At 66.8% G+C, this 57,671-nt stretch carries 46 protein-coding genes and 1 pseudogene (2 of these 47 running past the window's edge); 22 read left to right on the top strand and 25 right to left on the bottom strand.

The annotated features are described in order from the left end of the window. The 4 genes from AC1DCZ_RS02155 to AC1DCZ_RS02140 all read left to right on the top strand — a co-directional run. Positions 1 to 1,386: the 3' portion of a M23 family metallopeptidase gene (locus AC1DCZ_RS02155; RefSeq protein ID WP_476973209.1), read on the top strand. Its footprint begins 36 nt before the window's first position; the window shows 1,386 of its 1,422 coding nt (coding positions 37-1,422); its start codon lies beyond the left edge, outside the window; the stop codon is at positions 1,384 to 1,386. A gap of 116 nt (positions 1,387 to 1,502) precedes the next feature. Further along, positions 1,503 to 1,988, top strand: a complete 486-nt coding sequence (locus AC1DCZ_RS02150) for a glutathione peroxidase (RefSeq protein ID WP_476973208.1) — start codon at positions 1,503 to 1,505, stop codon at positions 1,986 to 1,988. Between the two features lie 222 nt (positions 1,989 to 2,210). Then, positions 2,211 to 3,422: a formaldehyde dehydrogenase, glutathione-independent gene (fdhA, locus tag AC1DCZ_RS02145; RefSeq protein WP_476894372.1), complete on the top strand. Its 1,212-nt coding sequence runs from the start codon at positions 2,211 to 2,213 to the stop codon at positions 3,420 to 3,422. 291 nt (positions 3,423 to 3,713) lie between these two features. Next, positions 3,714 to 4,655: a phosphodiesterase gene (locus AC1DCZ_RS02140; RefSeq protein WP_476973207.1), complete on the top strand. Its 942-nt coding sequence runs from the start codon at positions 3,714 to 3,716 to the stop codon at positions 4,653 to 4,655. Between the two features lie 52 nt (positions 4,656 to 4,707). On the opposite strand, the gene AC1DCZ_RS02135 is transcribed toward AC1DCZ_RS02140, so the two are convergent. After that, positions 4,708 to 6,282 (bottom strand): stealth family protein, encoded by a 1,575-nt coding sequence (locus AC1DCZ_RS02135; protein WP_476973311.1) that lies wholly within the window; start codon positions 6,280 to 6,282, stop codon positions 4,708 to 4,710. A gap of 131 nt (positions 6,283 to 6,413) precedes the next feature. Beyond that, positions 6,414 to 7,328, bottom strand: a complete 915-nt coding sequence (locus AC1DCZ_RS02130) for a hypothetical protein (RefSeq protein ID WP_476973206.1) — start codon at positions 7,326 to 7,328, stop codon at positions 6,414 to 6,416. A 176-nt stretch (positions 7,329 to 7,504) separates the two neighbouring features. Here AC1DCZ_RS02130 and AC1DCZ_RS02125 point away from each other — a divergent pair, with 176 nt between their 5' ends. Together AC1DCZ_RS02125 and AC1DCZ_RS02120 are read left to right on the top strand one after the other, a co-directional pair. Further along, a complete protein-coding gene (locus AC1DCZ_RS02125; RefSeq protein ID WP_476894503.1) occupies positions 7,505 to 7,804 on the top strand; it encodes a type II toxin-antitoxin system VapB family antitoxin in 300 nt (99 codons plus the stop codon). Next, positions 7,797 to 8,474, top strand: a complete 678-nt coding sequence (locus tag AC1DCZ_RS02120; protein ID WP_476973205.1) for a LytR C-terminal domain-containing protein — start codon at positions 7,797 to 7,799, stop codon at positions 8,472 to 8,474. Before AC1DCZ_RS02125 ends, AC1DCZ_RS02120 begins: the two co-directional genes overlap by 8 nt. Positions 8,475 to 8,495: 21 nt before the next feature. Here the strand turns inward: AC1DCZ_RS02120 and AC1DCZ_RS02115 are convergent, their stop codons facing one another. Beyond that, the gene (locus AC1DCZ_RS02115) at positions 8,496 to 9,134 is read right to left on the bottom strand and encodes a TetR/AcrR family transcriptional regulator (RefSeq protein WP_476973204.1); all 639 of its coding nucleotides are present in this window, start codon (positions 9,132 to 9,134) and stop codon (positions 8,496 to 8,498) included. Positions 9,135 to 9,269: 135 nt separating this feature from the next. Here AC1DCZ_RS02115 and AC1DCZ_RS02110 point away from each other — a divergent pair, with 135 nt between their 5' ends. The 3 genes and pseudogenes from AC1DCZ_RS02110 to AC1DCZ_RS02100 all read left to right on the top strand — a co-directional run bounded on the left by AC1DCZ_RS02110 (position 9,270) and on the right by AC1DCZ_RS02100 (position 14,235). After that, the gene (locus AC1DCZ_RS02110) at positions 9,270 to 9,707 is read left to right on the top strand and encodes a hypothetical protein (RefSeq protein ID WP_476973203.1); all 438 of its coding nucleotides are present in this window, start codon (positions 9,270 to 9,272) and stop codon (positions 9,705 to 9,707) included. 1,062 nt (positions 9,708 to 10,769) lie between these two features. Further along, positions 10,770 to 12,830, top strand: a complete 2,061-nt coding sequence (locus AC1DCZ_RS02105) for a phosphocholine-specific phospholipase C (RefSeq protein WP_476973202.1) — start codon at positions 10,770 to 10,772, stop codon at positions 12,828 to 12,830. 133 nt (positions 12,831 to 12,963) lie between these two features. Further along, positions 12,964 to 14,235 (top strand): annotated as a pseudogene (locus tag AC1DCZ_RS02100) (alkaline phosphatase family protein). An 857-nt stretch (positions 14,236 to 15,092) separates the two neighbouring features. On the opposite strand, the gene AC1DCZ_RS02095 reads toward AC1DCZ_RS02100, so the two are convergent. Further along, positions 15,093 to 17,486 carry an EAL domain-containing protein gene (locus tag AC1DCZ_RS02095; RefSeq protein ID WP_476973201.1) on the bottom strand — a complete coding sequence of 798 codons (2,394 nt, stop codon included), beginning with the start codon at positions 17,484 to 17,486 and terminating at the stop codon, positions 15,093 to 15,095. Between the two features lie 320 nt (positions 17,487 to 17,806). Here AC1DCZ_RS02095 and AC1DCZ_RS02090 point away from each other — a divergent pair, with 320 nt between their 5' ends. Then, on the top strand, positions 17,807 to 18,040 hold the full coding sequence (locus tag AC1DCZ_RS02090; protein WP_476973200.1) for a hypothetical protein: 234 nt from the start codon (positions 17,807 to 17,809) through the stop codon (positions 18,038 to 18,040). Here AC1DCZ_RS02090 and AC1DCZ_RS02085 read toward each other — a convergent pair. From AC1DCZ_RS02085 to AC1DCZ_RS02050, 8 genes are all read right to left on the bottom strand, one after another. Then, the gene (locus tag AC1DCZ_RS02085) at positions 18,031 to 19,353 is read right to left on the bottom strand and encodes a nicotinate phosphoribosyltransferase (RefSeq protein WP_476973199.1); all 1,323 of its coding nucleotides are present in this window, start codon (positions 19,351 to 19,353) and stop codon (positions 18,031 to 18,033) included. The two genes, AC1DCZ_RS02090 and AC1DCZ_RS02085, sit on opposite strands and share 10 nt — an antisense overlap. 130 nt (positions 19,354 to 19,483) lie before the next feature. Further along, entirely contained in the window at positions 19,484 to 20,197 is a 714-nt protein-coding gene (locus tag AC1DCZ_RS02080; protein ID WP_476973198.1) for a DsbA family oxidoreductase, read from the bottom strand. Positions 20,198 to 20,252: 55 nt separating this feature from the next. Continuing rightward, positions 20,253 to 20,798, bottom strand: a complete 546-nt coding sequence (locus tag AC1DCZ_RS02075; protein ID WP_476973197.1) for a GNAT family N-acetyltransferase — start codon at positions 20,796 to 20,798, stop codon at positions 20,253 to 20,255. A 133-nt stretch (positions 20,799 to 20,931) separates the two neighbouring features. Then, positions 20,932 to 21,786, bottom strand: a complete 855-nt coding sequence (locus AC1DCZ_RS02070; protein ID WP_476973310.1) for a TolB family protein — start codon at positions 21,784 to 21,786, stop codon at positions 20,932 to 20,934. Between the two features lie 171 nt (positions 21,787 to 21,957). Then, positions 21,958 to 22,953, bottom strand: coding sequence for a sugar phosphate isomerase/epimerase family protein (locus AC1DCZ_RS02065; RefSeq protein WP_476973196.1), 996 nt, complete (start codon positions 22,951 to 22,953; stop codon positions 21,958 to 21,960). A 1-nt stretch (position 22,954) separates the two neighbouring features. Continuing rightward, on the bottom strand, positions 22,955 to 24,145 hold the full coding sequence (locus AC1DCZ_RS02060) for a Gfo/Idh/MocA family protein (RefSeq protein ID WP_476973195.1): 1,191 nt from the start codon (positions 24,143 to 24,145) through the stop codon (positions 22,955 to 22,957). Between the two features lie 10 nt (positions 24,146 to 24,155). Beyond that, positions 24,156 to 25,277: a Gfo/Idh/MocA family protein gene (locus AC1DCZ_RS02055; RefSeq protein ID WP_476973194.1), complete on the bottom strand. Its 1,122-nt coding sequence runs from the start codon at positions 25,275 to 25,277 to the stop codon at positions 24,156 to 24,158. After that, complete coding sequence (locus tag AC1DCZ_RS02050) at positions 25,277 to 26,008, bottom strand: sugar phosphate isomerase/epimerase family protein (protein ID WP_476973193.1); 732 nt, start codon at positions 26,006 to 26,008, stop codon at positions 25,277 to 25,279. Before AC1DCZ_RS02050 ends, AC1DCZ_RS02055 begins: the two co-directional genes overlap by 1 nt. A gap of 197 nt (positions 26,009 to 26,205) precedes the next feature. On the opposite strand from AC1DCZ_RS02050, the gene AC1DCZ_RS02045 reads away from it, so the two are divergent. The 5 genes from AC1DCZ_RS02045 to AC1DCZ_RS02025 all read left to right on the top strand — a co-directional run bounded on the left by AC1DCZ_RS02045 (position 26,206) and on the right by AC1DCZ_RS02025 (position 32,212). Then, positions 26,206 to 27,432, top strand: coding sequence for an ROK family transcriptional regulator (locus tag AC1DCZ_RS02045; RefSeq protein WP_476973192.1), 1,227 nt, complete (start codon positions 26,206 to 26,208; stop codon positions 27,430 to 27,432). Between the two features lie 159 nt (positions 27,433 to 27,591). Beyond that, positions 27,592 to 28,920, top strand: coding sequence for an ABC transporter substrate-binding protein (locus tag AC1DCZ_RS02040; protein WP_476973191.1), 1,329 nt, complete (start codon positions 27,592 to 27,594; stop codon positions 28,918 to 28,920). 73 nt (positions 28,921 to 28,993) lie between these two features. Beyond that, entirely contained in the window at positions 28,994 to 29,968 is a 975-nt protein-coding gene (locus AC1DCZ_RS02035) for a carbohydrate ABC transporter permease (protein WP_476973190.1), read from the top strand. Further along, the gene (locus tag AC1DCZ_RS02030) at positions 29,961 to 30,800 is read left to right on the top strand and encodes a carbohydrate ABC transporter permease (protein WP_476973189.1); all 840 of its coding nucleotides are present in this window, start codon (positions 29,961 to 29,963) and stop codon (positions 30,798 to 30,800) included. The genes AC1DCZ_RS02035 and AC1DCZ_RS02030 overlap by 8 nt, the downstream gene beginning before the upstream one ends. Before the next feature lie 218 nt (positions 30,801 to 31,018). Beyond that, positions 31,019 to 32,212, top strand: a complete 1,194-nt coding sequence (locus AC1DCZ_RS02025; protein WP_476973188.1) for an MFS transporter — start codon at positions 31,019 to 31,021, stop codon at positions 32,210 to 32,212. Between the two features lie 198 nt (positions 32,213 to 32,410). Here AC1DCZ_RS02025 and aceB read toward each other — a convergent pair whose 3' ends face one another. Then, on the bottom strand, positions 32,411 to 34,075 hold the full coding sequence (gene aceB / locus AC1DCZ_RS02020; RefSeq protein WP_476973187.1) for a malate synthase A: 1,665 nt from the start codon (positions 34,073 to 34,075) through the stop codon (positions 32,411 to 32,413). A gap of 213 nt (positions 34,076 to 34,288) precedes the next feature. Then, on the bottom strand, positions 34,289 to 35,635 hold the full coding sequence (aceA, locus tag AC1DCZ_RS02015; RefSeq protein ID WP_476973186.1) for an isocitrate lyase: 1,347 nt from the start codon (positions 35,633 to 35,635) through the stop codon (positions 34,289 to 34,291). Between the two features lie 170 nt (positions 35,636 to 35,805). Between aceA and AC1DCZ_RS02010 the strand changes: the two genes are divergently transcribed. The 3 genes from AC1DCZ_RS02010 to AC1DCZ_RS02000 all read left to right on the top strand — a co-directional run bounded on the left by AC1DCZ_RS02010 (position 35,806) and on the right by AC1DCZ_RS02000 (position 40,839). Continuing rightward, on the top strand, positions 35,806 to 37,290 hold the full coding sequence (locus tag AC1DCZ_RS02010; RefSeq protein WP_476973185.1) for a helix-turn-helix domain-containing protein: 1,485 nt from the start codon (positions 35,806 to 35,808) through the stop codon (positions 37,288 to 37,290). Positions 37,291 to 37,590: 300 nt separating this feature from the next. Continuing rightward, a complete protein-coding gene (locus tag AC1DCZ_RS02005) occupies positions 37,591 to 39,339 on the top strand; it encodes a pyruvate dehydrogenase (protein WP_476973184.1) in 1,749 nt (582 codons plus the stop codon). 231 nt (positions 39,340 to 39,570) lie between these two features. Further along, positions 39,571 to 40,839 carry a serpin family protein gene (locus AC1DCZ_RS02000; protein WP_476973183.1) on the top strand — a complete coding sequence of 423 codons (1,269 nt, stop codon included), beginning with the start codon at positions 39,571 to 39,573 and terminating at the stop codon, positions 40,837 to 40,839. Positions 40,840 to 40,955: 116 nt separating this feature from the next. Here AC1DCZ_RS02000 and AC1DCZ_RS01995 read toward each other — a convergent pair whose 3' ends face one another. Continuing rightward, positions 40,956 to 41,828: a hydroxymethylpyrimidine/phosphomethylpyrimidine kinase gene (locus tag AC1DCZ_RS01995; protein WP_476973182.1), complete on the bottom strand. Its 873-nt coding sequence runs from the start codon at positions 41,826 to 41,828 to the stop codon at positions 40,956 to 40,958. Between the two features lie 157 nt (positions 41,829 to 41,985). Between AC1DCZ_RS01995 and AC1DCZ_RS01990 the strand changes: the two genes are divergently transcribed. Then, positions 41,986 to 43,368, top strand: a complete 1,383-nt coding sequence (locus AC1DCZ_RS01990) for an MFS transporter (RefSeq protein ID WP_476973181.1) — start codon at positions 41,986 to 41,988, stop codon at positions 43,366 to 43,368. 297 nt (positions 43,369 to 43,665) lie between these two features. Here AC1DCZ_RS01990 and tgt read toward each other — a convergent pair whose 3' ends face one another. The 5 genes from tgt to AC1DCZ_RS01965 all read right to left on the bottom strand — a co-directional run bounded on the left by tgt (position 43,666) and on the right by AC1DCZ_RS01965 (position 48,298). Next, on the bottom strand, positions 43,666 to 44,964 hold the full coding sequence (gene tgt, locus AC1DCZ_RS01985) for a tRNA guanosine(34) transglycosylase Tgt (protein WP_476973180.1): 1,299 nt from the start codon (positions 44,962 to 44,964) through the stop codon (positions 43,666 to 43,668). Between the two features lie 33 nt (positions 44,965 to 44,997). Next, positions 44,998 to 45,723 carry an SRPBCC family protein gene (locus tag AC1DCZ_RS01980; protein WP_476973179.1) on the bottom strand — a complete coding sequence of 242 codons (726 nt, stop codon included), beginning with the start codon at positions 45,721 to 45,723 and terminating at the stop codon, positions 44,998 to 45,000. Positions 45,724 to 45,802: 79 nt separating this feature from the next. Beyond that, positions 45,803 to 46,837 (bottom strand): DUF6707 family protein, encoded by a 1,035-nt coding sequence (locus tag AC1DCZ_RS01975; protein ID WP_476973178.1) that lies wholly within the window; start codon positions 46,835 to 46,837, stop codon positions 45,803 to 45,805. Positions 46,838 to 46,957: 120 nt separating this feature from the next. Next, positions 46,958 to 47,497 carry an NUDIX hydrolase family protein gene (locus tag AC1DCZ_RS01970; protein ID WP_224048472.1) on the bottom strand — a complete coding sequence of 180 codons (540 nt, stop codon included), beginning with the start codon at positions 47,495 to 47,497 and terminating at the stop codon, positions 46,958 to 46,960. A gap of 42 nt (positions 47,498 to 47,539) precedes the next feature. Continuing rightward, the gene (locus AC1DCZ_RS01965) at positions 47,540 to 48,298 is read right to left on the bottom strand and encodes a VOC family protein (protein WP_476973177.1); all 759 of its coding nucleotides are present in this window, start codon (positions 48,296 to 48,298) and stop codon (positions 47,540 to 47,542) included. A gap of 87 nt (positions 48,299 to 48,385) precedes the next feature. Between AC1DCZ_RS01965 and AC1DCZ_RS01960 the strand changes: the two genes are divergently transcribed. Together AC1DCZ_RS01960 and AC1DCZ_RS01955 are read left to right on the top strand one after the other, a co-directional pair. Continuing rightward, positions 48,386 to 48,982 (top strand): YdeI/OmpD-associated family protein, encoded by a 597-nt coding sequence (locus tag AC1DCZ_RS01960; RefSeq protein ID WP_476973176.1) that lies wholly within the window; start codon positions 48,386 to 48,388, stop codon positions 48,980 to 48,982. Between the two features lie 66 nt (positions 48,983 to 49,048). Next, complete coding sequence (locus AC1DCZ_RS01955; protein WP_476973175.1) at positions 49,049 to 49,858, top strand: phosphatase PAP2 family protein; 810 nt, start codon at positions 49,049 to 49,051, stop codon at positions 49,856 to 49,858. Here AC1DCZ_RS01955 and AC1DCZ_RS01950 read toward each other — a convergent pair. The 5 genes from AC1DCZ_RS01950 to AC1DCZ_RS01930 form a co-directional block, all read right to left on the bottom strand. Beyond that, a complete protein-coding gene (locus tag AC1DCZ_RS01950) occupies positions 49,811 to 51,679 on the bottom strand; it encodes a glycogen debranching N-terminal domain-containing protein (protein ID WP_476973174.1) in 1,869 nt (622 codons plus the stop codon). The two genes, AC1DCZ_RS01955 and AC1DCZ_RS01950, sit on opposite strands and share 48 nt — an antisense overlap. A gap of 84 nt (positions 51,680 to 51,763) precedes the next feature. Then, positions 51,764 to 52,900: an ABC transporter ATP-binding protein gene (locus AC1DCZ_RS01945; RefSeq protein ID WP_476973309.1), complete on the bottom strand. Its 1,137-nt coding sequence runs from the start codon at positions 52,898 to 52,900 to the stop codon at positions 51,764 to 51,766. A gap of 50 nt (positions 52,901 to 52,950) precedes the next feature. After that, positions 52,951 to 54,543 (bottom strand): ABC transporter permease, encoded by a 1,593-nt coding sequence (locus tag AC1DCZ_RS01940; RefSeq protein ID WP_476973173.1) that lies wholly within the window; start codon positions 54,541 to 54,543, stop codon positions 52,951 to 52,953. A gap of 5 nt (positions 54,544 to 54,548) precedes the next feature. Beyond that, positions 54,549 to 55,595, bottom strand: coding sequence for an iron ABC transporter substrate-binding protein (locus AC1DCZ_RS01935; protein ID WP_476973172.1), 1,047 nt, complete (start codon positions 55,593 to 55,595; stop codon positions 54,549 to 54,551). 164 nt (positions 55,596 to 55,759) lie between these two features. Continuing rightward, a complete protein-coding gene (locus AC1DCZ_RS01930) occupies positions 55,760 to 56,989 on the bottom strand; it encodes a glycoside hydrolase family 76 protein (RefSeq protein ID WP_476973171.1) in 1,230 nt (409 codons plus the stop codon). 198 nt (positions 56,990 to 57,187) lie between these two features. On the opposite strand from AC1DCZ_RS01930, the gene AC1DCZ_RS01925 reads away from it, so the two are divergent. Next, positions 57,188 to 57,671: the 5' portion of an SDR family NAD(P)-dependent oxidoreductase gene (locus tag AC1DCZ_RS01925; RefSeq protein ID WP_476973170.1), read on the top strand. It continues 350 nt past the right edge of the window; only the first 484 of its 834 coding nucleotides appear in the window; it begins with the start codon at positions 57,188 to 57,190; its stop codon lies off the right edge, out of view.

Genomic DNA, 57,671 nt, shown 5'->3' with positions numbered 1-57,671 from the left:
GCCGTCCTGACCTTCGGGTTCCAGGGGCTGGCAGGCGGCGTGTCCTACGTCGTGCCCGGCGCGATGCCCGCGACAGGCGTCGTGGGGCCGGCGACGCTGGACCCGGGCGCAGACGTCCTTGCGGAGTCGCCGGCCACGCCGGGCATGCCGAGTGCATCGGCCGCTCCGGGCGGGTTTACTGCGGACGCCCTGGCTCTTGTGGCATTTAGCCGGTCCACAGTCGAGACGGCGACGAAAGAGGGGGTCGGCGGCGAACTCAATGTGGCGTCCGCCGGTCTGAAGCGGCCGCCGGTTGGTTCACTCATGGCCCCTCTGGAAACGCTGGTGCCGACATCCCCTTTCGGGCTGCGCACCAGCCCGCTGACAGGATCTGCAGGTGAATTCCACTGGGGCCAGGATTATGCCGCCGCCTGCGGCACGCGTGTCTATTCGGCCGACGCCGGCGTGGTACGGGCCGTGGGCTGGCATCCCTGGGGCGGGGGCAACCGCGTGGAAATCGACCACGGCAACGGCCTCATCACGACCTACAACCACCTGGAGGCAATCGCCGTCAAGAAGGGGGACTCTGTGCGCGTGGGTGAAGTCATTGCCAGGGTGGGGACCACCGGAAACTCAACGGGCTGCCACCTGCACTTCGAGACCATCCTCAACGGCGCGCACACCGATCCGCTCCATTGGTCCATGATTCCCATCAGCCAAGTGGACCCGCTCGGCCCCATCGAGATGACCAGCTACGCGCCGGACGCCGGCAACGCCTCCAATGCCGGCTTGGGCTGGGCTATCCCGGTCCGGACGGCTCTGACGCCCGTGGTGGCCGGCGGTGCCCAGGAGCCGCTGGCGGTCCCACTGGCGGCGCCAGCATCACCTGCGGCAACTGAAGCGGCCGCCGGCGCGCCGCCGTCCACTCCGTCAGACACACCTTCAGCGCCGGCGACGCCCAGTGCGACGCAGCCGCCGGGGACGGCAACGCCGCCGACGCAACCGCCGGGGACGGCAACGCCGCCGCCCACGCCGAGCCTGCCGCCCACGCCGCCGCCCACGCCCAGCGTGACGCCCACGCCGAGCGTGACGCCGCCGGTCACGCCCAGTGAGACGCCGGCGCCGGCAACTCCGGCGGCGGATACCCCAACTGCAACCCCGCCCGCCGCCACCACGTCTGACATTCCTGCACCGCCCCCCGCGCCAACCGCAGCCCAGACACAATCAGTCACCGCCGCGCCCGTCCTGACACAGACTGCCGCGCCGGCGGCCCCAGCGCCGACGCCTCCCGTGCCAGCAACTCCTGCGCCGGAACCGCCCGCAGCAACCGCGACCGAACCCGGCACGGAACAGACGGCGACCCCCCAGCCCGCCACAACACAGCCCACCACGGCACCGAGCCGGTAGCTGCAGCAGGACACCCGGGGCACAAACCCACACCCGCGCGCGTTGGTATCGAATGACAGGGGTGACCATTTCGGGAACACCCGCTTCGAAGCACCACCACCGCGAGGAAGACCCCCATGACCTCTCTGCACTCCATTCCCCTGACCCTCATCGACGGCACGGAGACTGATTTCGGCCGCTTCAAAGGAGAAGTGATGCTCGTGGTGAACGTGGCTTCCCAATGCGGGTTCACGCCGCAGTACGCAGGCCTGGAGGCCCTCCACACCAAGTTCCGCGACCAGGGCTTCCAGGTGCTCGGAGTCCCCTGCAACCAGTTCGCCGGGCAGGAGCCGGCCGCCGAGGCCGAAATCGCCGAATTCTGCGAACGCAATTTCGGGGTCACGTTTCCCCTGACCACCAAGGCCGACGTCCGCGGCAAGAACCAGCATCCGCTTTACGCCGAGCTGACGAAGTTCAAGAACGGCCTCCTCCCGGGCCTGGTGAAGTGGAACTTCGAGAAGTTCCTGGTGAACCGTGACGGCGACGTCGTGGCCCGCTTTGCCCCGACGGTCGAGCCGGATGCGCCCCAGGTCATGGAGGCCGTCCAGGCGGCCCTCGACTGAGTTTCGATGACCTGCCGCGGCCAGGGACAACGGACCCTACCCCTAAGCATGCTTCCCGCCTAGACTGGCCGGACCCTCCAACTTTCCGGGCATACCCGCGGCGCAGTCCCGACTGCCTGCCGGCCCAGCACCTGGGGTATTCCTGCGGGAGGGCGCATCAGAAAACTTCGTGAATCACAACGGGGCCCTCATCGCGGGGGTCCGTGAACCAGGAGGAAAGAGATGACAGGGAACAAAGCCGTTGCCTACAAAGGCCCGGGCAAGGTCGAACTCATCGACATTGATTACCCCAGCTTCGAACTCAAGGACGGCCCGGGCGTCAATCCCGCCAACGTGGGCCGATCGGTGCGCCATGGCGTGATCCTCAAAACCGTTGCCACCAACATCTGCGGCTCCGACCAGCACATGGTCCGGGGCCGCACCACCGCTCCCGCAGACCTCGTGCTTGGGCACGAGATCACCGGTGAAGTGGTGGAAGTAGGCCCCGACGTCGAATTCATCAAGGTCGGGGACATCTGTTCCGTCCCGTTCAACATCGCCTGCGGCCGCTGCCGGAACTGCAAGGAACGCAAGACCGGCATCTGCCTCAACGTCAACCCGGACCGACCCGGGAGCGCGTACGGCTACGTAGACATGGGCGGGTGGGTCGGGGGACAGGCCAACTATGTGCTGGTGCCCTACGCCGACTGGAACCTCCTGAAATTCCCGGACCGGGACCAGGCGCTGGAGAAGATGATGGACCTGACGATGCTCTCGGACATCTTCCCCACGGGGTTCCACGGCGCCGTCACCGCCGGGGTAGGCGTCGGCTCCACCGTCTACATCGCCGGCGCCGGACCCGTGGGTCTCGCGGCGGCCACCAGCGCGCAACTGCTGGGCGCCGCCGTCGTCATCGTCGGTGACATGAACGAGGACCGTCTGAAGCAGGCGCGCAGCTTCGGCTGTGAAACGGTCGACCTCAGCAAGGGCGGCCCGGCCGAGCAGATCGAGCAGCTGCTCGGGGTCCCCGAAGTCGATTGCGGGGTGGACGCCGTCGGATTCGAGGCGAAGGGCCACGGTGCCGGAGCCCATGAAGCCCCGGCGACGGTGCTGAACTCCCTCATGGAATTGACCGCGGCAGGCGGCGCACTCGGCATTCCGGGGCTGTACGTCACGGGTGACCCGGGCGGGGTGGATGAGGCGGCCCAGAAGGGCTCGCTCTCGCTCAGCCTCGGAACGGGCTGGGCCAAGTCGCTCAGTTTCACAACAGGCCAGTGTCCCGTGATGAAGTACAACCGCCAGCTGATGATGGCCATCCTGCACGACAGGGTCCACATTGCGAAGAACGTCAATGCCAAGGCCATTGCCTTGGAAGACGCGCCGAAGGGCTACGCGGAGTTCGACGCCGGCGCTGCCACGAAGTTCGTTCTCAACCCGAACGGTTACCTGAGCTAGCGGGTGGGCCCGTCGTCCAGGGCCCCGTCCAGGCGGCACTGCCCGGCCTCCGCCCTCGCGCGGGGCAGGGCGGTGCCAGCCGCTGGCCGCTAGGCGGGATGCCGCACTGTGGTGCTGCGCCTGAGCCCTCCCATATGCCAGTGGGGGAATATGAGGGCCGGCAGACTCTTAACCGGTATTTTTCAAACATGCCCGCCCAAGTTTGTACATTGTTCGCCCAATGTCTGGTTGGATAGTCCTTACTGAGAGGGACACTGGAGGCACCGCTTCCACCCAACCAAGAAGGTAGCAATGGAGCTCATCGAGGCCGAGCACCCCCGGCCACGTCATTTCCTACTTCACCTGAGCGATCCCCACCTGCTGGGCGGTCCGCAACCCCTTCACGGCGTAGTAGACAGCGATGCCCGACTCAAACAACTCTTCGACGAAGTCCATGCTTCGGGCGCGCGCCCCGAAGCGGTGATCTTCACAGGGGACCTGGCCGACCTGGGCGAAGCCGAGGCCTACGCCAAGCTCCGCGCCATCGTCGAACCCGCCTGCAAAGCCATGGGCGCCAAGGTTATCTGGGCGATGGGAAACCACGATGACCGGGCCAATTTCCGGGCCGGGCTTCTGGATCAGCCGGGCAATGACTCCCCGGTGGACCACAGCTACTTCATCAACGGACTGCGGGTCATCACCTTGGACACCTCCGTGCCCGGGTTCCACCATGGTGAGCTGAGCCCCGCCCAGCTGGACTGGTTGGCCTCGGAACTGGCCACCCCGGCCCCCGACGGGACCATCCTGGCCCTGCACCACCCCCCGGTTCCCTCCGTGCTGGATCTTGCGGTCCTCGTTGAACTGCGCGGCCAGGCTGCGCTGGCCGGTGTGCTGCGGAATTCCGACGTGCGCACGATCCTCGGCGGCCATCTGCACTACTCCACGACCGCGACGTTCGCAGGCATTCCGGTCTCAGTGGCGTCAGCCACCTGCTACACCCAGGACCTGAACGTTTCTGTGGGCGGCACGCGCGGACGCGACGGCGGGCAGGCCTTCAACCTCGTGCACGTCTACGAACACACGATCGTGCATTCGGTAGTCCTGCTGGGGGACACCCCTGCGGTGGGAGAGCTCGTCTCTGCCGAGGAGGCACAGCGGCGGATTGCGGCCGCTGGAATCCGGATCCCGCGAAAAGCGCGGCTGGAGGACCCGGCCAAGACGCCGGGCCACCGCCGCGTGACGACCCGCAACTAGGACCCCCGCAGACCGGCGGACCCGCGGCACTGGCAGCAGTGCTTGTCCGGATCTACTTCTCCCAGGGTGCCTTGATCGGGTAGTACTTTTCCAGGAAGTCCGTCACAACCTCTGCCCGCTCCTGCGCCGGGACCTCAGGGAAGCTGCCGTCGTTCAGGCAGAAGAAATCCATGTTCCGCTTGGCGAGCAGCTTGGGCAGGTAGTTGAGGCCAGCACGCGCCGTAGTGTCGACGTACTTCACGCGCGCCGCCGTCTGGGTGACGGCGCGTCCGGTGAGCAGTGCGTAGTAGTGGTAGAACGAGTTGGTTACGGAGATGTTGTCTGCCGCACGGAAGGTGCTCGCGGCGGTCTTGGCGAATTCGGTCGGAAACTCCTGCTCCATCCGGGCCACGACGGAGCGCCGCAACGGCGCCGCGGTGTGTTCGAGGTGGCGGGTGGTGATCCGGCCAAAGCGGTTCCAGAGCAGTTTGCGGTTCACCCGTGCAGCGTTCTCGAAACCGCTGCGCTCGGCGTCGTTGTCGCCGAGCCCTATCCTCGTCTCCGCCTCGATGAACTTGGTGATTCCGCCCGGCGTGAAGAACATGTCCGGTCCCACGGCCCGGCCGAAGAACATGTCGTCATTGGAGTACAGGAAGTGCTCGGAGAGTCCCTCGATGTGGTGGAGCTGGCACTCCACCGCCTGCGAATTATGGGTCGGCAGTACCGACGGGTCCGCGAAGAACTCCTCGCTGCGCACGATCGTCACACTCGGATGTTCCGCCAGCCATGACGGCGTGGGGGAGTCCGTGGCAATGAAGATCCGGCGAATCCACGGCGCAAACATGTAGACCGAACGCAGCGCGTACTTCAGCTCGTCAATCTGGCGGAAGCGGGCCTCGTGGTCATCGCCTTCGCCGACCACGACGCCGGCCATGCGGGCTCGGCGCGCTGCGATGTATTCGGGGGAGGAGCCGTCCACCCAGGAAAACACCAGATCAATGTCAAAGCTGATGTCGCTGGCGTGGTCCGCGAACATGTTCTCGATGGTGGGCCAGGTGTGGCCGTAGCGCTCCACGGTGCCGCGGACCGCGTCCTGCCTGAGCATGGTGCGACGGGTAAGGGAGTTCTCGATCGGGAGGATCAATTGATCCCCTTCGAAGCTCCAAAGTTCAAGCTGGACGCCGGCCGAGGCGCCGAATTCAAAGCCGCCCTCCGGCTCGACCCGGGGCCGGTACAGCCGGAATATCCGCGACTGGCGGTTGGGGGAGAGCTCCCCGTCGGCCACCAGCACCGATGACTTCTTCTTCGCATCGACGCTCATGGAGTAGAAAGGCTCGTCGCGGCAGGCCTCCACGAGCGCAGCCCGGAGCTCCTTGCGGTTCTTCCAGTCCACGGCGATGACCGGCCGGTGGTTGTTGCCGCGGACCAGGAGGTAGTCCAGGCCGGCAGCGGCGAGCACGGACCGGATGAACATCAGATCTTCAACCATGGCCTGGTACGGCGTACGGTTCTCATTGATCAGGGCATACCGTCCGCGCCGACGCACCACATCCGTGCGGGCCCTGAACCTGGCACCGGCGGCCGCCGAGGTGACCTCGTCGTGGGCGTCCTCGGACGCCTGGCCGCCATAGTAGATCTCGTCCTGGATCAATGCGTCTGTGATGTCGTCGCTCCGGCTTCTCTGAGTGTTTGCTGCTTACTTGCATGATAACGCGCGGCGAAAAATCGCGGCGGAAGCTGGCCTGGGCCACTGCGGGAACACCGCGCCCGGGCCGGTCGTCAGACCGTGACGAGGCCCAGCCAGTGGCGGAGGAAGGCCGCGCCGGCGTCGTCGTGAATCACGTCCGCAGCAAGGCCCAGATCGGCCGCCGTGAGGATCCCGTACGGTTTCGCGGGGACGCCGTCGGCGGGCCGGACGTCGACGTGCTTGACCGTGTGGTCGTTGTGGTGCAGCCAGTCCGCCATGGCGTAGTCTGTCCGGGAATCGCCCACGGTGCGCCATGCCTGCGGCGTGATGCCTTGGGCGGCCAGGAGCTCCACGGCCCGGCTCGCTCCCAGATCCTTGCCAAGCCGGACCGATTCGATGTCCGTGGAGATGATGGTGGGGTCCACACGGAAGTTGATCTGGTCGTCCGAATCGGGGGCGTGGTGGTCCAGCCGTACGACGCCGAGACCGTGCCGCACCATCAGCTCCATGGCATCGGCGTCGAAGAGTTCCTGCTCGGCGCGGTAGTCGGCGTTGGCGACGGTGATGTGCTGTTCGACGGAGACCATGGCACGTTTGGTTTCGTCGAAAAACATGTGGGCGGAGTAGTCCTCGGCGACGAGACGGCGGACGTCGTCGCCGAACGTGCGCGGGATGGCGAGTTCGTTGTCCACATGGACGGGCCCGGGGCCGGCAGCCGTGTAGCTGAACCAGACGGCGCCCTTTTCGCAGACGGCGTGGATGATGATGCCGGCCGGCATCCCCGCCGCGATCATTGGTTCCATGACCTGCTCCCGGATGAAGGCATCCGAGCGGCCGGTGTTGAAGACGATGGGAACCCCCGCGGCGGCCAAGGCCAGCAGGTCCGCGATGATGCCAGGCTGGACGTCGCGGGTGACCGGGCTCGCCACCGGACCGTCGACGTCGAGCAGCAGGGCCAGCGGGGGAGCCGACGGCGACGGGACGGCTGGAGTCTCGGGTGAAGTCATGTACCCATTCTGTCAGCCGCGCGTTCGGGTGTGAGAAGTGTGTAGCCGGGCGAGGGCCCCGCGTCGACGGTGACGGGCACACGTCAGGTGTGACAAATGGTTACCATTTGGCTACAACCTCCCGCCGGACGGGGACTTTGATTCCTTTGGTCCGCCAAGTTCCCTAGGCTGGCATGGTGATATTCAAAGCTGTGGGCGAGGGACGCCCGTACCCCGACCATGGTTACAACACGCCCAAGGATTGGGCGGCCCTGCCGCCGCGCCCGGTCCGGCTGGATGAATTGGTGACCACCAAGCGCACCCTGGACCTGGAAGCCTTGCTGGCGGAGGATTCGACGTTCTTCGGTGACCTGTTCCCGCACGTCGTGGAATTCCGCGGCGTGCTGTACCTGGAGGACGGGTTGCACCGTGCTGTCCGGACCGCGCTGCACCAGCGCACGGCCATCCACGCACGGGTTTTGGTGATAAATGGCTAGGAAGCCTACGGACGTCTCCGTCCTGCACGGTCACCGGGTTGTCACCGGCTCCGAATTGCGGGCCACATTCGTGGAGCAGGACGACACGCTGGACAATCCCGTCCGGTTGCGACGACGGATCCTCCATGGCGTCGTTCTGGTCCTGCTCGTCGGCTTGCTTGTCTCGGCGATCGTGGTAGCCATGGAGATCATGAACGGCCAGATCAAGCTTTCGACGACGGAGCGAAGCCATGCGGCAGCATCCGTGTGTCCGGCCGCCACATATGACTACACGCCGCCGGACAGGATCAACCTCAACATCTACAACTCCACCAGCCGGGCGGGCCTGGCGCGGAGCGTGGCCGACGAGTTCGCCGTCCGCAAGTTCATGGTGGGCGCCGTGGCCAACACGACGTCCAGCTACCGCGGGGTCGCGATGGTCGTCTCAGGGGCCGCGGGCCAGTCGGCGGCGTTCAGCGTCCAGCGCAACGTGCCCGGCTCGGACTACTTCCAGGACGGCCGCACCGACCCCAGCGTCGACGTTATCCTCACCGCCGATTACAAGGAGCTGGCCAAACCGGAGCTGGTGGACCAGACGCCGGGCAAGCTTAGCTGCCCCCGCGAGGACCGGCGCGTTGTCGAGGATCCCACCTTGCCCGTGGTCCCGACGCCGCTGCCGTCCACCGGCTAGCCGTACTCAGTCAGTGGGTCGCTAGGCGCCGGCGCGAAGGGGACGGCCGCGGCCGTCGAACCTGGCGCCGGCCCCAAGCTGGATGAACCGCACGGTCCGCGCAATCCGCGCCTCGGCCTCGGAATCCCGGCCCGCGCCGTCGCCCCGGGCGGCACTCGAGGACAGTGTGCCGTGGATGAGCTGTGCGAGGTGTGCGATGTCCGCCGGGGGCAGGTACCCCTGGGCCATGCCGTCGCGGAGGATGCCCTGCAGGAGCACGCTCAGTTCGCCGACGTGGTCTGCCAGTTTCGCGAAGGATGCCGGCGAGAGGACAGCGCCCATGGCCGGCCCCGGAGGCAGGTGCCGGCGGCTCAGGTCCTCCACCTGGGCACGAACATAGACGGCCAGCCGCTCCACCGGATTCTCCAGCGAGTCCAGTGATTCCCGCAGGTCCAGGAGGAACCGCTCCGTCTCGTCCAGGGCGTAGGCGATAAGGAGCTCTTCGATGTCTGCATAGTAGTTGTAGACGGCGGTGCGGCCGATTCTGGCATGGCGGGCCACGTCGGTCATGGTCAGGCCCGGCAGTCCGTGGGTGAACAGGAGCTCGCCGAAGGCGGTTAGGATGCGGCGCTGGGTCTCGGCACGTTGGGCGGCGTTGCTCGCGGCCGAAATCCTGGGCATACGGACACTTTAGCGTGATCTGTCACTAAATTGGGCGGCCTGAAGACTGGAACACGGCCGTCGCGGCGGCTCGCAGGGCGCGCGCCGGGCGCAACTGACATTTCCGGAAGTATTTACGTCAGCGTCCAGGCCAACGTGACTTACCGCTTCATCGATCCCGTGGCCTTATCCACGCGGCTCGACTTCGCCCTCGAACCGGCCGTTTCATCACCGGCAAGCGGGAAGGAACAGGTTGCGACGATTATCGGTCAGCTGTGCCAAAGCCACGCCATCGACCAGATCGCCACCACCACCCTCGCCGAGGCCCTGGAACGAGGAGTCAGCCAGCTGCGCACCGTCCTGACCGGGGCCCTCCGGGCCGACACCCGGCTCCAGTCCACCGGCATTACGGAAACTGGCTCTTGCGGTCAGAACTGGAGTTCGAAATCAGAGGTGATCGGAATACGGGGGGAGCGATTGACCGTCCGCTCGGGGCGCACCCCAATCGGATGTCAGGGATTAACCACATTTTGCGTGGGGTCCCCTTACCGGTCTATTGACATTTGCTGCATGGGGTCTCCGGCTTCAACCTGACACTCTTCGTTAGGAAGGGAACATGGCCGGACGGTGTATCGGATACAGCAGGGTCCTTAGCCTGGACGACAACACCGGTACCAGTTCGGAGGTGTTCGGCCGGGCCGGCTCTTCACGGAGACGGCCTCGGGCAACGGGCGGATCTGCTGGCAGGTAATACGACCACCCCGCAGTCATCCGCCACGGCAGGCGAGGCCTCCAAAGCGCCGGCCAGTACCAGAGCCGCAGCCGCGCACCGGGCAGTCCGAAGAGCCCTCATCTCAGTTCCCCGGGGTCGTGTGCGCCCCCGGGGGTGCCGCGATGGCGTCCTGGGCGCCGGCCGACAAGGGAAAGTGGGTCGGCGCCGCGACGGCTGGCGTTGTGCCGGTCGCCGGGGGCACTGATCGGAGCCGCCGAGCCCTTGACCCGGCGATCAACCCGGCGATGAGGACAACGCATGCGCTGCCGAGCAGGATGCCCACCATGGCCAGCATTTGATCCTCGTACGTGACGCACGGCGCGCTGGCCTGCCGGTCCGCTACAGACTGCAGCGCCTTTCGTTGACGTCCAGTCTAGGGCCGGGGGTGACTGACTTTCCCGTCGGACCGCGGCCCGGGCGCCCGCCTAAGCACTCCAGACCACAATGTTTCAGCATGCGTTAGCCGGGGTGTCGTCGTCCGTTCATCCCGCGTGGTGGGCAACGGGCCAGCGAGTGCACCGGCCGTGCCCATGGGGCGAGAACATCTCGCTTTCCCCTTCGCGCCCCGCATCCCTGGTCACTGCACTGACGCTGGCCTCCGTGCAGTGCCCGGCCGCGGACGAAGGAAGCGCCGCGGTACGGGGCTCTCTGCTGACGGGACACTGCCGGTGTCGCGTTCAACGAGGGCGCGCTTGCCCGCCACCGCGATTTCAGCTGACTGGCCTTCCACTGACGGGATGGCCTAGGTGGCGACGGGTGCTGCCGCGCGCCGTCGTTTAGGTAAGTATGCTGCGCGTTGTTCACCCCGATTACACCGGGCTTTTACCCGACACTGGGAGACTCCGTCGGGGGCCACCAGTAAGACAATGCATTAGGAGCAGCTCATGGCAGGTTTTGACCGCCGTCGTTTTCTTCAGCTTTCCGCCGCTGGCGCCGCCAGCACCGCTATCTCGCAGATGCTGGGGCAGAGCATCGCCCGGGCCGCGGAGATCCCCGCGAACCGGGCCACGGGATCGATCAAAGATGTCGAGCACGTCGTGATCCTCATGCAGGAGAACCGCTCGTTCAACCACTACTTCGGCACGCTCAAGGGCGTGCGCGGGTTCGGCGATCCACACCCCGCGATCCTGCCGAGCGGGAAGGACGTGTGGCACCAGAACAACGGCAGCCGTGACGTCCTCCCCTACCACCCGGACGCACCGAATCTCGGCATGCAATTCATGGAGGACCTTGATCACTCGTGGCCGCTCACGCACCAGGCGTTCAACGTCGGCAAGTATGACCAGTGGCTTCCGGCCAAGTCCGATGCAACGATGGCCCATCACGAGCGTAAGGACGTCCCGTTCCACTTCGCCCTCGCCGACGCTTTCACGGTCTGCGACCAGTACCACTGCTCCGCACTGAGCCCCACGGACCCGAACCGCTACTTCATGTTCACCGGCGGCGACGACCCGGACCGCAAGGGCGGCGGCCCCGACCTGTGGAACGGCGAGAACGGCTACTGGTGGAGCACCTACCCTGAGGAGCTCGAGAAGGCCGGAGTCTCGTGGAAGGTCTACCAGGACATCGGTGCCGGCCTCGACGCCGCCGGCTCGTGGGGCTGGACGGACGATGCGTACATCGGCAACTACGGGGACAACTCGCTCCTGTACTTCAAGCAGTACCAGAACGCGCAGCCCGGAAGCCCGCTGTACGAGAAGGCCCGCACCGGGACGAACGCGAAGGCAGGCGATGACCTGTTCCGGATCCTCCGCGAGGACGTGAAGTCGGGCACGCTCCCGCAGGTCTCCTACATCGTGGCCCCGGAGGCCTACACGGAGCACTCGAACTTTCCGCCGAACTTCGGCGCCTGGTACACGGCGAACGTCCTGGACATCCTCACCTCCAACGCGGATGTCTGGAGCAAGACGGCAGTTCTTTACATGTATGACGAGAACGACGGTTTCTTCGACCACATCGTCCCGCCGCACCCCAACACCCCGCAGATCCCGGGCGCCTCCACGGTCTCGACCGCCGGCGAGTGGTACGACGGCACCCCGACGTTTTACGGCGGCAAGGACGTCCCGGGCCACTTCGGCCTTGGCGTGCGCGTGCCGATGATTGTTCTCTCCCCGTGGAGCATGGGCGGCTGGGTCTGCTCCGAGACCTTCGACCACACCTCGATCATCCGCTTCCTCGAGACCCGCTTCGGCGTGAAGTCGCCAAACATCACGCCGTGGCGCCGCGCGGTCAGCGGTGACCTCACCAGCGCCTTCGACTTTTCCGGCCGCGGCGGCAGGGCGCCGGCCCTGCCGGACACCTCGGCCTACAAGCCGGCTGACCATAACCGCCATCCGGACTACGTTCCGACGCCTCCGGCAGTGAACAGCATGCCCGCGCAGGAGAAGGGCACGCGCCCGTCCCGCGCGCTCGGCTACGCCCTCGACGTCGAAACAAGAATCGAGGCAGGGAAGCTGACCGCCCGTTGGGGGAACCGGGGTACGCTCGGCGCGCACGTGCAGGTCCGTTCCAACCTTCTCCCGCAGGCCCCGTACTCCTACACCATCGGTGCAGCGGCGTCACTCGACGCGTCCTGGGCACTCGGCGCCGAGTACGACGTACAGATGCACGGACCCGCAGGCTGGTACCGGCGCCTCGCAGGCACGACGGCGGCAGCGGACCTCCGCGTCACCGTCACCGCTGACGGCAAGTCCCCGCACGCGCAGTTCCGGATCGAGAACACCGGCTCCGCGGGCGCGACCCTCACGCTCAAGGACGCCTACGGCGCCGGCTCCCAGACGCTCTCACTCAACCCGGGCCAGGGCAAAATCGTCGTCATCCCGACCCAGGGCGGCTGGTACGACCTGACCATCGCCTCCGCCACCGACCCGAAACTCATCCGCGTCCTGGCCGGCCGGCTCGAAAACGGCCGGCAACTCACGAGCGACCCCCAACTGGGCAGATAACCGAACCGGCGCCGGCGCGAAGGCCGCTAGCGCTGCCGTCGACTCCGTCACTAACTCAGCCTTACCTTGCTGCAATACCCGCGAAACAGGCGCCCTCCGGGGCGCAACACGAAAGGATTCTTCAGTGCTCAGCATGCTCAAGAGCCGGAGGGCAGGCGCAACAGCTTTGGCTGCCACCGTCGCGTTCACCGGATTCGCAGCCGTCGGTGCGGCTGCACCCGCGGACGCGCAAACAACGTCCGGCACCGTCGTCCAGGCCAACAAGCAGGGGGACGGGCAGATCAACGGGAAGGACGGCGGGCAGGGGGCGAACGGTCCTGACCACGTTTTCGTCATCATGATGGAGAACCACGGCTACGACCAGGTCATCGGCAACATCGCCGACGCCCCACACATCAATACCCTCGCCCAGCGCTACAACACCGCGACGAACTACCACGGCGTCACGCACCCGAGCCTGCCCAACTACCTGGCCACCATTTCGGGAAGCAACCAGGGCATCTGGGATGACTGCAAAGCCGGCGCGAATGTAAAGTGCGCCCCCGAAGAGTTCGTTCCCGGCTCCAGTGACACGGCGGTCACCGGGAGCCTCACCCCGGCACAGGTCGCCAGCGCCTCGTCCACCCCGCACATGTTCTCGGGAAAGAACATTGTTGACCAGCTCGAGAACAAGGGCCTGAGCTGGAAGGCGTACATGGAGAGCCTTCCCAGCGTCGGCTCCCAGGTCGAGTACGCCCCCACGACCGGCTCGGGCACTGTCAATCTGTACGCGCAGAAGCACAACCCGTTCATGTACTTCTCGGACATCAACTACCCGGGCAGCCCGCGCCTGCAGAACATCGTGCCCCAGGAGAACAACCTCAAGACCGACCTGGCCAGCGGAAAGGTGCCGAACTTCGTCTGGATCAGCCCGAACTAGTGCCACGACATGCACGGAGTCTCCCCCTCGGGGGCGGCCACCGTCGGGATGCCACAGTGCGGCTACCCGGCCTCCGGCCTGGACCACGGCGCGATCCAGCTTGGCGACAGCTACGTCAAGCAGACCGTTCAGCAGATCATGGATTCCCCGACGTGGAAGACGACCAAGTCCAGCATCGTCCTGGCCTGGGATGAGAACGACTACTCAGGATCCACCGGCGGCCCGGGCAGCCCGGTCGGGCAGAACGGCGCCGTCCTCGGCGGCGGTCACGCCCCCATGATCGTGATTAACTCAGCCGACGGCCCGCACAAGACGACCAACCAGGTCTCCGATCACTACACCCTGCTCTCCACCATCGAGCACATGTGGCACCTCGGATGCCTCGCCAACACCTGCACACCCACCACATCGGGCACCTTCGAGGAACTCTTCCACTCCTCACCGCGGGATGGCTCCGGCGAGTCCAACGCCCGCACCGGAGACTAACAAAGTACAAAGCGTTCAAATATTGACGGCCTGCCTGCACACCATGTGCCGGCAGGCCGTCCCGCTGTCCGGCCATGCCGCGCTGACCGGCGTCCGACCCCGCCTGGATGTCATAACCGGTGGCCCCCATCTGGACGCTGCCGCGGCATTCCTTGGAGCCAAAGCCCAGAAGGAGCTTGACGCTTCGCAGCGGGCCTGGGGTTGTCCTCGAGTACCCAGAGGTATGCCGGGGTGTCGCCGATGGCGGTTTCCCTGAGCCGGGTGCCGAGACCCGAACCGTGGGTACGGTTCAAGGTATAGATCCTGTAGAGCTCCGGGACGCCCGTCATATCCGGGTCCCGTGCCGGGCCGGCATCTGCCAGCCCCACCACCTCGCCGGCCTTATCATGAGCTACGAGCCGGGGATCTTCGCTGGCCAGGAAAGGACCGCGTTGGTCTATGCGTTCCCTGATGCTGTCCCGGCGGGCGGCGAACAGCGCCGGGGGGAACAGGTGACCGTAGCATTCCTCGTGTGCGGCGGTGTGCATCCTGACTGAACGAAACCGCTTAGGCGTATGACTTCCTTGGGGGTCGTGCCCGCTCACGCCTTATCCTCACCGCCGAGCCGGACGGGCCGGCCCCTCAACAGACCCGGCGTCCACGAACCGTCACGACGGGCATCCGATGCTGCTCATGCTGGCCGGTATCGGCGCGAGCAACCGCCACCGTCCTCTGGCCACGTCTTCTTGTTACACCCGGGGGTCGACGCCCAGTGTCCTGGATGCCGGGGGCCGGACGTGCGCCTGACGGGTCCGGGCTGGACCGCGGCGCGGAGGCCCGGACCCTGACCTGCGGAGCGCAGCCGGGTCCAGTCCGCTTCAGCGGCTTGGTTCCGCGGCGGTTTTAGGTGCCTCTGAGTCGATTTCAAGGAAGCGGTCCGCGGCGTGCTCTTCGGCAGCCGGGAGGTCCTGTGGCGGGACGGGTCGGGAGAAAAGGTAGCCCTGAAGGGAGTCGCAGCCCAGGCGCAGCAGGCGGCGGGCCTGGGCGGGGGTTTCGACTCCCTCTGCGGTGATGTGGAGTCCGAGGTTGTGTGCCATCGAGGTCATGGAATCGAGGATCGGCAGGTCCTCGTCCCCTGTGATGATGACGGAGACGAAGGACTGGTCGATCTTGAGGATGTCCACGGGGAGTTCCTGGAGGCGACCGAGGGAGGAGTAGCCGGTGCCAAAGTCATCCAGGGCAACCCGGATTCCGTGGCCGCGCAGTAGCGTCAGTTGGGCGGTGATATGCGGTGCGGGGTCCATGAAGACACTTTCGGTGACTTCCAGGATCAGCTGGCCCGCCCGGATCCCGGCTGCGGCCAGGGTGTCCAAGACGGTCCGGGCGTAGCCGGGCGCCCGAAGCTGCACGGACGAAACGTTCACGGCCACGGAGCGCTTCCCGTCCTGTCCCAGCCAGGACTTGAGCCGGGTGCAGGTCTGGGTCAGGACCTCCTGGCCGATAGCGTTGATCAGCCCGGTGCTTTCCGCGGCCGGGATGAAGTCCAGGGGCGAAATGATCCTGTCGGGACGGACCCAGCGGACCAGGGCTTCGACCTGGTTGACGGTGGCGTCGGCACCGCTGACGACGGGCTGGTAGTGGACGGTGATCTCGCCGCGTTCGACGGCGGTGCGGAGACCGGTCTCCAGATCGGTGCGGGCCAGCAGCGTGGTCATCATGTCCGGATGGAAGCACACGTAGCAGTTCTTTCCCGCCGTCTTTGCCGCGTACATGGCGATGTCTGCACGGCGCAGCAGGTCCGTGGCCTGGGACCGGGCGTCGGCGCTGGTCACCCCGAGACTGATGCTGGGGTGGAGTTCGCGGCCCTGCAGGGCAAAGGGCACATTCAACGCTGCCACGGCACGTGCGGCCACCGTGGCGGGGTCGTCCGTGGAGGGCAGGAGGATGACGAATTCGTCCCCTCCGAGCCGTGCCACTGTATCGGCCGGGCCCACGGAGCGTCCGAGGCGCCGACCGGCCTCAATGAGCATTTCATCTCCGGCCTGGTGGCCCAGGACATCGTTGACTTCCTTGAAGTCGTCCAAGTCCAGGAGCAGGACGTGGATGCGCGAACGGTCCCCGCCGACCAGCGCCTCCTCGAGGCGTTCGAGGAACAGTGCCCGGTTCGCCAGTCCGGTCAGGTGGTCGCGGAAGGCTAGAAGTTTCAGCTCCTCGGCCTGCCGGGCAAGACCGGATACGGCCGTCCGGGCCTGGTTCTGGGCCCGGACTCGTTCGGTGATATCCCGGAAGCTCCAGACCCGCCCGACGACGGCCTCGGCCACCCGCTGCGGCCGGGAATACCTTTCGAAGGTCCGGCCGTCACTGAAGTGCAACAGGTCCAGACTCTCGGCTCCGGGGTCGGCGTAGAGCTCCTGGACCTTTGCCATAAAGGCATGCGGGTCGGTCAGCTGGTCCAGGACGAAGCCCATGACTTTTCCGTCATCGCCGGAGTTCAGAAGCTCCGCCGGGATGCCCCACATGGCCGCGAACCGTTCGTTCGCCCCGGCGATCCTCCCGTCGGCGGTCACGACCAGGATCCCGTCTGCCGTGGACTCCAGCGTTGCCGTGACCAGGGAGAGCGCCTCGCGCAGGGCCGTGTCGCTGCGTTTGCGTTCGGTCACGTCCCGGATCGAAGCCACGATCCCGGACTGCCCGGGACCAGTCAGCGGCGCAAGGTTGACCTCCATCGGGAATTCCGTCCCGTCCCGTCGCAACCCGAACAGATCCAGATCCGCACCCACCTGGCGCATCCGGGTATCGGACTCGAACGCCTCCCTGATCCCTTCGTTGTGTCCCTGGAACCGGCCCGGGACGACCGTCCTGTAGTGCCGGCCCAGCAGCCACTCCTTCCGGTACCCGAACAGGGTCTCCGCGGCGGCATTGAGGTACGTGATCGCCCCCGTCCCGCCGATGACCAGCAGCGCATCCGGGGCGTACTCCGCCACTTCCGGCCCGGACGCGGCTTTCAGGTCCGTGATCGCGGCAGCAGGGGGCCCGTCCACGGGCACTGCTCCCTCACGCTCGCCCCGGCCCGGTGCGGCAGTGCCGACCCGGGGGCTCAGATCTGCGATCAGGGCCGTTCCGGCGCATTCACGCGCGTCCCGGATCCCCGCCACCGCAGCAGGTTTGTCCGCGAAACCACGCGAGACCGCAATGACGGCCCCATCACGCGCGGACAACCTGAACCTGTAGCGGGAATCCGCATCCAGAAAAAGCTCGAACATCCCAGCCATTAACACTCCCCTTGCGCCGTTGCTCCGGGCGTCGGCCAAACCATTTCGGGTCCTTTCAGCACCCGGCCCCCAATCCTGCCGGTGTTCTCCCGTGGGATCACCGGAGTAGCTTCAATCATTTCCCTGACACCGGGCAAGCGACACGTCCAAACAATGGACAAACCTGCGCAAAGCCTTCGCCCGGCCACGGGCCGCGGCGACCGTCCTGGTGAAAATGTCCGAGCCGCCTGTCCCCCGCACAGGTGGGTCGCGCACTGTCACAACCATCCGCGGCTTAAGGTTTTCTCGCCCAGACGCGATAAAAGGCCCGCGTTGAGCCGTTGCTGCCCAGCCCCGACGGCCAGCGCGGCCGCCCGTTCCGGAACCACCGCCAGGTCGTGGAGGGCATCGCCTACCGGTACCGGATCCACGCCGTCCTGCTGACCCAGGCCGACGCCGCCGGGGAGATCGATTGGACGGTGTCCGTGGACTCCACGATTGCGGTCCGCAGGGCGGGCGCCGGGCGCAACCAGCAACACATCACGAAGCGCCTCGCCATGACACGTCACTCATAGATGGTCGGGATGGCCGGCTCGCCGGGTTGCAGCCGGTCGACCACCCGGGGCAGCTCCGCCATGGAAAGCGTGTGCCGCTCCCGCGCCCGCCCCACCGCTTCCGGCCCGGTCCAGCCGGGCAGAATTTCGCCGTCCTTCATGAACTGCTGCAGAAGGGGACGACCGATCCTGCCGCCCGTTGGCGGGTGGCCCACGCCGAGGACCTCGTGGGTGGCGGTCCCGCCGTCATCAAGGCGGCGCACCGCAAACTTGCGGCCGCCCACATTGATCTTGTCCTTCGAGGTCTTCGCCACGGCAACCAGCTCACCGGAGTCATCGGCACGACTCACCAGCTTGTAGATCATGCCGGCCGTGGGCGCCCCCGAACCGGTCACCAGCGATGTGCCGATGCCGTAGGAATCGGCAGGGGCGGACCGGAGCGCGGCAACGGAGAACTCGTCCAGGTCCGAGGTCACCACGATCCTGGTATGCATGTTGCCGAGGCTGTCCAGGAGTTCGCGGACCCACCGCGCCTGGGCCACGAGGTCTCCGGAGTCCAGCCGGACAGCCCCGAGTCCGTCTCCCGCGAGGTCGACAGCGGTGCGGATGGCCGTTTCGACGTCGTATGTGTCCACAAGCAGCGTGGTGCCGGACCCCAGCGAGGCCAGCTGCGCCGCGAAGGCGTCGCGCTCGGAGTCATGGACCAGCGTGAAGGAATGGGCCGCGGTGCCGACGGTCCGTAGCCCGTACCGCCGCCCGGCGGCCAGGTTGGACGTCCCGGCAAAGCCGGCGATCACGGCCGCGCGGGCCGCCGCGGCGGCCGCTTCCTCGTGCGTGCGGCGGGATCCCATCTCAATGCAGGGCCTGCCGTCGGCGGCACTGATCATCCGGGACGCAGCCGACGCGATAGCGCTGTCATGATTCAGTACCGACAGGACATAGGTTTCCAAAACGCAGGCCTCCGCGAACGTCGATTCGACGATCAGGACGGGGGAGTGCGGGAAGTACGCCTCGCCCTCCGGATAGCCCCAGATGTCGCCGGAGAACCGGAAATCGGCCAGGTGCTCCAGCGTGTCCTCAAGCACGACTCCGGTCCCGGCCAGGAAATCGAGGTCGTCCTGATTGAAACGGAAGTCCGCGATGCCCTCAAGGAGCCGGCCCGTCCCGGCCACGATCCCGTACCGGCGGCCAGCCGGCAGCCCCCGGGCGAAGGCCTGGAACACGGACCGGCGGCGTGCCGCCCCGGAGCGCAGAGCCGCCTGGAACATCGTCAGCTCATAGTGGTCCGTAAAAAGGGAAGTCCGGGGTCCGTTCGGTCCGGCCGAAGTATCCATGACTCACTCTAGGCCGGGGACCGCCGTGAGGGCCGCGAGTTCGCCGGAATCCTTCGGGGTCGCCGGAAACTTCCCGCGAATTCGGACGCTTCCGGCGAATTCGACGGGATCGGGGCTCAGACGGCGGGGCTCAGACGCTGCAGCCGTCGGGGCCGCAGGCGGCGGCATCCGCATCGGATCCTTCGCCTGCGCTCACCATGGCCAGCGGGTGGCTGTCCTGCCACGCCTGCTCGAGGGCTGCCGTGAACGTCTCAGCCGGCTGGGCGCCGGAGAGGCCGAACTTCCGGTCGATCACGAAAAACGGGACGCCGCTGATGCCCAGGGCCCGGCCCTCCGCGAAATCGTGCCGGACGGCATCGGCGTACTTATCGGTGCTGAAGAGCTCGGCCAGTTCGCCGGCGTCGATTCCGAGATCCAGGCCCAGCCCCGTCAGGTACTCCCGGCCGCCGATGTCCAAGCCCCGCTCGAAGTGGTCGCTGAGCAGGCGCTCCTTGGCGGCGTCCTGCTTCCCGTGGGCGGCGGCGAGGTGGATCAGGCGGTGGGCGGTGAAGCTGTTGGCCACCACGACGTCGTCGAAGCGGTAGTTAAGCCCCTCGGCGGCGGCCTGGGCCGCCACGTGCTCGAACATCTGCGAGACCTGGGCCGGAGCCATGCCCTTGCGGGTGCTCAGGTATTCCAGTTCGGTCCCTTCGTAGTGCTCCGGAAGGGCAGGGTCCAACTGGTAGCTGCGCCACTGCACCTCGACGGATTCACGATGCGGGAAGTCTGCAAGGGCGGTTTCAAAGCGGCGCTTGCCGATGTAGCACCAGGGGCAGGCCACGTCGGACCAGATCTCAATCTTCATGCTGGCGACAACCCGCGCCCCTGCCGTGGCATTCCCCGGCTGGCTGACTGGTTCATCACTCCCGCGGAGCGGGGAGGGCGAGTTCCATGACGAAGTCGTGTTCCACCGTGTGGCCCAGACGGAAAGACCTGGTGCCGACCCGGCGGAAGCCAGATTTCTCGTAGAACCGGATGGCCCGGGCGTTCTGGCTGTTCACACCCAGCCAGAGTCCTTGGGCGCCGGTGGCCGACCCCGCGCTGACGCTGGCGTGCATGAGCCCGGCTGCGGCGCCGAGACCGTGGTGATCCGGGTGGACGTAGCATTTGCTGAGTTCGACAGAGGGCAGCAGGGTCAGCGCCGCGGCAGCGTCCGGGTCCTGGGCGGCCCGGTCCACCAACAGGCTGTATCCGCAGAGCTCGCCGTCGGCGTCGATCACGAGCACCGTGACATCCGGATCTGCCAGGTGGGTGCGGAAGTTGTCCGCGCTGAGCGTGTTCGCGACGTGCGCCGCGATGTCCTCCGGGGGTGAACCGGGCGGGCAGGCCAGCGGAAAGGTGGCGGCCGCCAGCGCTGCCAGCCTGCCGGCGTCGTCCGAGGTTGCCGTCCTGATCACGTGGGTCATGCAGAGAACCCTAGTCCGCTGCAGGGCCGCGTTCGATCCGTGAAGCCTTGTCGCGGCAGGCGTCCTTTCGGCGGCGGACGCCCGCTTGCGCCGGATTCCGCTGCGCAAAGGGGAGTCCCCGTGGACCGCAGCGTCAGCCGACGGGGTAGGCAACGTACGCGAACCGGGTCGAGCCGGGGGACCAGCTGTTGACATTGAGAGTTCCCTGCCCGCCAAACAGGGGCCAGGAGTGGAGCGGCATGGTCCAGTCCGTCGCTGAGACCGCGACGATTTCCACGGACAGGCCGGCGGGGTGGCCGATGGTCCCGGGCGGGAACCGGAGGTAGCACGCGAAACGCCCGTCGGGTGAGATGTGCGGGAACCAGTCCACCGTTTCGCTCTCGATCAGGCGTTCAAGGCCGCTTCCGTCCGGGCGCACGCGTCCGATCTGGGCGTGCCCGGGCTGGCTGGTGAAGGCTTCCGTGTTGAGGTAAAGCCACTCACCGTCCGGTGAATACTCCGGGCCATCGCAGTGCCCGGGCCCGACGTCGATGTGTGCGGAGGCGCCCCCGCTGGCCGGCATGGTCATGATCCGGCCCGGGTGTCCGGAATTGCCGGCCTCGATGCCCACGTACGCCAGCTCACGTCCGTCGGGGCTCACGCCGTGAAGGAAATGGAGCATACCGTCCTCTGCTGTGATCCGCGTTGCCGGACCGCCCTGGAGCACCGACCGGTAGATATGGCCGTCGTTGGCCGAGAGGTAGATCAGGCCGTCGGGCGCGAGCACGTGATCATTGTTCAGGGCGGGGATGCCGGCGAGGGGCACCCGGCCGAGCGAGCACGTGCGGAGGTCCAGCCGCCACAATGCGCCCGCGCCATTGAGGACGAGCGCGCCGTCGTCATGGGTCCAGTTCGGTGCCTCCAGGAGCAGGCCGTCTGTAGCGAAGATCAGCTCCCGCGAACCAGTCGTGACGGACGCGACCCAGACCTCGCAGCGCTGGCCGGGCATGAGAATCCGCACCGCGGCCGCATATGGCGCCAATGCTGGTTCCGCAGCAGGTCCTGTTGAGGCAGTGCTCTCCGGGTCATTCGACATGGCGACTCCTGACGGCGGCGCGCCGGACCGTTTCCGCCGACCGTGTCCGGACCCGTAGCGGGGATGGGCGCATGCTTCGTGAAGCTACTGCTTGAACGCGGCGTCGAAGGAGGTGTTCGACGCCGGGAAATCGAACCACTTGAGCGCGGCCAGGGCTTCAGGGGCGCCGTGGAGCCGGTCCATGCCGGCATCCTCCCATTCGATGCTGATGGGGCCGTCGTAGCCGATCGCGGTCAGGGCACGGAACGAGGATTCCCAGGGGACGTCGCCGCGGCCTGCCGAGACGAAGTCCCAGCCTCGGCGGGGGTCGCCCCAGGGCAGGTGCGAGCCCAGCACGGTGTTCCTGCCGGTGGGCCGGAGCTTGGTGTCCTTGCAGTCCACGTGGTAGATCCGGTCCTTGAAATCCCAGATGAACGAGACCGGGTCGATGCCCTGCCACATGAAATGGGAGGGATCCCAGTTCAGCCCGAACGCTTCGCGGTGGCCGATGGCCTCGAGGGTGCGGACGGTGGTCCAGTAGTCGTAGGCGATCTCGGAGGGGTGGACCTCGTGGGCGAAGCGGACCCCGCACTCGTCAAAGACGTCCAGGATGGGGTTCCACCGGTTGGCGAAGTCCTGGTAGCCGGCCTCGATCACCTTCTCCGGGACGGGCGGGAACATCGCGACGTACTGCCAGATCGAGGAGCCCGTGAAGCCGACCACGGTGTCCACGCCGAGGGCCTTGGCGAGCCGTGCGGTGAGTTTCATTTCCTCGGCGGCCCGGGTGCGGACGCCTTCGGGGTCGCCGTCGCCCCAGACCCTGGTCCCGACGATCGCCTCGTGCCGGAAATCGATCGGGTCATCGCAGACGGCCTGGCCCTTGAGGTGATTGGAGATGGCCCAGACCTTGAGGTTGTACTTCTCGAGTACGTCGAGTTTGGACTCGACGTAGCCGGGCTCGTCCCAGCGCCACGCGTCCAGGTGGTCGCCGGAGACGGCGATTTCCAGGCCGTCGTAGCCCCAGCCGGACGCCAGGCGCGCGACTTCCTCGAAGGGGAGGTCGGCCCACTGGCCGGTGAACAAGGTGTACGGGCGGGGCATGTCAGGCTCCTTCGGTCATGGGGGCGGGCGCGGGGGACGCTGCCAGCTGGATAGTGGAGCTCTTCGCTGCCGCGCTCTCCTGAACCGCGGCCAGAATACGCTGGACAGCCAGCCCCTCCTCGAACGACGGCGAGGGCTGGGTTCCGCTGCCGATCGCCACGAGAAACTCCCGAGCCTGGTGGGTGAAGGCGTGTTCCCAGCCGAGCACGTGTCCCTGCGGCCACCATGCGCTGACGTAGGGGTGCTCGGGCTCGGTCACGAGAATGCGGCGGAATCCCTGTTCGCGGACGGGTGCCGTGCCGTCAAGGAACTGGAGCTCATTGATGGTCTCCAGATCGAAGTGGAGCGCGCCGCGGCTGCCATAAATCTCAATCGACAGGGAATTCTTCTTTCCGAGCGCGACACGGGAGACCTCGACGCTGGCCACGGCGCCCCCGGCCAGGGACAGGGTGGCCCAGGCGGCGTCGTCGACCGTCACGGGCTCCGGGCCGGCGGGCCCGGGGCGTTCCGTGGTGAACGTGTGCAGCCGGCCGGAGACTTCTGTAACCGTGTCGCCCAGGAGGAACTGGATCTGGTCCACAGCGTGCGAGGCGATGTCCCCCAGCGCCCCGGACCCGGCTGACTCCTTGCGCAGCCGCCATGTCATCGGCGCCTGCCCGTCGGCCAGCCAGTCCTGGAGATAGCTGGCGCGCACCTGCCGGATGGTGCCCAAACGGCCCTCGCTGATCAGTTCCCTTGCCAGTGCCAGCGCAGGTACGCGCCGGTAGGTGTAACCCACCATGGACTGCACGCCGCGGTCGCGGGCAGCCTGTGCGGCCTCGACCATGGCTTCGGCTTCGGCCAGGGTATTGGCTAAGGGCTTTTCGACCAGGACATGTTTGCCCGCGGCCAGGGCTGCGGTGGCGATCTCGGCGTGCAACCAGCCAGGGGCGCAGATGTCGACGATGTCGATGTCGTCCCGGGCGATCACGTCCCGCCAGTCCGTGGCCGCCTCTGCCCAGCCGTACTCTGCGGCGGCGGCCGCGACCCCGACGGGGTCGCGGCCGACGAGGACCTTCTGTTCGAAGGCCGGAACCTCGAAGTAGCTGGCCACGTTCCGCCACGCGTTTGAGTGGGCCTTGCCCATGAAGGCGTAGCCGATCATGGCCACCCCCAGGGGTGAAGGGCCAGGGGCGGCCGTGTGATCCAGCATCGGGGGCATCCTAGAGGGTAGCGGCGGTAGGGTCCCAGTCGGCGGGCAGCGGGGGAGCCGCCGACGCAGTACTGGCCAGGTCAATGAACGTCCCGGTTTCGATGGATTCGGCGATCGACACCATGGCGTCGAGCACGTGGTAGGCCATCTGCCCCTGGGCGCGGTGCGGAACGCCGGCCCGGATGGCACGGGCCATTTCCAGCACACCGGTGCCGCGGGAGGACTTCGAACCGACGGCTGCTATGACCTCCGGCGCCTCCGCGCCGCGGCGCGTCAGCAGAATATCGCCGTCGAACATATTCGGATCGGGGAAGGCAATGGTCGCCTCGGTCCCGTTGACCTCGACAAAACCGGCCCGCTGCAGGTTGGAGTCAAAGCTGAAGATGCTCTGGGATGACTCGCCTCCTGCGAACTGGGCGATCGCGCTGACGTGGCTCGGCACGGTGACGTCGAATTCCTCGCCGGCCTTGGGGCCGGAACCAATGATGCGCTTCTGCCGGGAGGTGGATCCGAAGGCCGCCACCTTGGCGATCGGGCCAAAGGTCTGGACGAGCGTTGTCAGGTAGTAGGGCCCGATATCGAAGAGCGGTCCCGCACCCTCCTGGAACAGGAAGGCAGGATTCGGGTGCCAGGATTCCGGGCCCGGGGACTGCATCAGCGTCAACGCGGTCAGCGGAACGCCGATGCCGCCTTCGGCGATTATCCGCAGGGCTGTCTGCAGGCCGGCACCCAAAAACGTGTCCGGTGCGCAGCCCAAGCGGACACCTGCGGCGTCAGCGGCTTTAAGCAGTGCGAGGCCACTGTCCCGGTCAAGCGAGAAGGGCTTCTCGCTCCAGACGTGCTTCCCGGCGGTGACGGCAGCGGTGGCAACTTCCACGTGGGCTGCCGGCGTGGTCAGGTTGACGACGATTTCGACGTCGGGGTGGGTCAGGGCAGCCTGGACGCCGCCGGAGGCGGGAATGCCGAATTCTGCGGCGCGCGATGCAGCGGCCTCTTCGAACATGTCGGCCACGACGTGGACCGTCACGTCCGGGAAGCTCGTGAGGTTGCTTAGGTATTCCTTGCTGATGACTCCGGCGCCAATGATGGCGACGCCGACGGGACCGGTCCGCGGAGAGCTTGCCGTTGCCATTACTTCCCTGCCTTCAGGTACGTCAATGAATCGCCGACGGCGTCGAAGATGTCTCCGGTGAAATCGTCCAGTTCCACGACCCCGGCTTCGAGGCTCTTGGCGGCAGCGATGATCTCCCGGATCGGCATCCTGCCGGCGCCGACGGCAACCTGGTCTTTGTCCACCTTGGTTAACGGGCCGTCCTTGATGTGGATGAACTTCACCCGGTCACCGAGCCGTTCGAGCAGTGCGACCGGCTCTTCTCCGCCGACGGCGGCCCAGTAGGTGTCCACCTCGAGCACCACCTGGGGATCCAAATTCTCTGCCAGCACTTCCAGCGCAGATCGGCCGTTGATCCGGTTTTCCAGCTCGAACTCGTGGTTGTGGTAGCCGACGGCGATGCCGTATTCAGCGCCCTTGGCGGCTGCCGCGTTGAGCGCCTTCGCCGTCTCCTTGATGTCGGCCTCTGTGGTCCACCGGGCGCTGTCGACGTGCGGGTCGATGACCGTTCCGATGCCAAGCTTCTGCGCGGCCTGGAAGATTTCGTCCTGGTCGGCGCGGAGCAGGGGGGCATGGCCAGAGGGGGCCGTGAGCCCGTTCGCGCTCAGGGCGGCCGCCAGGGCGTCGGCCGTGGCCACGAAGTTGTACGGCTCCACCGCGGTGAAGCCCAGTTCGGCCACGCGTTTGACCGTGCCTTCCAGATCTTCTTCCAAGGGGCCGCGAACGGTGTAAAGCTGAAGGGAGTAAGTCACAGGTTCTCCTGGCGTAGATGCTTTCGGCCTAAGGCCGATCCCGGCAGTTGCTGGCTCGTGCGCAGCGAATGATTGTTGCGAACCGCCGCACCAGTAAAGCTAGGACAGCTTTTGTCGACAGTCAAGCAAAAGTTGCGCGTGGTCAGCCACCAATAGAGATTGTGACAGGAATAAGCCCGTCATGCTTACATTGATCCATGTCAACTCCGCCCGTCTCCGAGCTGCAGTCCTCCCGCATTCCCGCGTCTGCCGCGCCGGCGGGCGGCCAGTCGCGAACGGGGGAGCTTTTCCAGCTCCTGCGCGACGGCCGGGCACGCACGCGCGCTGAACTCGCCGACATGACCGGCCTGGCAAGGTCAACCATCGCTGCCCGTGTTGACGCGCTCATGTCATTGGGCCTCATTGGTCCGGCCGGTGAGGCGTTTTCCTCCGGCGGGCGTCCGCCGTCGCGCTTCGCCTTCCAGCCCTCCGCGCGCATAGTCATGGCCGTAGACGTCGGCGCCACGCACATCCTTGTCGCGGCCACCGACCTGAGCGGCCGGGTCCTCGCCGAGTCCAGGGTGGACATCGAGATCTCCGCCGGGCCGCAGGCAGTCCTTGACCGTGTCGTGAAACTCTGCCGCACGCTGCTGGCCCGGACCGGCCGGGATGCACGCGAGCTTGCCGGCATCGGGATCGGACTGCCGGGACCTGTGGAACACTCCAGCGGGAAACCGGCCAATCCCCCCATCATGCCGGGCTGGGACGGCTTCGACGTCCCGCACTATATCCAGCGCAGTTTTGATACCCACGTCGCCGTCGACAATGACGTGAACATCATGGCGCTGGGGGAGCGGGCCTTCTATTGGCCCGACGTCGACAGCCTGCTCTTCATCAAAGTCGCCACCGGAATCGGGGCCGGTATCATCAGTGGCGGCCTGCTGCAGCGCGGCGCTGACGGCACCGCCGGCGACATCGGACACGTCCGGGTGCCGCGCGGGGAGGGCCTTCTTTGCCGGTGCGGCAACTACGGATGCCTGGAGGCGCTGGCCTCCGGACCCGCAGTGGCCGCCGCCCTGACCGCCGAGGGAGTGCACGCCGAAACCGGCGAGGATGTACTCGAGCTTGCCCGCCGCGGCAATGTCAAGGCCGTCCAGGCCATGCGCCAGGCCGGCCGCGACGTGGGGGACGTGCTGGCAACGTGCGTAAACCTGCTCAACCCCTCCGTGATCGTTATCGGCGGCGGGTTGGCTGCAGGCGGGGAATACCTCCTGGCGGGCGTCCGCGAGGTGGTCTACCAGCGTTCCCTGCCGCTGGCTACTGCCCGCCTGCGCATCGTCCAGTCGATGGCAGCCGACCAGGCCGGCGTGCTTGGTGCGAGCCGCATGGTCGTTGATGACATTCTCTCCCCTGCAACTATCGAAGCCCTCCTCGAAAAGGCTTAACCAACCCTGGGCCGGGCCTGCGGGGAATCCCCGAAAAAATTCCACCAGCTGAGATTGAACTTTTGATTGACCATCAACATAAGTTCCACTAGTTTTGTGGAAAGTCCGGAGGCCGGACTCTCGATGTGCATTGCGAATCTCAGACAAGGAAGTCATGAAGTGAAAATTCGTACCCTTGCTGCTACTGCTGCTATCGCGGCCCTAGCGCTGACGACGACCGCCTGCGGCGGCAACAGCAACTCTTCTTCCTCCTCTTCCTCCGGTTCGGACGCTTCCGGATCGGGCGGAACCATTACGTACTGGGCCAGCAACCAGGGCACCAGCCTGGACAATGACAAGCAGGTCCTGACACCGCAACTGGAGAACTTCACCAAGCAGACCGGGATCAAGGTCAACCTGGAGGTCATCGGCTGGAACGATCTGCAGACGCGCATCCAGACGGCCGTCACCTCAGGCCAGGCGCCCGACGTCGTCAACATCGGCAACACGTGGGCGGCTTCCCTGCAGTCCACCGGGGCCTTCATGCCCTTCGACGACGCGGCGTTCAAGGCCATCGGCGGTAAGGACAAGTTCGTCAAGACCGCCATGGACACCGGCGGGGTAGCCGGCCAGGATCCGACGTCGGTTCCCGTCTATGGGTTGGCCTACGGGCTGTACTACAACAAGGCCATGTTCACCGCTGCCGGTCTGACGCCCCCCAACAACTGGGAGGACCTGGTCACCGACGCCAAGAAGCTCACCAGCGGCGATAAGTACGGTTTTGCGCTGGCCGCAGGCAGCTACACCGAAAATGCCCACTTCGCCTTCATTAACGCAGCCCAGAACGGCGCGGATCTCTTCGACAAGGACGGCAAACCGACGTTCTCCTCCGACGGCGTGGTCAGCGGGATCGAGCGGTACCTCGACCTGATGCAGAAGGACAAGGTTGTCAACATCGGCAATGCCCAGTACGACAACGGGACCAAGGCAGTCAACGACTTTGCCACCGGCAAGGTAGCCATGATCCTGAACCAGAACAATGCCGACAACTCCATCGTCGCCAACGGCATGACGAGCGACAAGTACGGGGTTGTTCCGTTCCCGGCGCCCTCGGACGCCAAGGCCCAGACGGCCAGCCACGTTGCCGGCATCAACCTGTCCATCTTCAAGAATACGAAAAACAAGGACGCCGCCCTCAAGTTCGTGAACTTCATGACCAGCGCGGAGACGCAGACGGCCCTCGACAAGCCGTTCTCGGCGCTGCCCGTGCTCAATGCGGCCACGCCAAACTTCACCGACAACGCGGATGAAGCGAAAACCTTTGCGGATATCTACGCCAGCAAGGCCAAGCCGCTTCCCCTGGTACCCGCCGAGGACCAGTTCGAAAGCACCGTCGGCAAGGCAATGAACCAGATGTTCGCCAAGATTGCCTCCGGCGGAACCGTCAGCACTGATGACATCCGCACCGCGATGAAAACGGCGGAGCAGCAGGTCGCAGCCGCCGGCTGACGCCACCGGGTGGTGCCGGCAACCCCCGGCACCACCCGTCCGGTCGCCCGCACCTACAGAAAGGTCAGTTCCCGTGGCTGCTGCAACGGCACCCCCTGTCACTACCGAGACCCCTCCGAAGTCCGAGCCCAAGCAACGCCGGCCGCGCCCGTCCGGCTGGTGGCTGCCCTACGCCCTGCTGGCGCCGGCCATCGTCTTCGAACTGGTCATCCACGTCATCCCCATGGTGACCGGTATTTGGATGAGCTTCCTCAAATTGACCAAGGCATTTATCTCCAATTGGGGCAATGCGCCCGTCACCGGCCTGAAGAATTACCAGGTTGCCTTGGACTTCAATGGCGCCGTCGGGTCGGCCTTGCTGCAGTCCTTCCTGGTCACCTGTGCCTTCACTGTCCTGGTGGTTGGCATCTCCTGGACCCTTGGCATGGCGGCGGCCGTGGCCCTCCAGGGCAAATTCCGCGGCCAGGGCTTCTTCCGCACACTCTTCCTGGTGCCTTATGCCCTGCCCATGTACGCCGGCATCATCGCCTGGAAGTTCATGCTGCAAAAGGACACCGGCGCGGTCAACCACTTCATCTATGACAACCTTCATCTGGGCGGGGACAAGCCGTTCTGGCTGATCGGCGACAACTCCTTCGTCGCCGTCGTCGTGGTCGCCATCTGGCGGCTCTGGCCCTTCGCGTTCCTGATGCTGATGGCCGGGCTCCAGTCCATTCCCACCGATGTCTACGAAGCGTCCGCCGTTGACGGGGCCAAGCCCTTCCGGCAGTGGCGCTCCATTACGCTGCCGATGGTCCGGCCGGTGAACATGGTGCTGCTCCTGGTCATGTTCCTGTGGACGTTCAACGACTTCAACACACCCTTCGTGCTGTTCGGCAATGCCCAGCCGCCTGCGGGGGACCTGATCTCCTTCCACATCTACAACGCCTCGTTCCTTACCTGGAACTTCGGCTCGGGCGCGGCCATGTCCGTGATGCTGCTGCTGTTTCTGTTGCTGGTCAGCGGAATCTACCTACTTGTTTTGAACCGGAGGTCCAAGCGTGCGTGAAACCAGCGGATCCAAGGTGTTCCGGATCATCGTCGTTGCACTTCTGACCGTCTTCACGGTGGTGCCCGTTTATGTCATGGTCACCTCAGCCATGAAGCCCCTGGCCGACGTTCAGGGCGCCTTCACCTGGTGGCCGACCTCGGTGACCTTCGCCCCGTTCATTGACATGTGGAAGACGGTGCCGCTGGCATCGTATTTCGTCAACAGTGTCATCGTGGCCGGAGCCGCGACCACCCTGAGCCTGATTATCGCGGTCTTTGCCGCCTATGCGATCTCCCGCTACCGCTTCCTGGGGCGGACTGTCTTTTCCACCACGGTACTGTCGACGCAGATGTTCCCGGGTGTGCTCTTCCTGCTGCCGCTGTTCCTGATTTTCGTGAACATCAACTCGGCCGTGGGAATCCAGCTGGTCGGCACCCGTGCCGGCCTGGTGATCACGTACCTGACGTTCTCCCTGCCGTTCTCCATCTGGATGCTGGCGGGCTACCTTGACGGAATCCCGCGGGATCTGGACGAAGCCGCCAAGGTGGACGGGTGCGGGCCGATGGGCGCCCTGTGGCGCGTAGTGCTTCCGGCCGCGAGGCCAGGACTGGTGGCCGTCGCCATCTACAGCTTCATGACCTCGTGGGGTGAAGTGCTCTTCGCCTCCGTCATGACCACAGACGCCAACCGGACCTTGGCCGTCGGCCTGCAGCTGTATTCCACACAGACGAACGTCTACTGGAACCAGATCATGGCCGCATCGCTGGTAGTCAGTGTCCCGGTCGTGGTCGGCTTCCTGCTTCTGCAGCGCAATTTCGTCGCCGGGCTCACCGCCGGTGCCGTCAAGTAGCGGCCCCGGCTGGAAGGCACGTCAAGGGAGGCGCCGCCAGGGAAGCTTCCCGGCGCGGGTGTGGGGGTCCGTGCCGGCAGCGCCCTCGCGGCGTGGACCCTAGGTGACCATACGTAGGGAGTCGCATTTCGGTCACCGTCCGGCAGCGGTGACGGGCCCGTGATAGCAATGGGACTGATGAAACCGTATTTTTGCCCGCCGGCCGAGCCGCGGCACACATGAGCGCCAACATTCTCGTGAAAGCGCCGCGCGGCTGGATCCTGCTGGTCTCTATCGCGCTCATCGCCCTGAACATGAGGGGCCCCTTTGTCGCCGTGGCGCCGGTGGTCGGCCAGATGCAGCACGATCTCGGATTCTCGCCGGTGGAGCTGGGCTTCCTGACCGGCATCCCGGTGCTCTGCTTCGCTTTGGCCGCGCCGCTGGCCTCCCTTGCCGGGCGAAAGCTCGGCCCGGAGTTCGCGGTCACGCTGACCCTGCTCGGCGTGCTCCTGGGCGTGGTGGTCCGATCGGCGGGCGGGGGCGCCCTCGTCATGCTTGGGACAGTGATTCTCGGCGTCGCCATCACCATCGGCAACATTGTTGTCCCGCTGATCATCCGCAGGGACTTCGCGCCCGCCCGCCAGGGAACGGCCATGGGAATCTACACCGCGGCGCTGAACGTCGGATCCTTCGCGACCTCCATGGTCTCCGCACCGCTGGCAGAGCTCCTGGGCTGGCGCCCTGCCATCGCGGCGTGCGGTATTTTCGCGCTCGCGGCTGCCGCAGTCTGGGGCCTCGCCGTCCGCCGCCGCGCCTTCGTACCAGAGGCCGTGCCCGGGACGGATCCGGCGCGACCCGCCGGCAAGCCGGCGTCGCGATGGATAACGGCGGGCCTCACGGCCGGGTTCGCGGGCCAGGCGTTTTCCTACTACGGCGTGACCGCCTGGCTGCCCAGCCTCCTGTCCGACGAGCTCGGCATGGCGCCTTCAGCCGCCGGGGCAGGGTCCTCGCTCTTCCAGATTTTTGCCATTGCCGGCGGGCTGGGGGTCCCGTTCGCGGCCCGCTTCGCCAACACGACGACGGCGGGCCTCACCCTCGGGCTCTTGTGGCTCACCGTGCCCGTGGGCCTGCTGCTGGCCCCGGAGCTGTGGTGGCTGTGGTCCTCGTTCGGCGGAATCGCCCAGGGCGGCGGCATCACCCTCATCTTCATCGCCATCATCCGGCTGGCCCGGGACCAGGCCTCGGCAGGCCGGATGTCCGCCGTCGTCCAGGGGGCCGGGTACTGCTTCGGGGCCGCAGCGCCGACGCTGCTGGGTTACGTGCACGGGGTTTCCGGCTCCTGGACCGGAGCGCTGCTGCTGATCCTGGGGTCTGTGGCCGCGTTTATCCTCGGCACCTCCCTGTCCCTGCGCCACGTGCCGAAGGCCCACTGAGGCGGCCCCGCATTCGCCGGTATGACAGCCCAGGCCCAGGTTCCGGAGGGAAGCTGGGCCTGGGCTGTCATGTCGACTCCGTTGTCGATGGTGAGGGTGTTCCGTCGCTGGGCTGCCGCCCGGATCTCGGGGTGCCTGTTGCGAAGGGCATGGCAGCCCAGCAGACGGAAATCTGTACGGGCCGGCTTGGCCGCGCGGTTATGCCGGGATGAGCGCGGGGTCCTCGTTGGCGGTGTCGGCGCCGTCGCGGGCCTCATGAAGGAACCGGTCGTAGGCCGGCAGCGTCAGGAAGGCCGGGAACTCGTTGCCGAGCGTAACCTCCTCGAAGATGTCCCGCGCGTCGGCGAAACGGTCGCCTTCGAAGCGTTCCAGTTTCGCGAACTCCTCGTCGAGCATGTCCTCCGCCCACTCGCGGGTGACGACGTCGCCGTCGTCCGTGATGGCCCGGGAGAAGATCCACTGCCACAGCTGCGAACGGGAGATCTCAGCGGTGGCGGCGTCCTCCATCAGGTTGTGGATGGCCACGGCGCCGTTGCCGCGCAGCCAGGACTCGATGTAGCGGATGCCGACCTCGATGTTGTTCCGGATGCCCTGTTCGGTGATGGTGCCGGTGGTCGAGGCGATGTCGAGGAGCGCACGGTCGTCGGGAGTGACGTCCTCGCGGAGGCGGTCGAGCTGGTTCGGACGGCCGCCGAGGACGCCGTCGAACACCTCGCGGCAGACCGGAACCAGGTCCGGGTGCGCCACCCACGAGCCGTCAAAGCCGTCGCCGGCCTCACGGGTCTTGTCTGCGCGGACCTTTTCGATGGCGATCGCGTTAGCTTCGGCGTCCTTGCGGTTGGGGACAGCCGCGGCCATACCGCCGATCGCCATGGCGCCGCGCTTGTGGCAGGCCCGGACGAGCTGCTCGGTGTAGGCCCGCATGAACGGCTGCGTCATGGTGACCTGGCCGCGGTCCGGGAGCACGAAGCGCGGCCCGCGGGTGCGGAAGTTCTTGATCAGGGAGAAGATGTAGTCCCAGCGGCCGGCGTTCAGGCCCGCGGCGTGGTCGCGGAGCTCGTAGAGGATCTCTTCCATCTCGAACGCGGCGGTGATGGTCTCGATCAGCACGGTCGCGCGGATAGTGCCCTGCGGGATGCCGAGCAGGTCCTGGGCCAGGATGAAGATGTCGTTCCACAACCGGGCCTCGAGGTGGTTCTCGATCTTCGGCAGGTAGAAGTACGGCCCCTTGCCCTGGGCGATCAGGCGGCGGGCGTTGTGGAAGAAGTACAGGCCGAAGTCCACGATCCCGCCGGCGATAGGGGTGCCGTCGATGAGCATGTGCTTTTCGGGCAGGTGCCAGCCGCGGGGACGGACCACGATCGTGGGCAGGTCCTCGGCGGCGCGGAGCTTGTACTCCTTGCCCTCCGGGGACGTGAAATCGATCCGCCGCTCCAGCGCGTCGGTCAGGTTCAGCTGGCCCTGGATGACGTTGCGCCACGACGGTGTGGAGGAGTCTTCCATGTCCGCGAGCCAGACCTTCGCGCCGGAATTCAGCGCATTGATCGTCATCTTCTTGTCCACCGGGCCGGTGATCTCCACGCGGCGGTCCTCCAGCCCCGGGGCCGGGGGAGCGACGCGCCAGTTCGGATCGTTGCGGACTGTTTCGGTTTCACGCAGGAACCGCGGATCGTGGCCCTTGGCGATCTGCTGGCGCCGCTCCCGGCGGCCCTGCAGCAGTTCCAGGCGCCGATCCGCCGTGGCCCTGTGCAGCTTGGCCACAAACGCCAGCGCGTCCGGAGTGAGAACCTCGCTCTGCCGGCAAATGGGCTGCGCGGTCAAGGTAATCCCATTGATAGTGAAGCTGTCAGTGAAGCTGTTCATTTCAAATCTCCTTAGAGAAGAAGGAAGTTCGACGGCGGTCGGAGACGTGCGCGCGAGGCCGAAGGTGCCGGTGATGCGGCAGCCTGCGTAAAAGGGCCCTGTGCCGGGGGCCTGTCCTCGCTCAGCGAGGTCAGGCCCCCGACGCGGGGAAGAGCAGGCAGAGCATTACCGGTCCGAAGGCCGGACGCAAGGACCGCCGTCGAACGCTAAGTGTTAGTGGAACTGGCCTTCTTCGGTGGATCCCACCAGGGCCAAAGTGGACGCGTTCGGGTTGAGCGCGGTCGCGATGTCGTCGAAGTAGCCGGTACCGACCTCGCGCTGGTGCTTGGTAGCAGTGTAGCCGCGGGCTTCGGAGGCGAATTCCTTCTCCTGCAGCTCGACGTAGGCGCTCATGCCGTGCCGGGCGTAGCCGTGGGCCAGGTCGAACATCGAGTAGTTCAGGGCGTGGAAGCCGGCCAGGGTGATGAACTGGAACGTGAAGCCCATGGCGCCGAGTTCGCGCTGGAACTTCGCGATTGTGGCGTCATCGAGGTGCTTGCGCCAGTTGAACGACGGCGAGCAGTTGTAGGAGAGCATCTGGTCCGGGAACTCGGCCTTGACGGATTCGGCGAATTTGCGGGCAAGCTCCAGGTCCGGCGTGCCGGTCTCCATCCAGATGAGGTCGGAGTACGGGGCGTAGGCCTTGGCGCGGGCGATGCAGGGTTCGATCCCGTTGCGGACCTTGTAGAAGCCTTCCGGGGTGCGGACCGGCTGTCCGCCTTCGCGGAGGATGAATTCCTGGTCCCGCTCGTCGACGTCGGAGGTGATCAGGGTGGCTGCTTCCGCGTCGGTGCGGGCGATGATGACCGACGGCGTGCCGGCGACGTCGGCGGCGAGGCGGGCCGCGTTCAGCGTCCGCACGTGCTGCTGGGTGGGGATCAGGACCTTGCCGCCGAGGTGGCCGCACTTTTTCTCCGAGGCGAGCTGGTCTTCCCAGTGCACGCCCGCGGCGCCGGCCTGGATCATCGACTTCATGAGCTCGTAGGCGTTCAGCGGGCCGCCGAAGCCGGCCTCGGCGTCGGCCACGATCGGGACCATCCAGTCCTCGACAGTCTGGATGCCTTCGGAGAACTCGATCTGGTCCGCGCGGAGCAGGGCGTTGTTGATGCGGCGCACCACGGTCGGGACGGAGTTGGCCGGGTAGAGCGACTGGTCGGGGTAGGTGTGGCCGGAGTTGTTCGCGTCGGCGGCGACCTGCCAGCCGGAAAGATAGATGGCACGGAGGCCCGCCTTGACCTGCTGCACGGCCTGGTTGCCGGTCAGCGCGCCGAGGGCGTTCGTGTAGTTGCCGGTGCTGTGCTCTTCGGTGAGCTGCTTCCACAGCTTCTCGGAGCCGCGCCGGGCCAGCGTGTGTTCTTCGGAGACACGGCCGCGGAGGCGGACGACGTCGGAAGCCTTGTAGTCCCGGGTGACACCTTCCCAGCGCGGGTCGGCGGCCCACTCGAGCTCCAGGGCGGCGGCCTGCTCGCTTGCCGTGTCCTGCACGGACGGCTGCTGGGTGGGCTCAAATGCTGCAGTCATCTTTGTCTCCTTGGTGGGGTCCGGGGCCGGCCGGCCTGCGTCTCTGCGGGCCTGGCAGGTGGATCCCCGGGTAGTGAATCTTTCCGTAAGACCTACTTTTCTGTACTTTCAAGGGTCTTTCCAGAGCAAGAGTGTGGAAAGAACCGCACTTCTTGACGTATTCTCAAAAAATGCACCCCGCCAGTTGGAACCGCCCGGCTTCGTCACCGTCGTTGCCCTCTGCCCCGGAAGTCGACGTCATCAGCATGGGCCGCCGCGTCCGCCACCTCCGCAAGGCCGCCGGGCTCACGCTCGATGACCTGAGCGCCGCCGTCGGGACAGCACCGAGCCAACTGAGCCTGATCGAAAACGGCAAGCGCGAGCCCAAACTCGGACTGCTCCAGCAGCTTGCCGCAGCGCTCGGGGTCAGCATCGACGAACTCCTCGGCGCGGAACCGCCAAACCGCCGCGCGGCCCTCGAAATCGAGCTGGAGCGCTACCAGCGCAGTCCGATCTACGAGTCCCTCAAGCTGCCCAAAATCCGCATCAGCTCGCGGCTTCCGATGGATGTGCTGGAGTCCATGGTGGGCCTGCAGCACGAGCTCGAGCGCCGGCTCAACGAGCAGATCGCGACGCCGGAAGAGGCCCGCCGCGCGAACGGCGCACTGCGGGCGATGATGCGCGAACGGAACAACTACTTCCCGGAGTACGAGGCCGAGGCGCAGAAGGTCCTGGCCTCGGTGGGCCACACGAGCGGCCCGCTCTCGCACCATGTCATCGCGGACATCGCCGGCCACCTCGGTTTCAGCCTGCACCACGTGGGCGACCTGCCGCATTCCACCCGGTCCGTGACGGATCTTAAGAACCGCCGGATTTATCTCACACAAAATGCCCGGAGCGATCACGACCCCCGTTCGGTGCTGCTGCAGGCCCTGGGCCATTACGTATTGGGGCACCAGACACCCACCAACTACGGCGACTTCCTGATGCAGCGCGTGGCGACGAACTACTTCGCCGCGGCGCTCCTGCTGCCGGAGCAGGCCACCGTGGAGTTTCTGCAGAAAGCCAAGCAGGCCAAGGAGATCGCCGTGGAGGACATCCGGGACGCCTTTGCCGTGTCCTATGAGACGGCGGCGCACCGCTTCACCAATCTCGCCACCCAGCATTTGGACATCCGCACGCACTTCCAGAAGACGCACAAGAGCGGCATCATCTACAAGGCGTATGAGAACGACGGCGTGACGTTTCCGCAGGACCACACCGGCGCCATCGAGGGCCAGTTCTCCTGCCGGAACTGGACGTCCCGGGTGGTCTTCGACGTCGCAGACAAGTTCAGCGCCTACAACCAGTACACGGACACCCCGGCGGGGACCTACTGGTGCACGGCACGGACGGAGCGCTCCGCGAACGGCGAGTTTTCCCTCTCCGTGGGCGTGCCCTACGCACAGGTGAAGTGGTTCCGCGGCCGCGACACCACCGAGCGGTCCAAATCGACCTGCCCGGACGAAAGCTGCTGCAAGCGTCCGCCGGCGGCCCTGGCCTCGGAGTGGGCGGGCAACGCCTGGCCCTCGGCGCGGGCGCATTCGCACTTGCTGGCGGCCATGCCGCCAGGCGCCTTCCCGGGCGTGGACGAAACCGAGGTCTACTCGTTCCTGCAGGCGCACTCCGGGAACTGACCCTCTCTCACTTCCTGCGCGTTTTGGCCTGACGATCCCTCCCTTCCGGCGGCTTTTTGGGGGATGCTCCCTCAGGTCCCGCCACAAGTTGCCAGACGCTCCCTCAGACCAGGTGAGGGAGCGTTTGTCGATCTGTTGCGGAAGGTGAGGGAGCGTCCGGGGATCTGTTGCGGAAGGTGAGGGAGCGTTTGTCGATCTGTTGCGGAAGGTGAGGGAGCGTTCCCTGGACGCGGCTGACAGCGGTCCGGACTATATTGGCCTGTGTCAGCTCATCGATCCACCTCGCGGGAGTGCGCACCCATGGCCAAGGAACTTGCAACCCAGCTTGTCGAACAACTCAAGGCTGCCGGCGTGCAGCGCATCTATGGGATCGTCGGCGACAGCCTGAACCCGATTGTCGACGCCGTCCGCAAGACCGGAGGCTCCGAAAACGGCGGCATTGACTGGATCCATGTCCGGCACGAGGAGGCCGCGGCGTTTGCCGCGGCGGCGGAAGCCCAGCTGACGGGCCGGCTCGCGGTGTGCGCAGGCTCCTGCGGGCCCGGCAACCTGCACCTGATCAACGGGCTGTACGACGCCAACCGCTCCGGGGCGCCTGTCCTGGCCATTGCCTCGCACATCCCGAGCAAGCAGATCGGCAGCAGTTTCTTTCAGGAAACCCACCCGGACCGGCTCTTCAACGAATGCTCGGTCTATTCCGAACTGATCAGCACCGCCGAGCAGGCGCCGAGGGTGATGCACAGCGCCATCCAGCACGCCGTCGCGCTCCGCGGGGTCGCCGTCGTCACCCTTCCCGGTGACATCGCCGGACTGGAAGCGGCCGCCGAAACCCCGTCCCCTGCGGCATTCCGGCCGGCGAGCCTGACACCGGACCACGCCAGCGTGCAGGAACTGGCCGACGCCATCAACGCCGCCGGCAAGGTGGCCATCTTTGCCGGTGCGGGGGTCGAAGGCGCGCACGATGAGGTCATTGCGCTCGCCGAACGGATCAAGGCGCCGATCGGCCATTCGCTGCGCGGCAAGGACTTCATGCAGTACGAGAACCCCTACGACATCGGCATGACAGGGCTCCTGGGCTACGGCGCGGCGGCCGAGGGCATCGAAGATGCGGATCTGCTGATCCTGCTCGGCACGGACTTCCCGTACGACCAGTTCCTTCCGGGGACGCGCACGGCGCAGGTGGACCGGGCCGCGCAGAGACTGGGCAGGCGGACCGACATCGACGTCGCCGTGCATGGCGACATCCTGCCCACGCTCGCTGCCCTCATGCCCTTGATTGAGGCGAAGAAGAGCCGCCGGTTCCTGGACCAGATGCTGAAGAAGCACGACAGGCTCATGAACAAAGCCGTGGGGGCGTACACCCGCAAAGTGGAAAAGACCGAGCCGATCCACCCGGAATATGCTGCGTCCCTGCTGGACCAGGTGGCGGCGGAGGACGCCATTTTCACCGCGGACACCGGAATGTGCAACGTCTGGACCGCGCGGTACATTAACCCCCTCGGTACCCGTCGGCTGATCGGTTCCTACCTGCACGGTTCCATGGCGAACGCGCTGCCGCACGCGATCGGCGCCCAGGTGGCCTACCCCGGGCGGCAGGTGGTCTCGGTCTCGGGCGACGGCGGCCTGTCCATGCTGCTGGGCGAGCTCATCACAGTCGCCGCGCACCGGCTCCCGGTCAACGTGGTGGTCTTCAACAACTCCACCCTGGGCATGGTGAAACTCGAAATGCTGGTGGACGGACTCCCCGACTTCGGCGTCGACGTGCCGGACGCCAACTACGCAGCGGTGGCCCGGACCCTGGGCTTCCACGCCGAGCGCGTCACGGACCCGGCCAAGATCGAGCAGGCCTATCGGGACGCCTTTGCCCACCCGGGCCCATCGCTGGTGGAGCTCATCACGGACCCCCAGGCGCTCTCGCTTCCGCCGAAGATCAAGGGCGCCCAGATCCTGGGCTTCGCCACGGCCATGTCCAAGGTGGTCCTCAACCGGGGCGCCGGTGAGGCCGTCAGCATGGCGCGGAGCAACCTGCGCAACATCCCGCGGCGCTAGCGCGGTTCGAGTTCGCCGGAGGTTCCCGGCGAACTCGCACCTTTCCGGCGAACCGGGCACCGCGACGAGGGTGGACTGGCCGGGGCCGCGGCGCTGACGCCGGCGCTTCGGCGAGAAACGCCGTCAAATCGTGACTCGTGCCCGGTCGCGCGTTGTCAGGCCCGGTGCTTGACTGGCCGTAGGCGGATCCCCGCCGTTCCACTATCGCTTTTTGCGGGCCTTGGGGGCGCGATGAAACGGAAGTCTTCGGCACGGATTGTTGCCGCCGCTGCCGCCGTTGCGCTGGCATTGACGGCGTGTTCGGCATCGCCGCCGGCGCTGTTGAAGGCCAACGGCGTCGAACGCGTTTCGGCGGAGCAGTCAGACTACCCGGCCGAGCTGGCTCAGCTCCGGGTGTCGGCGCGGAAGCTGGGCGCCGCCCTCCTGGCAGACGGCGGGGACTCCGGAAACGGCAACGTGGTTGCTTCCCCGGGCAGCCTGCTGATTGCCCTGGCCATGCTGCGGACAGGAGCGACCGGGAAAACGGCTGCCGAGATGGACAGGACCCTGGGTCTCCCCGCGAACCACCGCGACGAAGCCATGAGCGCGCTGCTCGCATCCCTCGAAGCTTTCGACGGCGATCCCGGCTCGGTGGACGAAAAAAATCCTCCGCGCCAGCCCGTCCTGCACAGTGCAAACGGCCTGTTCGTGGACAAGGGTTTGCCCACCGGGGAGGACTATCTGCACTCCCTCGCCCGGTATTACGGGACCGGCGGGTACCCCGTGGACTTCCAGGACGAGGCCGCCACCAAGCCCGCGATCGACGCCTGGGTGAACAAGAATACCGGCCGACGGATCAAGAAAGCGCCTGCAGAATACGATCGCAAAAATACCTTCAGCGTGCTCAACGCGGTGTACTTCGCCTCGGCCTGGAAGGCCCCCTTCGACCCGGCCGACACCTCCGACCTGTCCTTCACGACGGAGGGCGGCAGGCAGGTTTCCGTCCCCACCATGTCCGGCGTTCAGGACGTTCCCTCAGTTCAGGGTGCGGGCTGGCAGGCGGTGCAGCTGCCCTACGCCGAGGGGTTTGTGATGCGGCTCGTGCTGCCGGATGCCGGGGCTGCCGCGCCCGGGGCAGAAGTCTTCGCGGACGTTGCCCGGGCCCTTGACTCCGCGGCCCCGTCGCCGACGCAGCTCTACTTGCCGAGATGGGATCACAAGAGCAACTTTGAGCTGCGCAAGGTCTTCGCTTCCCTGGGGCTGCGGGAAATGCTCCAAACCGAAACCGACTTCGATTCGATCCAGACCGGCCTCAAGATCAAGCAGGCCGGGCAGTCCGCCAACATCACCGTGGCGGAGAAGGGCACCGTGGCCGCCGCCGTAACCCAGATCAACGCGGAGGCGTCGAGCGGCGCGGCCCCGATGAAGGTGATCCGTTTCGACCGGCCGTTCCAGTACGAAATCGTCCACGTCGAGACCGGGCTCCCGCTCTTCATGGGGAAGGTTGCGGACCCGCGCTGACGGACGGCCGACCGGGATCCACATCGCCGGCAGCTCTCCAGTTCGCCGGAACCTTCCCGCGAACTGGAGAGGCTCCGGCGAACTGGCGGCTTTCCGGCGAGCTGGATGTCACGGACCTAGCGCGGGCCGCCCTGCCAGAGCGCATCGAACGGGGCGCCCGAGGCCACCCGGTTCCGGATTCCCGCGGTCACGAACGTCTTGGCCGTCCGGGCTGCCGCCAGCGGCGTCGCCCCCTTGGCCAGTTCCGCCGTCACCGCGGCGGCCAGCGAGCACCCCGCGCCGGACACGGCCACGTCGCCCACCTTCGGGGCGGACAGGACCTCCAACGTTTCGCCGTCGTAATAGACGTCGACGGCGTCGGGCCCGGCCAGGCGGACGCCGCCCTTGGCGAGCACCGCGGCCCCGCTGAGCTCGTGGATGCGCACGGCCGCGGCCTTGAGGGACTCGACGTCGGTGATTTCCAGCCCGGAGAGCGACTCGGCCTCGAAGTGGTTGGGTGTCACGAAGGTGGCCAGCGGCAGGATCTGGTCCTTGAGCGCCAGGTCGGTGTCCAGCGCATGTCCCGGCTCCTGCCCCTTGCAGATCAGCACCGGATCCAGCACCACGTTTGCGAACTGCCCGTCAGCCAGTGCCGAGGCCACGGTCGCGATGGCCGCGGGGCTGCCCAGCATGCCGACCTTCACGGTGTCCAGCACGGACGGCGCGCCCGAAGCGGGACCGTAGGCCGCCGTCGTTGCCTCCAGCTGGGCCGCGATGACCTGCGGGTCCACGGGGACGAAGCGGTGGTTCCAGTTGTCCTTGGGATCGAAGGAAACGATGCAGGTCAGGTTCGCGATGCCGAAGACCCCGAGTGCCTGGAAGGTCTTGAGGTCGGCCTGCGCCCCGGCGCCACCGGTGGCTTCTGAGCCTGCGATTGTCAGGGCGACGGCGGGGGAGGGCACGGTATCGGAAACAGCCAGGGCAGCGGAATCAAAGGCAGCGGAAGTCATGATCCCATCCTGCCATCCCGCCAAAACCGCCCGCATTGAACCCAGAAACGGGCATTCCATGAACAGTATGAACAAAACCCGCGTGTTCCGCGACACACGGACTAGGGTGGCCGACGGTGTTGCTCACTGGCGGCGCCGAATCCAGGAAGGTTCATTGATGAGCACCCAACTGTCCGAATCGGCCCAGACCAGAAGAGCCGTCGGCAACATCCTCAAAGGCTCCGCCGGCAACCTCGTGGAGTGGTACGACCTCTACGTCTACACAGTCTTCGCAGCGTATTTCCAGTCGCACTTCTTCAACTCCAAGGACGAGCTCCAGGCCGGCCTTGAAGCGATGGCCGTCTTCTCGACGTCGTTCCTGATGCGCCCGATCGGGGCCTGGTACTTCGGCCGCTACGCCGACCGTAAGGGCCGCAAGGCAGCACTGACCCTGAGCGTGACGATGATGTCCGTGGGCTCGTTCGCGATCGCGATCCTGCCGACCCAGGATGTCATCGGCCTCTGGGCCATGATCCTGTTGGTCCTGATCCGTGTGCTGCAGGGCTTCTCCGTGGGCGGCGAGTATGGCACGAGCGCAACATACATGTCCGAAGCGGCGACCACCAAGCGCCGCGGGTTCTTCTCCAGCTTCCAGTACGTCACCCTGATCGGCGGCCAGATGATGGCCCTGCTGGTCCTCGTGATCCTGCAGAATGCTATGCCCAAGGCAGACCTGGGGATGTGGGGCTGGCGCATCCCGTTCGCGATCGGCGGTGTGGCCGCGCTCGTGGTCTTGTGGCTGCGGCGTTCGATGGAAGAGACCTTGTCGGACGAGCAGGTAGAGGCAGCCAAGGCCCCCGCTGTCGCCGGCGAAGCGCGACCCGGCTCGATGAAGCTGCTGTTCACCATGTACTGGAAGCCGCTGCTGGTCTGCATCGGCGTCACGCTCGGCGGCACCGTCGCCTTCTACACGTACACCAACTTCATTTTGAAGTTCATGAACGATACGTCCGGGATCGCCAAGACGGACACGTCGGTGATTAACTTCTGGGCGTTGTTCATCTTCATGCTGCTGCAGCCGGTCTACGGCATCATTTCGGACAAGGTCGGCCGCAAGCCGCTGCTGCTGTGGTTCGGCATCACCGGAGTCCTGTTCACCTGGCCGCTGCTATCCACCCTGGCCGGCACCAAGGATCCGTTCACGGCCTTTCTGCTGATGATGGGCGGCCTCGTGATCGTCGGCGGCTACACCTCAATCAATGCGCTGGTGAAGGCTGAGCTCTTCCCGGCGTCGATCCGTGCCCTCGGCGTCGGACTCGGCTACGCGATCGGCAACTCGCTCTTCGGCGGCACGGTTCCGCTGATCGGCGCCGCGTTCCAGACCGTCGGCCGGGAAGACCTCTTCTTCACCTACGTGACCGTGGCGATCGCGCTTTCGCTGCTGGTGTACATCTTCGCGCTGAAGAACAAGAAATCCACGCACCTGGACCACGAGCAGGGCCATGCTTGGACGCCCGTTACTGACAAGGACGAGGATCTCATTGACGCCTCGCGCCGTTAGGGTTCCCGGGCAGCCCCCGCCGCCGTGTCGACGACAGCCCGGCCCCGGAGCCTACTGGGCGTTGTCAGCAAACCGCAGTTGCAGGATCGTCGCGGCGGTGCCCGCTACGAACATTCCCGCGAGAAACGCCAGGTCGCCCGACGCAGCAGGACGTGGTGCGGCACGAGATCGCCGGATCGTGGCGGGGTCGCCGGGAACTCCCGGCGAATTCGGGCCTTTCCGGCGATTTCGACGGCGGGGAGGGCAGCGTTCCGGCGACTTCGACGCCGCGGAGAGCTGCGGGACGGCAGGGCGCCTCTAGGAGTAGTACCGTCCCAGGGTCTCGGCCTTGAACTCGAAGAAGTCGCCGGCCTCGATGGCCAGGCGCGCGTCGTCGACCATTTTCACCACGAAGCGCTCGTTGTGGATTGAGATCAGCGTGGCCGAGACCATCTCCTTGGCCTTGAACAGGTGGTGGATGTAGGCCCGGGAGTAGTTCAGGCACGCGTAGCAGTCGCAGCCTTCCTGGAGCGGGCCGAAGTCCCGCTTGTACTTGGCGCCGGAGAGGTTGTACCGGCCCGTGGGCGTGTAGAAGGCCGAGTTGCGGGCAACCCGGGTGGGGGACACGCAGTCGAAGGTGTCCGCCCCGTTCTCGATAGCGGTAAATATGTCGTCCGGCTCGGAGATGCCGAGGAGGTGCCTCGGCTTGTTCTCCGGCAGCTCCTCGTTGCACCAGCGCACGAGCGTGCCGAGGTTTTCCTTCTCGAGCGCCCCGCCGATGCCGAAGCCGTCAAAGTTCATGGCGCCGAGGTCGCGGCAGGCCTTGCGCCGCAGGTCCTCGTACTGGGCACCCTGGATCACCCCGAACAGGGCCTGGTACGGCTTGCCCGCACGCTCGGCGGTCAGCCGGAAGTGCTCGGCGATGCAGCGCTCGGCCCAGCGGCGGGTCCGTTCCAGGGATTCCTCCTGGTAGCCGCGCGAGTTCTGCAGCGTGGTGAGCTCGTCGAAGGCGAACATGATGTCCGCGCCGATCCGGTGCTGGACATTCATGGAGATCTCGGGGCTGAAGCGGTGCCGGTCGCCGTTCAGGTGGCTCTTGAACCACACGCCGTCCTCGTCCACGTGGGCCAGGCGTTCCTTGCCGGGGGCGACGGCGTCGTCCGGGCCGGAATGGTCCACCGACTTCATGTCGATGACCTTCTTGAACCCCGAGCCCAGGCTCATCACCTGGAACCCGCCGGAATCCGTGAAGGTGGGCCCGGGCCAGTTCATGAAGGCGCCCAGCCCGCCCGCCTCGTCCAGGATGTCCGCACCCGGCTGCAGATACAGGTGGTAGGCATTGGCCAGTACGGCCTGCGCGCCCAGTTCGGCGATGGATTCCGGCAACACCGACTTGACCGTGGCCTTCGTGCCGACGGCGATGAACGCGGGCGTCTGGATCTCGCCGTGCGGGGTGGCGATCGTCCCGGTCCGGCCCAGGAACTCCCCGCCGTTCTCCGCCACCTGCCCGGCCGACGGCGGGCACGCCTCGCTCAGGCGTTTGCCGACGCGGAAGGAAAACTCGGATTGCCGGGCGGGCGCGGCGGGCAAAGGACCGGAGACAGGATTGGCTGGCACCGTTCAAGTGTGCCAGCTAACAGCCGTCAACCTTTAGTGCAGGGGTTCGGATGTGGGGTAGTTCTCAGCCCGCCATTTGTCCCAGTAGTTGCGGACCGACTCCAACTGATGCGCCCCGAGATCGTAGGTCGAGACGATCACGAGGGAGCCGCCGTCGGGCCGGATATCGGGGATGGCGGGCTGCTCCGCCACGATCACCAGGCCCTCCCCGTGTTCGGCGTAGTGGTGGACCGTGAGCCCCACCTGGTGGTTGCTGCGGAACCACACCTTGCCGGCAACTTCCTCGCCGGTGGCCAGGGTGAGGGAGTAGGGTTCGCCGGGCTTCGGGACATCGCCGAGCCCCAATCCTTCGATCGCCGACCCACCGCTCCCGGGAACAGAGAAGAAGAACGTCCTCCGCTTCCCGTGCGGGTGGCGCTCGAGGACGAAGCGCAGCTGCTGCAGGAAGGTCAGCCAGCCCTGCGTGATGTCCTCGTCCCACGCGGCCCACTCGGAATTGTGGTCCACCGCGGCCCTGGTGACGCTGACTTCCGTGCCGGCGGGGACCGGCTTCAGGGTGAAGATATCTCCGCCGTCGACCACGAGGGAGGTGTGGTCCGCGCCTTCGACCACGTTGGGACTGAAGTAGATTTCGTTGATTTCGGCGGCCTGGTCATCGGCTTCCCAGCCGTGCCACTGTGCCACCTTGGACGGCTCGCGCAGCATGGTCCAAACTTGCTGCGCGTCGGAATTGATCACAACGCTCAGATTGTTCGTCATGGGCTGAATCTACAACGCCCGGTCACGGGCGGGTAGGGCCAAGCAGCTTCCAGTTCTCCGCCGGGCGCCCCTGTGCGGGTCAGGAGCGGACGGATTCGAGTTCGTTGGCGATCCTGCGTTCGAGCTCAACCGCGCCGATGGTTTCCGAGCCGCCGTGGGCGCGCAGGAACAGCAGGGCCTCGAGCCGGAGCCGCCGCCATTCGCGTTCCGCGTCCGGATTGGAGTTATCGATCGAGCGGAAGATTTCCTTGTCGTACAGGTTCGGTTCGTTGAGCGAGCGCTGCCGGACCTTGGCGTTGATCCGGGCCTTGAACGGATCCGCTTCCATGGCGTCCGGGGTGCGGAGGAACTTCTCGTAGACTGCCGCGCGTTCCTCCTGGCCAAGCTGGCGGCAAATGAAGCTGGACAAGGCCAGGGACGCCTCCACCGACGCCCAGCGGCCCGGGTTGCCGTCGAAGGGGAGGACGTTGAGCAGGTCGGCGACGGCGAGGGAGTTCTCGGCGTCCTTGAACATGATGAACAGCTCGTGGGCGAGGTCGCTGAGGTCCTTCAGGCAGCTGCCGGACTTGGTGTTGATGCCCTTCGCCAGCCGCTCGCTGAGCAGCAGGACGCCTACGGCGCCCGGGTGCGCCTCGGCCACGGCCTCCACCACGGACTCCGGGGTGCCTTCGAGTGAGGGGATCAGCGCCAGGTCCTCCTCGCTGGGTCCGCTGACCGCGGGCGGTGCGGCCGGCAAGGGCGGCACGACGACGGCGGGCGCGGCTGTCTCGCTGCCCTCAGTCCCTCCTTCCGCCGGGAGCCGGCCGGCAGCCACCGGGGAGCCTGCGTCCTCGGAGTCGGCCGGGGCGGTGTCCGCGGCGGCCGCGATTTCCGTGGTCTCCGGTCCGGATTCGGCGCCCGTGGTCAGGACCGTGGAGCCGGCAGCGATCCGCAGCACGCCGCCGCCGGTGAGGGTGGCCAGAACCATGGCGGGCGAGCCGAAATCGTCGGATTCGACCTCCACCCGCTGGATCTCGGCCGAGCGGTTCCCGTCGGGCAGGAGCAGGTGGTCGCCGCTCTGCAGAGATCCAGCCTGCTGTTCGCTGTAGTTCCGGGAGGCTGGCAGGTGGGTCATCGGGAGTCCTTAAATTCTCTTGCGGTCCGCCCACTAGTCTACAAAGGCGGATGCGTGAAGTCGGGGACGCAGGGGACCCCTCGAGCGTCCCGGGCGTGGCTCCGGGACCGCGCGCAGGGCTTAGTTGCCGACGCCGGCGAAGGCCAGCGCCTGCCGGATGAGGGCGCCGCGGCCGCCGCTGAATTCGAGCTGCACGTCCGAGCTCATGACTTCCTGCGGTGTCATCCAGGTCAGTTCGAGGGCGTCCTGCCGCGGGGTGCATTCGCCCGTGACCGGGATGATGTAGGCCAGTGCCACGGCATGCTGCCGGTCGTCGGTGAAGCCCGTGTGGGACGGGGACGGGAAGTATTCGGCCACGGTGAACGGCACGGGGCTGATGGGCAGCTGCGGGAAGGCCAGCGGGCCAAGGTCCTTCTCCATGTGGCGGAGCAGTGCTGCGCGGATTGTCTCTCGGTAGAGCACCCGGCCGGAGACGAGGGAACGGACCATGGTGCCGTCTTCGTCGGCCTGCAGGAGGGTGCCGACTTCGTTCACGAACCCCAGGGGGTCCAGCCGGACGGGAACGGCTTCGACGTAGACCATCGGCAGCCGGCCGCGCGCCTCAAACAAATCGTCGTCGGAGAGCCAGCCGGGATTCGGGTCAGGGGTGCGAACGTTCATGGTTAAGTTCTACCCCATCCCCGCGTGTCCGGCTCGCCGCACTCACTCGGCAGAGGGCGCCGCGGAAATCCAGATGGCGTGTGGGTGGGCGGCGTGGCCTTCAGCCTCCGGGCTGCCCACATGGAGTGTCGGGACCGCGGATTCCTCGATGACGGCCACGTCGTGCCCTGCCTCTTCAAGGCGTTCACGCAGGGCGCCAAGGTCTCCGCCGTATTCGAAGCCCAGTCCTGCACGCCCGGACCCGGGCCCGGCGCCGACCATCAGGACGCCGCCGTTTTTCGTCGTGAACGCCTCCGCCTCGCTGCTGTCGGCGCCGCCGCTGCCCGGAACCGGGCGCGGCAGCGCACCGATGCTGCGCAGGGTCTGTGCCGCGGCCGCGGCATGCTCGGCAAACCAGACGCCGACGACGGCCAGCCCGGGGTCTGCCTCCGCCGAGCCGCCCCAGCTGCCATCGGCCGCGCGCGTTGCCGGGTCGGCCAGGAAGCCGAAGCCGTCCCGTGCAGTGACGCGGCAGGATGAGCCGTGATCAGCCTCGATGACCTCCGCCGACGTGCCGCCGTCGGACGCCGCCTCGTTGGTCCGCCGGGCGAACTCCGCCAGGTCGCCGACTTCGACGCCGAGTGAGGTGGTGCCGTCCCCGGCGGAGCCGTCCTCCACGCGGTGGAGCGCGAGCCGGCCGGAGCCGGCGTCGAACTCCCGCCAGGTGGGCTCATCAACGGTCTTGACCATGCCGAGGTCGGTGAGGAGCCGCTCCCACTCGTCCAGGCGGGAGGTGAAGTGAATCGGGCGGACGCGCAGCATGGTTTCTCCTCGGTGTGGACGGGTTCCTGCTCTCAGGGATATCGTGCCACCAAAGCACCGCGCGCTCTGCCCGGAAGAAGATACGCAATGGCAATTGAACTTGAAGAACTGCTGGTGAAGGACGCCGCCGGCTGGCGCGCGTGGCTTCAGGCGCACCACGCGCAGAGCCCCGGCGTGTGGTTGGTTCTGCACAAAAAAGGCGGTTCGGTCACGGAGCTGGACTACGACGCCGCCCTCGACGAGGCGCTGTGCTTCGGTTGGGTTGATGGCCAGCTCCGGCGACGCGACGAGGAAAGCTATTGCCAGCGGATGACCCGCCGCGGACCCAGAAGCCCGTGGTCGGCCCGCAACGTGGGCCACATCCAGCGCCTCGAAGCAGCCGGGAAGATGGCCGCAGCCGGGCGTGCCGCCGTCGAACGCGCCAAGGCGGACGGCCGGTGGGAGGCTGCCTACTCCGGCGCGGCCGAGGCGGAGGTGCCGGAGGATCTCGCCGCCGCAATCGCCGCCGTTCCCCGGGCGCAGGCAATGTTCGAGATCCTGACGTCCGTCAACCGGTACGCCCTGATCTACCGCACCAACGCGGTCAAGCAGGCCGCTACCCGGGAGAGGAAGATCGCCGGGTTCGTGGAGATGCTGGCCCGCCACGAGACCCCGTATCCGCAGGCCAAGAGGCCCGGCCCCTAGCGGGCCCCCGGCGAGTTCCCAGCCGTTGTCTTGGGTACCTGCAGATACGGATGGCAGACTTGATCGATGCTCTCTGTCCAGCGCCAGCCGCGCACCCCTTCCCGTCCGCCGCTGCGCTCCCAGCGCGCCATCTTCTTCGGCGCCGCAGGCTTGCTGGTGGCCGGGGATGCGGTCTTCTGGGTCGTCCTGGCCGCCGTACAGTCGAACAGCGGGCTGGCGGCGCTGGACGCGCCCGTTCATGACGGCCTCGTCGCGTCGCGGAACCCGCTGGCCACCGCCCTGCTCACCGCGGTGACCACGGTGACGTCCCCGCTGTGGATGACCGTGATCGGGTTCGCGCTGGCCCTCGGGTGGGCTGTGTGGAAGCGGGAAGTCTGGCGGCCGGCCCTCCTGATCGGCGCCATGGCGGCAACATTTGCGGTGTCCACGGTGATCAAACACCAAGTGGTCCGCGCCAGGCCCTCGGCAAGTGATTTCATGCTTGGCCCGGACGACGCCCTGTCATTTCCCTCCGGCCATACCTTCGGTGCCGGCGTCTTCCTGTCCGTCCTCGTCTATCTGCTGGTGGCCGGCCGGGTGAAGCGGACGACGGCGGTGGCCGCCTTCGCGGCGGCGGGCCTCGGAACCGCCGCGGTGGCCCTCAGCCGGCTATACCTGGGCTATCACTGGCTGACGGACGTGCTCGCCTCAATGGGCCTGGCGGTTGCCGTCACGGGAATCGTCATCCTTGCTGACGGTCTGCGCACGGCCAGGAACACCCGGGTCACTCCGGTTGCCCAGCCCCCAGCACCCGGCTCCGCAGAACCCGGCCCTGCAGCGCCCGTTTCCTCAGAACCCGACACCCATCGCCTGGGCGAGAACCACGGCGGACGCTGAGGACCACGCCTGCGGGTGGCACGACGCCGGATACGGGACCGCTGCGCCGGACTCCTCAGACCGGACTCCGGCAAACACCTCCGGCAGCCGGTGCCCGAACGAAGCCGCCGCCGCGAGCAGGCCGTCGGCAAGGGTCCGTGCCTCCGGCATGAAGCCTTCGGCCAGTAGCCCGCGGACCGCAATGGCGCTGTCGTGGCTCCAGACGGAGCCGCAATGGTAACTGAAAGGCCAGAAGCCCGCGGCACGCCGGGAGATGGTGTGCACCCCATAGCCGGAAAAAAGCTCCGGGCTGAGCAGCCGGTCTGCGACCAGCCGGGCTTCGCCCCCGTCCAGGATGCCAGTGCCCAGCAGGTGTCCCATGTTGGAGCCCGGGATATCCAAGGGGACGCCGTGCCCATCGAGGGCCATGGCGGGGAAGGGCCCGCCATCGTCCTCCACCCAGAAGTGCTCGCGGAATTTCTGTTGCAGGGCCCCGGCGAAGTCCCGCAACGCCTGGCCGCCGGGTTCGCCGTAGGCATCGAAGAGCTCCGCCGTCTGCAGCGCGGCCTGATAGGCGTAGGCCTGCACCTCGGACAGGGCGATCGGGCCCTCTGCCTGCCGTCCGTCTCGGAACTGCATGGCGTCCCGGGAGTCCTTCCAGCCCTGATTGCTCAGGCCGTGGCCGGTGGCATCCTTGTAGCTCAGGAACCCGCCGTCGCCGCCTGCAGAGAGCATCCACTCCGCAGCCCGCCCCGCGTTCGGGAGCAGGGCCCGGACGGCGTCGTCGTCCCGGCCGGCACGCCAGAGCTCGCCGAGCAGGCAAAGCCACAGTGGGGTGGAATCCACGGCGCCGAAGTACACCGGAGGCAGGCGCAGGCCCTGGCTCTCGAGTACCAGTTCCTTGGACCGGAGCTCGTGGAGGATCTTTCCGGGCTCTTCTGCGGCCGCGGGGTCCGTCTTGGTGCCCTGGTAAGCGGCGAGGGCACGGAGCGTGCCGGCGGCCAGCCCGGTGTCCAACGGCAACAGCAACCGCGCCGCCCACAGTGAATCCCGTCCGAACAAGGTGAAGTACCAGGGTGCCCCGGCGGCAAGGAACGGCGCATCCGGAAGTTGGCGGGTGGCCAGGCGGAGCCCCGCCACTTCATCGAGCGAGTTGTCCAGGAGCAGTCCCAAAGTCCCGGACGGGCTGGTCCGGGGGCGGCGTGAGGCCAGCGGGCGGGCGGCCACCACGGCATCGTCGGCATCGGCCAGCACGGCCTGCCATTCCGCCTCGAACGGGCGTCCGCGCCCGGCCGTCCCGCGCCAGATGAGCCGTTCTCCGGGTGTTACGTTGCCTGCAGCCGCCACCGTGAGGCTCCTGCCGCCGTCGCGCCAGCGCAGGGCCGAGTCGTCCGCCGACAGTGGCTCGACGGGATCCCGGAAGCGGCTGAGCCGGATGGCGGCCATGTCCGTGAAATCCGCGGCCAGCTCGATTTCGATCTCCACATCGAGGGCGTCAAGCGAGGTGCTCAGGTGCAGCGAGTGCCTGACTACTCCCGGTGTGACCGTCCAGACCTGGAGGAGTTCGACGGCGGGATCCTCCGTGGGCCCCGGGATGCCGCGGACGAGTCCCCTCACGCGCAGCACACCGCCGGGTTCGGCCTCGACAGTGGCTGGTTCGGGCTCGAAGCCGTTGACCCGGACAAGGGCCCGGCACAGCATCCGGGTATCGCCGTGGAGCAGTCCGGTGAACCCGCCGTCGCCGGCCGCGCCGCCCGCCAGGCGCCCGTCAGGGTCCAGCCACAGCTGTGTAGGGGCGGCAATGGAGCAATGCTGGCGGTGAAGCCCTGGCTGAACAGTCATGCGCTCCACACTATGCCGGGCGCGGGGCGCGCTCAATGCTCCGCGCCGAGTTAGGCGAGCCGGAGGCAGCGGCCGGCAGGGTGCCTATTCGGCCGCGATGTCCTCCATCGGGAACGCAACGCCCTCGCCCACGACGCGCAGGGACAGCTCGGTTCCCGGGCGCGCGATCGAGGCGTTCCAGTGCCGGATGGTGATGATTTCGCCGCCGCCGGGGTAGCGGTGATCGGCGACGGCCCCGGCCGCGAGGAGCGGCGGGACGGCAAGCTTGAGCCGCACTGTGGTCTCGGGTCCGAAGTAGTCCGTGTCCACCACCACGCCGCGGATGGGTCCGTCCTCGGCGATGCGGATCTGCTCGGGACGCAGCATCAGCTGGACCCGTCCCTGGGCCGGCGGACGGCGCACGGGGATGCCGCCCAGCGAGCACGTGGCCAGTGAGCCCTCCATCCAGGCATCAAGGATGACGGCGTCGCCCAGGAATTCCGCGGTGGCCCGGTCCGCCGGCCGGGTATAGACGACGAACGGGTTGCCGATCTGCGCCAGTTTCCCGCCGCGCATCACCGCAACCTGGTCCGCAAAGGACAAGGCCTCCGCTTGATCGTGCGTCACCAGGATCGTGGTCACGCCGGCGTCATGCAGGACTTTGCCCACGGCGCGGCGTGTGGCCACCCGGAGGCCGGCGTCGAGGGCGGAGAACGGCTCATCCAGGAGCATGAGCTCCGGCTCCCGGGCCAGCGCGCGGGCCAGCGCGACGCGCTGCTGCTGGCCGCCGGAAAGCTGGTGGGGCCTGCGCTTCGCCATGGCCGCGTCCAGGGAGACCATGTCCAGCAGCTCGCCGACCCGCGCTTTGACGCCGCGCCGTCCGCCGGGGAGTTTGTCTGCGTCGAGGCCGAAGGAGATGTTCTGCCCGACTGTCAGGTGCGGGAACAGGGCGCCGTCCTGTGCCACGTAACCGACGTGGCGCCGGTGCGCCGGGACCCAGACGCCGTCGCCCGCCACCTTGTTACCGTTGAGGGAGATGGTGCCGGTGTCGGGGTGCTCAAAGCCGGCGATCAGCCGCAGGAGAGTGGTCTTTCCAGAGCCTGACGGGCCGACGATCGCTGTCGTTCCGCCTTTGGCCACGGAGAGGTTCACGCCTTTGAGCACGGACTGGGGGCCGAAGTTCTTGGTGACCGCGTCGACCTCCAGGTGGCTGTTGGTGCTGGGGGCCACGGATGCCGCGATCCGGGGCTCCGGGAGCCGTGCGGAGGAGTTGTGCGAAACGGAACGCTCGGTCACTGTCCGGCTACTTTCTTGGACTGCTGGAAGAGGAGATAGGTCATGGGTGCCGAGATCACGATCATCAGCAGCGCGTAGGGGGCCGCGCCGGCGTAGTCGATTTCGCTGCTCTTGCTCCAGAACTCGGTGGCGAGCGTCCGCGTGCCGTTGGGCGAGAGCAGCAAGGTGGCCGTGAGTTCATTGACGATTCCGAGGAACACCAGCGCGGCCCCGCCCGCGGCGGCGGGGGCGGTGAGGCGCAGCGTCACGAGGAGGAATGACAACAGCGGAGGCTTGCCCAGCGCCTGGGCCGCCTCGTCGAGTTCCTTGGGCGCCTGGGACAGGCCGGAGCGGATATTGACCAGCGCCCGCGGCAGGAAGAGCAGCACGTAGGCGGCGATCAGCAGCCCGGCCGTCTGGTAGAGGCTGGGGACCATCCGGATGCTGACCGTCACGAACGCCAGCCCCACCACGATCCCGGGCATGGAGCTGGTGACGTAGTTCGACAGTTCCAGCGACTTGCTGAACCAGCTGGGATGCCGCACGGCCAGATAGGCCATGGGGAACGCGACGGCGGTCGTTGCCACGGCGGCGGCCACGCCGTACGCGAGTGTCTGAAGCAGCGCCGGCAAAAACTCATCCGCCGCCCAGATCCCCGGGCCGCCGGCGACAATCCAGCGCAGGACAAAGGTCAGCGGAAGGCCGAAGGCCAGCCCGGTGAGGGCGAGCAGGGAGAGCTGGGCGGGGAGCTGGTAGCCGCGCAGGGGCAGGCGCAGGGCGCGGGCCTGGGCGCCGGACCCGACCCTGGCGTACCGGGCACTGCCACGGCTGCGCACTTCGACGAGCAGCAGGATGAGGCACAGGAAGACCAGCACGCTGGCGAGCATGTTACCGGCGGTGCCGTTGAAGGTGGACTGGTACTGCACCATGATCGCGGTGGTGAAGGTGTCGAACCTGATCATGGCGAAGGCCCCGTATTCGGCCAGCAGGTGCAGGGAGACCAGAAGGGCGCCGCCGGTCATGGCGACGCGGAGCTGGGGCAGCACCACGCGGAAGAAGGCGCGCCACGCGCCGAGGCCCAGGGAGGCCGCGGACTGTTCGATCGCCGGGTCAAGGCGGCTGAGCGTCGCTGCGGCGGGGATGTACACGAGCGGGAAATACGACAGTGTGGCGATGAGGACACCGGACCACAGGCCGCCGAGGGAGGGAACGGCAGAAACCCAGGCATAGCTGTTGACGAAGGCGGGGATGGCCAGCGGCGCGGCCAGGAGCACGGCCCACCATTTGCGGCCCCTCAAGTGCGTGCGTTCCACCAGCCAGGCGCCGCCCACGCCGAGAACCAGGCACAGCGGCACCGTCACCACCGTCAGCAGGACCGTGTTCAGCAGGAGTTCGCCCACCCGTGCCCGGAAGATCAGGCCGACGGCGGTCTCCCAGCCGGTGGACGCCGTCATGACGATGACGTAGCCCAGGGGAATCAGCGAGAACACGGCGATCAGCACCGCCACGATCGCCACGACAGAAACGCCGAAAGGCGGGCGGGGGCGCGTGCCCCGGCCCGCCGTCGTTGTGTCCCCGGATTTGCCGGGAACCGCCAGCTTGGTTGTCACCTCGGTTACAGCAGTCCCGCCTGGGTCATCAGCTCGGTGACCTTGGCGGAGTTGAGCTTGGCCGGATCCACGGTGGGTGCCTGCAGGTCCTTGATCGGCACGAGCTTGTCATTGGACGGGACGTCGGAGGCAATGGCGTACTCGAAGGAGGTGCCCTTCTGGAGCACTTCCTGGCCCTTCTTGCCGGTGATGAACTTCAGGAATGCCTGGGCTGCCGCCGCGTTCTTGGAGGACTTCAGCACGCCGCCGCCGGAGATCGAAAGGAACGCGCCCGGATCCTGGTTCTTGAAGTAGTAGGGCGTGACGTTCTTCGAGTTCTCGCCGGTCTTGGCCATGTCGCCGTAGTAGTAGTAGTGGTAGATCAGGGCGGCGTCGACCTCACCGGCGTTGACAGCCTTCATGGCCGTGCTGTTGCCCTTGTAGGACTTGTAGTTCTCCTTCATGCCCTTGAGCCAGTCCTTGGTGGCGGCTTCGCCCTTGAGTTCCAGCAGGGCGGAAACGACCGCCTGGAAGTCGGCGCCGGACGGCGACGCCGCCCATTTGCCCTTCCACTCGGGTTTGGCCAGGTCCAGCATGGACGTGGGCAGCTTGTCCTCACTCAGTTTGGTCTTGTCATAGACCAGGACTGTGGAGCGCGCCGCGATGCCGGTCCATTTGTTGGTGGAGGGGCGGAACTGGGCGGGCACCTGGTCGACGGTGGCTTTGTCGACGTCGGTGAACAGGCCGGCGGTTTCGACCTGGGCCATGGCGGGGGAGTTCTCGGTGAGGAAGACATCGGCCGGGGAGGCCTGGCCTTCCTGGACGATCTGGTTGGACATTTCAGTGTCGTCACCTTGGCGGAGGGTGACCTTGACGCCGGTTTCCGCCGTGAACGCGTCCACCCATTCCTTGGTCAGGGCCTCATGCTGGGCGTTGTAGACCGTGATTTCGCCGGACACTTTGCCGTCCGCGCTGCTGACGGAGGGGGAGGCCCCGGAGCCACAGGCGGAGAGGCCGAGGGCTGCGGCGGCGGCAAGGGCTATGCCCGCCAGCGCGTTGGTGCGGATCTTCATGGGGCTACTTTCTGCCAGGAAACGGTTAGTAGCCCTAACCCCCGTGAGCGGGGAAGTTAGGGCATGCTCACTAACAAAAACTGTAGGTTAGCCAAACCTAAGCAACCAACCCGGACGCCTGTTAAGTGACCAGGATCACAGGAATTACGCAACTATTGCGTGACTTAATTCCCGATAGGCCCCTCTGGGGCGGATCGCGGCGCAAGATGTTCGGGTCTCCCCCCGATTGCAGCGGCTGCCTCCAGTGCCATCCAGGCCTGGAGCTGGGTGGAAAGTTCGACGGCGGCGCCCGCCGGGTACCTGCGGCGCGCCGGCACGTCGGGGTGGCTGGAGAAGACCAGCCGGCCGCCCCTGCGCGCCAGGGGTTCCTGGGCGGAAACGATGCGGCGTCCTTCCCAGAAGGCTTCGGCGGTGTCGTACACCAGCGTGGATGCGGTGGCGCGGGTCTCGGCAGGGAGCCGTTCGTCGGCGGCGGCCAGCGCCAGGTAGCGGACCAGGATCCCGGTGAACAGGCCGCCGTCGCCGGTTCCTTCGCAGCGCAGCACCGTGGCACTGCGTCCCGTCGGCGTGGCCGGCAGCGTGAGGCTCCGGGCCACGGAGGCCACGAGGGCCGACGCCCGCGCCAGGTTGGCATCGCCGCCAAGCTCCAGGAGGGCGCCGAGGACGGGGCCCTGGTTGTAGGTGTAGATGGCGCCTTCCAGGACCGTGTCGCCGGTGCCGGTGATCCGGAGCCCGTCCTGGTACATGCCCTGTTCCGGGTCGTAGAGCCGCGAGTCGAGCCAGTCCAGCAGGGCCTGCGCCCGGTCCGGCCGCCCGGACCGGGCGCAGAAGAGGGCCACAGGCGCCGTGGCGGGGGTGTTCTTAAAGTCCCGCTTCTTGCTCCAGAAGATCCCGCCGCCCAGATCGTCCGTGGCGGCGGATTCGAACTGCAGTGTGAGGCGCTGCAGAACCCTGGCGTTGCGGGGGCCGCCCGGTTTGCCGGCTTCTTCGGCAAGCTGCTTCAGCCGCAGGACGGAAAGGGCCAGCCAGGCCATGTCGTCGTAGTAGTTGTTGACCACGGTGAAGAAGTTCCGCAGCCGGATGCCCGTGAGCAGTTGGGAGGCGAGCTTTCCGGCGCTGGGCCGGTTCTCGCCGTCGAACCTTTCCTTGGGACGGAACCCGCTGCCCTGTTCCCGGTGGGCGGCATCTACGAGGCAGTCCAGGTAGTGTGCCTGCCACCAGTAATGCCAGGGCCGGCCCAGGTTCTTCAGCCCGCTGGAGGGCCGCACGGTGGCGGCGATGTGCGTCTCCGGCAGGAAGAAAAGCCGCTGACCGAACAGCCTCGTCACTGACCGGGCCGCCTCGTCGGCGCGGAAGAACCAGTTGGGGCGGGCAGGGGGGTCTGCGGGGGTCATGGCCCCAGCCTAGTTGCGGCGGCGCTGAAGATCCGGCATCGTCGCCGTCCTTGGTGCCGGGACCGCCGGGGCGAAGGTGCGGAATGTGCGCATTCCAGTTAACATTCACTAACTAACGTTCCTTGGAGGCCGGCGGCTGCAGCGCAGTCTACGGCGGCACTTCACGGCCGGAATCGGGTTCCACATCAAGGAGGATGCATGGACATCAAAGGTACTGTTGCGCTGATTACCGGCGGGGCCTCGGGGCTGGGGGCCGCGACAGCCCGGCGCCTGTTCGACGCCGGCGCGTCCGTGGTGCTGGTGGACCTGCCCGGCTCGGCCGGGGATGCCTTCGCCGCCGAACTGAACTCCAGGAGTGCGGTGGGCGCGGTGGCCCCGGATGTTGGTACGTCCGCGGGGCGTGCCAACAGGGCCGTCTTCGTCGCCGCAGATGTCACCAGCGAAGAGCAGGTACAGGCCGCCGTCGACGCCGCCGTCGCTGCGGGCCCGCTGCGGATTGTGGTGAACTGCGCCGGAATCGGCACGCCCGGCAAGGTCCTGGGCCGCGACGGCGTGCTCCCGCTGGAGAACTTCAACCGCGTCATCCAGATCAACCTCGTGGGTACCTTCAATGTGATCCGCCTGGCCGCCGCCGCGATGGCGGCCACCGAGCCGGCCGTCACGGAGCTGGGGGGTCCGGAAC

This window comes from Arthrobacter sp. 10N418, from assembly GCF_056394725.1.
This window is presented reverse-complemented; position numbering and strand designations above follow the sequence as displayed.

Bases quoted from the DNA above. Each gene is read 5' to 3' on its own strand.
- AC1DCZ_RS01970 (WP_224048472.1), bottom strand. From the start codon at position 47,497: ATGAACGTTCGCACCCCTGACCCGAATCCCGGCTGGCTCTCCGACGAC.
- AC1DCZ_RS02095 (WP_476973201.1), bottom strand. From the start codon at position 17,486: ATGGCTGGGATGTTCGAGCTTTTTCTGGATGCGGATTCCCGCTACAGG.
- AC1DCZ_RS02055 (WP_476973194.1), bottom strand. From the start codon at position 25,277: ATGGCAACGGCAAGCTCTCCGCGGACCGGTCCCGTCGGCGTCGCCATC.
- AC1DCZ_RS02075 (WP_476973197.1), bottom strand. From the start codon at position 20,798: ATGACCCACGTGATCAGGACGGCAACCTCGGACGACGCCGGCAGGCTG.
- AC1DCZ_RS01955 (WP_476973175.1), top strand. From the start codon at position 49,049: ATGCTCTCTGTCCAGCGCCAGCCGCGCACCCCTTCCCGTCCGCCGCTG.
- fdhA (WP_476894372.1), top strand. From the start codon at position 2,211: ATGACAGGGAACAAAGCCGTTGCCTACAAAGGCCCGGGCAAGGTCGAA.
- AC1DCZ_RS02010 (WP_476973185.1), top strand. From the start codon at position 35,806: ATGCACCCCGCCAGTTGGAACCGCCCGGCTTCGTCACCGTCGTTGCCC.
- AC1DCZ_RS01960 (WP_476973176.1), top strand. From the start codon at position 48,386: ATGGCAATTGAACTTGAAGAACTGCTGGTGAAGGACGCCGCCGGCTGG.
- AC1DCZ_RS01935 (WP_476973172.1), bottom strand. From the start codon at position 55,595: ATGAAGATCCGCACCAACGCGCTGGCGGGCATAGCCCTTGCCGCCGCC.
- AC1DCZ_RS02025 (WP_476973188.1), top strand. From the start codon at position 31,019: ATGAGCGCCAACATTCTCGTGAAAGCGCCGCGCGGCTGGATCCTGCTG.
- AC1DCZ_RS02045 (WP_476973192.1), top strand. From the start codon at position 26,206: ATGTCAACTCCGCCCGTCTCCGAGCTGCAGTCCTCCCGCATTCCCGCG.
- AC1DCZ_RS02000 (WP_476973183.1), top strand. From the start codon at position 39,571: ATGAAACGGAAGTCTTCGGCACGGATTGTTGCCGCCGCTGCCGCCGTT.
- AC1DCZ_RS01990 (WP_476973181.1), top strand. From the start codon at position 41,986: ATGAGCACCCAACTGTCCGAATCGGCCCAGACCAGAAGAGCCGTCGGC.
- AC1DCZ_RS02130 (WP_476973206.1), bottom strand. From the start codon at position 7,328: ATGACTTCACCCGAGACTCCAGCCGTCCCGTCGCCGTCGGCTCCCCCG.
- AC1DCZ_RS02080 (WP_476973198.1), bottom strand. From the start codon at position 20,197: ATGAAGATTGAGATCTGGTCCGACGTGGCCTGCCCCTGGTGCTACATC.
- AC1DCZ_RS02085 (WP_476973199.1), bottom strand. From the start codon at position 19,353: ATGGATACTTCGGCCGGACCGAACGGACCCCGGACTTCCCTTTTTACG.
- AC1DCZ_RS02060 (WP_476973195.1), bottom strand. From the start codon at position 24,145: ATGCTGGATCACACGGCCGCCCCTGGCCCTTCACCCCTGGGGGTGGCC.
- AC1DCZ_RS01965 (WP_476973177.1), bottom strand. From the start codon at position 48,298: ATGCTGCGCGTCCGCCCGATTCACTTCACCTCCCGCCTGGACGAGTGG.
- AC1DCZ_RS02140 (WP_476973207.1), top strand. From the start codon at position 3,714: ATGGAGCTCATCGAGGCCGAGCACCCCCGGCCACGTCATTTCCTACTT.
- AC1DCZ_RS02070 (WP_476973310.1), bottom strand. From the start codon at position 21,786: ATGCCCGGCCAGCGCTGCGAGGTCTGGGTCGCGTCCGTCACGACTGGT.
- AC1DCZ_RS01995 (WP_476973182.1), bottom strand. From the start codon at position 41,828: ATGACTTCCGCTGCCTTTGATTCCGCTGCCCTGGCTGTTTCCGATACC.
- AC1DCZ_RS02065 (WP_476973196.1), bottom strand. From the start codon at position 22,953: ATGCCCCGCCCGTACACCTTGTTCACCGGCCAGTGGGCCGACCTCCCC.
- AC1DCZ_RS02105 (WP_476973202.1), top strand. From the start codon at position 10,770: ATGGCAGGTTTTGACCGCCGTCGTTTTCTTCAGCTTTCCGCCGCTGGC.
- AC1DCZ_RS01980 (WP_476973179.1), bottom strand. From the start codon at position 45,723: ATGACGAACAATCTGAGCGTTGTGATCAATTCCGACGCGCAGCAAGTT.
- AC1DCZ_RS02005 (WP_476973184.1), top strand. From the start codon at position 37,591: ATGGCCAAGGAACTTGCAACCCAGCTTGTCGAACAACTCAAGGCTGCC.
- AC1DCZ_RS02120 (WP_476973205.1), top strand. From the start codon at position 7,797: ATGGCTAGGAAGCCTACGGACGTCTCCGTCCTGCACGGTCACCGGGTT.
- AC1DCZ_RS02115 (WP_476973204.1), bottom strand. From the start codon at position 9,134: ATGCCCAGGATTTCGGCCGCGAGCAACGCCGCCCAACGTGCCGAGACC.
- AC1DCZ_RS02150 (WP_476973208.1), top strand. From the start codon at position 1,503: ATGACCTCTCTGCACTCCATTCCCCTGACCCTCATCGACGGCACGGAG.
- aceA (WP_476973186.1), bottom strand. From the start codon at position 35,635: ATGACTGCAGCATTTGAGCCCACCCAGCAGCCGTCCGTGCAGGACACG.
- AC1DCZ_RS01975 (WP_476973178.1), bottom strand. From the start codon at position 46,837: ATGACCCACCTGCCAGCCTCCCGGAACTACAGCGAACAGCAGGCTGGA.
- AC1DCZ_RS01950 (WP_476973174.1), bottom strand. From the start codon at position 51,679: ATGACTGTTCAGCCAGGGCTTCACCGCCAGCATTGCTCCATTGCCGCC.
- AC1DCZ_RS01930 (WP_476973171.1), bottom strand. From the start codon at position 56,989: ATGACCCCCGCAGACCCCCCTGCCCGCCCCAACTGGTTCTTCCGCGCC.
- aceB (WP_476973187.1), bottom strand. From the start codon at position 34,075: ATGAACAGCTTCACTGACAGCTTCACTATCAATGGGATTACCTTGACC.